46 protein-coding genes (1 of these 46 running past the window's edge) are annotated in these 57,671 nt (G+C 45.5%); 19 read left to right on the top strand and 27 right to left on the bottom strand.

The window, feature by feature from the left end:
• The 4 genes from GC130_RS19025 to GC130_RS19010 all read right to left on the bottom strand — a co-directional run.
• Positions 1-1,097: the 5' portion of a NupC/NupG family nucleoside CNT transporter gene (locus GC130_RS19025; protein WP_151999938.1), read on the bottom strand. Its footprint begins 193 nt before the window's first position; only the first 1,097 of its 1,290 coding nucleotides appear in the window; it begins with the start codon at positions 1,095-1,097; the stop codon falls past the left edge of the window.
• Positions 1,098-1,182: 85 nt separating this feature from the next.
• A complete protein-coding gene (locus tag GC130_RS19020) occupies positions 1,183-1,785 on the bottom strand; it encodes a bifunctional nuclease family protein (RefSeq protein ID WP_151999937.1) in 603 nt (200 codons plus the stop codon).
• Positions 1,786-1,791: 6 nt separating this feature from the next.
• Complete coding sequence (locus GC130_RS19015) at positions 1,792-2,739, bottom strand: electron transfer flavoprotein subunit alpha/FixB family protein (RefSeq protein ID WP_151999936.1); 948 nt, start codon at positions 2,737-2,739, stop codon at positions 1,792-1,794.
• Between the two features lie 29 nt (positions 2,740-2,768).
• Positions 2,769-3,506: an electron transfer flavoprotein subunit beta/FixA family protein gene (locus GC130_RS19010; RefSeq protein ID WP_151999935.1), complete on the bottom strand. Its 738-nt coding sequence runs from the start codon at positions 3,504-3,506 to the stop codon at positions 2,769-2,771.
• A 189-nt stretch (positions 3,507-3,695) separates the two neighbouring features.
• On the opposite strand from GC130_RS19010, the gene GC130_RS19005 reads away from it, so the two are divergent.
• Positions 3,696-4,022 (top strand): tetratricopeptide repeat protein, encoded by a 327-nt coding sequence (locus GC130_RS19005; RefSeq protein ID WP_151999934.1) that lies wholly within the window; start codon positions 3,696-3,698, stop codon positions 4,020-4,022.
• Position 4,023: 1 nt separating this feature from the next.
• On the opposite strand, the gene GC130_RS19000 is transcribed toward GC130_RS19005, so the two are convergent.
• Positions 4,024-5,022, bottom strand: a complete 999-nt coding sequence (locus tag GC130_RS19000; RefSeq protein ID WP_151999933.1) for a zinc-binding dehydrogenase — start codon at positions 5,020-5,022, stop codon at positions 4,024-4,026.
• A gap of 11 nt (positions 5,023-5,033) precedes the next feature.
• On the bottom strand, positions 5,034-6,596 hold the full coding sequence (dnaB, locus tag GC130_RS18995; protein ID WP_151999932.1) for a replicative DNA helicase: 1,563 nt from the start codon (positions 6,594-6,596) through the stop codon (positions 5,034-5,036).
• Positions 6,597-6,833: 237 nt separating this feature from the next.
• Here dnaB and murC point away from each other — a divergent pair, with 237 nt between their 5' ends.
• From murC to GC130_RS18980, 3 genes are all read left to right on the top strand, one after another.
• Positions 6,834-8,207, top strand: coding sequence for a UDP-N-acetylmuramate--L-alanine ligase (murC, locus tag GC130_RS18990; protein WP_151999931.1), 1,374 nt, complete (start codon positions 6,834-6,836; stop codon positions 8,205-8,207).
• Positions 8,208-8,210: 3 nt separating this feature from the next.
• Positions 8,211-9,017 (top strand): 3'-5' exonuclease, encoded by an 807-nt coding sequence (locus GC130_RS18985; RefSeq protein WP_151999930.1) that lies wholly within the window; start codon positions 8,211-8,213, stop codon positions 9,015-9,017.
• A 146-nt stretch (positions 9,018-9,163) separates the two neighbouring features.
• Entirely contained in the window at positions 9,164-11,344 is a 2,181-nt protein-coding gene (locus GC130_RS18980) for a bifunctional alpha,alpha-trehalose-phosphate synthase (UDP-forming)/trehalose-phosphatase (protein ID WP_151999929.1), read from the top strand.
• Here GC130_RS18980 and GC130_RS18975 read toward each other — a convergent pair.
• A complete protein-coding gene (locus tag GC130_RS18975) occupies positions 11,341-13,122 on the bottom strand; it encodes a glycoside hydrolase family 15 protein (protein WP_151999928.1) in 1,782 nt (593 codons plus the stop codon). The genes GC130_RS18980 and GC130_RS18975 overlap by 4 nt on opposite strands.
• Positions 13,123-13,239: 117 nt before the next feature.
• On the opposite strand from GC130_RS18975, the gene GC130_RS18970 reads away from it, so the two are divergent.
• From GC130_RS18970 to GC130_RS18955, 4 genes are all read left to right on the top strand, one after another.
• A complete protein-coding gene (locus GC130_RS18970; RefSeq protein WP_151999927.1) occupies positions 13,240-14,205 on the top strand; it encodes an ABC transporter ATP-binding protein in 966 nt (321 codons plus the stop codon).
• Entirely contained in the window at positions 14,205-15,773 is a 1,569-nt protein-coding gene (locus GC130_RS18965) for an ABC transporter permease/substrate-binding protein (RefSeq protein WP_151999926.1), read from the top strand. The genes GC130_RS18970 and GC130_RS18965 overlap by 1 nt, the downstream gene beginning before the upstream one ends.
• A gap of 73 nt (positions 15,774-15,846) precedes the next feature.
• Positions 15,847-16,935 carry a TrkA family potassium uptake protein gene (locus GC130_RS18960; RefSeq protein WP_226940548.1) on the top strand — a complete coding sequence of 363 codons (1,089 nt, stop codon included), beginning with the start codon at positions 15,847-15,849 and terminating at the stop codon, positions 16,933-16,935.
• A 4-nt stretch (positions 16,936-16,939) separates the two neighbouring features.
• Positions 16,940-17,272: a hypothetical protein gene (locus tag GC130_RS18955; RefSeq protein WP_151999925.1), complete on the top strand. Its 333-nt coding sequence runs from the start codon at positions 16,940-16,942 to the stop codon at positions 17,270-17,272.
• 8 nt (positions 17,273-17,280) lie between these two features.
• On the opposite strand, the gene GC130_RS18950 is transcribed toward GC130_RS18955, so the two are convergent.
• The 6 genes from GC130_RS18950 to GC130_RS18925 form a co-directional block, all read right to left on the bottom strand.
• Positions 17,281-17,916, bottom strand: coding sequence for a GPP34 family phosphoprotein (locus GC130_RS18950; RefSeq protein WP_151999924.1), 636 nt, complete (start codon positions 17,914-17,916; stop codon positions 17,281-17,283).
• A gap of 51 nt (positions 17,917-17,967) precedes the next feature.
• Complete coding sequence (locus tag GC130_RS18945; protein WP_151999923.1) at positions 17,968-19,212, bottom strand: sodium:proton antiporter; 1,245 nt, start codon at positions 19,210-19,212, stop codon at positions 17,968-17,970.
• A 332-nt stretch (positions 19,213-19,544) separates the two neighbouring features.
• The gene (locus GC130_RS18940; RefSeq protein WP_151999922.1) at positions 19,545-20,150 is read right to left on the bottom strand and encodes a hypothetical protein; all 606 of its coding nucleotides are present in this window, start codon (positions 20,148-20,150) and stop codon (positions 19,545-19,547) included.
• A gap of 8 nt (positions 20,151-20,158) precedes the next feature.
• Positions 20,159-20,932, bottom strand: coding sequence for a hypothetical protein (locus tag GC130_RS18935; protein ID WP_151999921.1), 774 nt, complete (start codon positions 20,930-20,932; stop codon positions 20,159-20,161).
• 95 nt (positions 20,933-21,027) lie between these two features.
• Positions 21,028-21,438: a large-conductance mechanosensitive channel protein MscL gene (gene mscL / locus GC130_RS18930; protein ID WP_151999920.1), complete on the bottom strand. Its 411-nt coding sequence runs from the start codon at positions 21,436-21,438 to the stop codon at positions 21,028-21,030.
• A gap of 40 nt (positions 21,439-21,478) precedes the next feature.
• Positions 21,479-22,270, bottom strand: a complete 792-nt coding sequence (locus GC130_RS18925; protein WP_151999919.1) for an MIP/aquaporin family protein — start codon at positions 22,268-22,270, stop codon at positions 21,479-21,481.
• A 93-nt stretch (positions 22,271-22,363) separates the two neighbouring features.
• On the opposite strand from GC130_RS18925, the gene GC130_RS18920 reads away from it, so the two are divergent.
• Together GC130_RS18920 and GC130_RS18915 are read left to right on the top strand one after the other, a co-directional pair.
• Positions 22,364-23,017: an HAD family phosphatase gene (locus GC130_RS18920; protein ID WP_151999918.1), complete on the top strand. Its 654-nt coding sequence runs from the start codon at positions 22,364-22,366 to the stop codon at positions 23,015-23,017.
• 5 nt (positions 23,018-23,022) lie between these two features.
• A complete protein-coding gene (locus GC130_RS18915) occupies positions 23,023-23,682 on the top strand; it encodes a DUF4159 domain-containing protein (RefSeq protein ID WP_151999917.1) in 660 nt (219 codons plus the stop codon).
• Here GC130_RS18915 and GC130_RS18910 read toward each other — a convergent pair whose 3' ends face one another.
• On the bottom strand, positions 23,683-24,261 hold the full coding sequence (locus tag GC130_RS18910; RefSeq protein WP_151999916.1) for a hypothetical protein: 579 nt from the start codon (positions 24,259-24,261) through the stop codon (positions 23,683-23,685). It abuts the gene before it with no gap.
• A gap of 143 nt (positions 24,262-24,404) precedes the next feature.
• On the opposite strand from GC130_RS18910, the gene smc reads away from it, so the two are divergent.
• Entirely contained in the window at positions 24,405-27,962 is a 3,558-nt protein-coding gene (gene smc / locus GC130_RS18905) for a chromosome segregation protein SMC (protein ID WP_151999915.1), read from the top strand.
• 1 nt (position 27,963) lies between these two features.
• Here the strand turns inward: smc and GC130_RS18900 are convergent, their stop codons facing one another.
• The gene (locus GC130_RS18900; RefSeq protein ID WP_151999914.1) at positions 27,964-28,920 is read right to left on the bottom strand and encodes a calcium/sodium antiporter; all 957 of its coding nucleotides are present in this window, start codon (positions 28,918-28,920) and stop codon (positions 27,964-27,966) included.
• A gap of 167 nt (positions 28,921-29,087) precedes the next feature.
• On the opposite strand from GC130_RS18900, the gene GC130_RS18895 reads away from it, so the two are divergent.
• Complete coding sequence (locus tag GC130_RS18895) at positions 29,088-30,293, top strand: MFS transporter (protein WP_151999913.1); 1,206 nt, start codon at positions 29,088-29,090, stop codon at positions 30,291-30,293.
• Here GC130_RS18895 and GC130_RS18890 read toward each other — a convergent pair.
• The 6 genes from GC130_RS18890 to GC130_RS18865 all read right to left on the bottom strand — a co-directional run bounded on the left by GC130_RS18890 (position 30,290) and on the right by GC130_RS18865 (position 36,605).
• Positions 30,290-31,366, bottom strand: a complete 1,077-nt coding sequence (locus GC130_RS18890) for an AI-2E family transporter (protein ID WP_151999912.1) — start codon at positions 31,364-31,366, stop codon at positions 30,290-30,292. The two genes, GC130_RS18895 and GC130_RS18890, sit on opposite strands and share 4 nt — an antisense overlap.
• 51 nt (positions 31,367-31,417) lie before the next feature.
• The gene (locus GC130_RS18885; protein ID WP_151999911.1) at positions 31,418-32,182 is read right to left on the bottom strand and encodes a LytTR family DNA-binding domain-containing protein; all 765 of its coding nucleotides are present in this window, start codon (positions 32,180-32,182) and stop codon (positions 31,418-31,420) included.
• On the bottom strand, positions 32,182-33,231 hold the full coding sequence (locus GC130_RS18880; RefSeq protein WP_151999910.1) for a sensor histidine kinase: 1,050 nt from the start codon (positions 33,229-33,231) through the stop codon (positions 32,182-32,184). Before GC130_RS18880 ends, GC130_RS18885 begins: the two co-directional genes overlap by 1 nt.
• An 81-nt stretch (positions 33,232-33,312) precedes the next feature.
• The gene (locus tag GC130_RS18875) at positions 33,313-33,987 is read right to left on the bottom strand and encodes a hypothetical protein (RefSeq protein WP_151999909.1); all 675 of its coding nucleotides are present in this window, start codon (positions 33,985-33,987) and stop codon (positions 33,313-33,315) included.
• Between the two features lie 5 nt (positions 33,988-33,992).
• Positions 33,993-34,409, bottom strand: a complete 417-nt coding sequence (locus GC130_RS18870) for a DUF2141 domain-containing protein (RefSeq protein ID WP_151999908.1) — start codon at positions 34,407-34,409, stop codon at positions 33,993-33,995.
• Between the two features lie 21 nt (positions 34,410-34,430).
• Complete coding sequence (locus tag GC130_RS18865) at positions 34,431-36,605, bottom strand: TonB-dependent receptor (protein ID WP_151999907.1); 2,175 nt, start codon at positions 36,603-36,605, stop codon at positions 34,431-34,433.
• 151 nt (positions 36,606-36,756) lie between these two features.
• Here GC130_RS18865 and GC130_RS18860 point away from each other — a divergent pair, with 151 nt between their 5' ends.
• From GC130_RS18860 to GC130_RS18845, 4 genes are all read left to right on the top strand, one after another.
• Positions 36,757-37,170 (top strand): nuclear transport factor 2 family protein, encoded by a 414-nt coding sequence (locus tag GC130_RS18860; protein WP_151999906.1) that lies wholly within the window; start codon positions 36,757-36,759, stop codon positions 37,168-37,170.
• Between the two features lie 46 nt (positions 37,171-37,216).
• Positions 37,217-38,209, top strand: a complete 993-nt coding sequence (locus GC130_RS18855; RefSeq protein ID WP_151999905.1) for an AraC family transcriptional regulator — start codon at positions 37,217-37,219, stop codon at positions 38,207-38,209.
• A 54-nt stretch (positions 38,210-38,263) separates the two neighbouring features.
• Entirely contained in the window at positions 38,264-38,782 is a 519-nt protein-coding gene (locus GC130_RS18850; RefSeq protein ID WP_151999904.1) for a hypothetical protein, read from the top strand.
• An 81-nt stretch (positions 38,783-38,863) separates the two neighbouring features.
• The gene (locus GC130_RS18845) at positions 38,864-39,082 is read left to right on the top strand and encodes a hypothetical protein (RefSeq protein ID WP_151999903.1); all 219 of its coding nucleotides are present in this window, start codon (positions 38,864-38,866) and stop codon (positions 39,080-39,082) included.
• Between the two features lie 39 nt (positions 39,083-39,121).
• Here GC130_RS18845 and GC130_RS18840 read toward each other — a convergent pair whose 3' ends face one another.
• From GC130_RS18840 to GC130_RS18830, 3 genes are all read right to left on the bottom strand, one after another.
• Entirely contained in the window at positions 39,122-40,465 is a 1,344-nt protein-coding gene (locus tag GC130_RS18840; protein ID WP_151999902.1) for a D-arabinono-1,4-lactone oxidase, read from the bottom strand.
• A 73-nt stretch (positions 40,466-40,538) separates the two neighbouring features.
• On the bottom strand, positions 40,539-41,648 hold the full coding sequence (locus tag GC130_RS18835; RefSeq protein WP_151999901.1) for an alanine--glyoxylate aminotransferase family protein: 1,110 nt from the start codon (positions 41,646-41,648) through the stop codon (positions 40,539-40,541).
• A 38-nt stretch (positions 41,649-41,686) separates the two neighbouring features.
• Entirely contained in the window at positions 41,687-44,452 is a 2,766-nt protein-coding gene (locus tag GC130_RS18830) for an FAD-binding and (Fe-S)-binding domain-containing protein (RefSeq protein ID WP_226940547.1), read from the bottom strand.
• Between the two features lie 275 nt (positions 44,453-44,727).
• On the opposite strand from GC130_RS18830, the gene GC130_RS18825 reads away from it, so the two are divergent.
• The 3 genes from GC130_RS18825 to GC130_RS18815 all read left to right on the top strand — a co-directional run bounded on the left by GC130_RS18825 (position 44,728) and on the right by GC130_RS18815 (position 51,453).
• On the top strand, positions 44,728-46,527 hold the full coding sequence (locus GC130_RS18825; RefSeq protein WP_151999899.1) for an acyl-CoA dehydrogenase family protein: 1,800 nt from the start codon (positions 44,728-44,730) through the stop codon (positions 46,525-46,527).
• 202 nt (positions 46,528-46,729) lie between these two features.
• A complete protein-coding gene (locus GC130_RS18820) occupies positions 46,730-48,160 on the top strand; it encodes a TonB-dependent receptor (protein ID WP_151999898.1) in 1,431 nt (476 codons plus the stop codon).
• Positions 48,161-48,396: 236 nt separating this feature from the next.
• Entirely contained in the window at positions 48,397-51,453 is a 3,057-nt protein-coding gene (locus tag GC130_RS18815) for a CHAT domain-containing tetratricopeptide repeat protein (RefSeq protein WP_151999897.1), read from the top strand.
• Positions 51,454-51,757: 304 nt separating this feature from the next.
• Here the strand turns inward: GC130_RS18815 and GC130_RS18810 are convergent, their stop codons facing one another.
• The 3 genes from GC130_RS18810 to GC130_RS18800 form a co-directional block, all read right to left on the bottom strand.
• On the bottom strand, positions 51,758-56,017 hold the full coding sequence (locus GC130_RS18810; protein ID WP_151999896.1) for a LysM peptidoglycan-binding domain-containing protein: 4,260 nt from the start codon (positions 56,015-56,017) through the stop codon (positions 51,758-51,760).
• Positions 56,018-56,019: 2 nt separating this feature from the next.
• Positions 56,020-57,069: a PorP/SprF family type IX secretion system membrane protein gene (locus GC130_RS18805; RefSeq protein ID WP_193217911.1), complete on the bottom strand. Its 1,050-nt coding sequence runs from the start codon at positions 57,067-57,069 to the stop codon at positions 56,020-56,022.
• Between the two features lie 5 nt (positions 57,070-57,074).
• On the bottom strand, positions 57,075-57,671 hold a 597-nt coding region (locus tag GC130_RS18800), incomplete at its 5' end, for a gliding motility-associated C-terminal domain-containing protein (protein WP_226940546.1).

Here is a 57,671-nt window from a genome sequence, read left to right as displayed (position 1 = left end):
GCTTTTGGGGAAAGCAAACCGGCGGTTTTCATCTCCGACAAGCCCAGGTAGGCAACGAATTCGTTGATAACTGTTTTTTGTCCAAGTAAGCTTCCCACTGCCAGCGTCTCGTTCCAGTCTACTCCCATTACAAAGGCAAAAATTCTAAAAACCTGGCCAAGGATATATTCCAGCGAAAATCCGGTAAAGCGACCGTCGGTGCTTGAAGAAATTATAGCATTTAGTCCGGTAATATCGCCTACCACATTGGATAGAAAGTAATTGATAGCCGCAATCACAGCGATGAAGGCAAGGAGCATCCCACCGACGTTTAAAGCAAGCTTAAGTCCTTCAGAAGCTCCATTCGACAGCGCATCAATCAGGTTAACCCCCAGAGACTCCTGGTTCACCTTCAGCTTTCTGTCAATCTTCTCAGGTTCCACTTCTGGAATTATGATTTTAGAAATAACAATGGCGGCTGGGGCATTCATGATAGAAGCACTAAGCAAATACGCCGCAAATTTGGTTTGCATCACCGGGTCATTCCCACCAAGAAACGCCACGTAGCCTGCCAGCACTCCTCCTGCGATCGTCGCCATGCCGCCCGTCATCAGGCACATCAGCTCCGATTTTGTCATTTTCGGCACAAATGGACGCACCAGCAACGGAGCTTCGGTTTGCCCAAGAAAGATATTGCCAGCCGCCGAAAGCGCCTCAGAACCAGACAGTCTCATCGTTCGTGACATGATCCAGGCAATCCCAAAAACAATCTTTTGCAAAATGCCCAGGTAATAAAGACCAGCAGAAACAGTGGAAAAGAAGATAATGGTAGGCAGCACCTTAAAGGCAAATATGACACCGAAGGTGTCGCCAGCCAGGTCACCAAAGAGAAAGCGAGCACCGTCGTCGGAAAAGCTTAAGAAGGTGACAAAGGCACCGCTAACACCATTGAACAGGTGCGCCACCCAGGCAACTTTGGTGATTAACAGGCCAAATACTATCTGAAGGGAGATGCCAATCCCCACGAGTTTCCAGTCGATGGCTTTTCGATTGTTTGAAAAAAGGAAAGCAAATGCGGCAATAAGCAGAATTCCGATCAGGCCTCTCAGATAGTCCATTCAGTAGTTGTTATGGCAAACCTGCCAAAAATAAAAAAGTCACCCATTTATTGGGTGACCGCTATTCCAATATTTTGAGTAATAATCAATTTCTCTTATTCATCTCATCCCTGATCTTTGCAGCCTTTTCATAGTCCTCTTTGCCAAGCATTTCTGTCAGCAACTCCTGAAGTTTGTCCATAGAAAAGTCTTTCAGCTTGTCCATGAACCCTTTAGGGTTAGCCTTGGAAGCGGATGCCTTAGCCTTTGGTGCCTCATCAGTTTCCTCTTCATCTTCCTCACCCAGCACTATGCCAGCCTCAGCCAGTATCGCTTCATAAGTGAAAATCTCCACGCCAAAACGCAGACCGATAGCTATCGCATCCGACGGCCTGGCATCGATTTCCACTTCTCTGAAGCCATCAGAGCAAACTATCTTCCCGAAGAAAACACCTTCCTTGAGGTCAGATATGATTATCTCTTTGATGGTAAAATTGAAATTATGCGCAAAAGACTTGAACAAGTCATGCGTCATTGGCCTATTGGGTACGATTTTTTCTATTTCTATGGCAATTGCCTGAGCCTCAAACATGCCAATGATAATCGGCAGCCTTCTGTTTCCACCAACCTCACCTAAAACAAGCGCAAAAGAGCCAGATTGCGACTGGCTTGAAGAAAGACCTAAAATTTCCAGCTTTAATTTATCCACAAAAAATCAGTTGTTTAACGCTTTAATAGCTTCAGTTAGTTTTGGAACTACCTCAAATGCATCGGCAGCTACACCGTAATCAGCTGCTTTGAAAAAGGGAGCCTCGGGATCTTTATTGATCACCACAATATACTTTGACGAATTAACTCCTGCAAGATGTTGAATAGCGCCTGAAATGCCTATAGCAATATACAAAGATGGGCTTACTTTCACACCGGTTTGTCCTACGTGCTCATGATGAGGCCTCCAGTCCATGTCCGACACCGGTTTGCTACATCCCGTAGCTGCTCCAAGTGCATCGGCCAGCTCCTCTACCATACCCCAGTTTTCCGGCCCCTTCAAGCCTCTTCCGCCCGACACTACTATGTCAGCCTCCGGCAGAAGCACCTTGCCTTTGGCCTTTTCCTGCGAAGTAATCTTTGCCTTGAAGTCGGTATCACTAAGAGAAGGGGCGAATTTTTCTACTACAGCGGCACCACCATCAGTTTTTAGCGGAACTGCATTCTTCTTTATGGCAATGATCTTTTTGCTGCCCTTTAGCTCAACATTAGCAAAGGCCTTGCCTGTATATATGCTTCTTTTCACCTTGTTGCCCTGAGGGAGTGCTACCACATTGGAGACCAGGCCAGCTCCCATCTTTACCGACAGCCTGGCGGCTACTGCATCACCCAGCGACGATTTGGCCAGCACAACCGTGTCGGCACCAGCTTTGCCTGTAGCTTCGGCCAGCACACTTGCATAGGCTTGGATCACGCCTTCGTTCAATTTGGCATCGTCGGCATGAAGCACTTTGGTGCCGCCGCTTGTTCCAATCTTGTCGAGCTCGCCCCCTTCCACCTGGCCCAGCACCACAGCGACAACGTCACCACCCATAGCGGCGGCATAGCTCACAGCCTCAAGCGAGGATTTCTTTATCTTTTTATCGGCAGTTTCTGCAAAAACCAATATTGCCATATCTAATTTCTTTTCGGGTTAATAAACAATTAAATCACTTTTGCTTCTTCTTTCAAAAGCCTGACAAGCTCCCCTATGTTGTCCTTGTCGATCATCTTCACCTGGCCTTTTGCAGGGGGCAGCTCGTAGTTCTCAGTCACAGTCAGTCCATCAACGGCTGAGGGCTCAACTACTTTAAGTGGTTTGGTGCGGGCCGACATGATTCCCCTCATATTCGGGATCTTCCATTCGGCAATAGGCTCCTGGCAACCTGCTACTAAAGGCAACTCAGCCTCAAGCAACTCCTTTCCGCCTTCAATTTCACGGGTCATTTTCACTTTGTTCCCCTCCACATCCAGCTTCATTACCGGCGATATTGAGGGGATGCCCAGCAGTTCGCCTACCATCCCATGCACCATACCTCCATTAAAATCAATTGACTCTCTCCCCATCAGGATCAGGTCAAAGCTCTCAGCTTTAGCAACTTCAGCAATTTGGGCCGCAACAAAAAATGAATCGGCCGGAGCCACATTCACCCTAATGGCGTCGTCTGCTCCAATTGCGAGTGCTTTGCGAAGCGTAGGCTCTGTCTCAACTGTGCCTACGTTTAAAACGGTAATAGTTCCACCCGTTTGTTCTTTCAGCTCAACTGCCCTCGCCAACGCATAATCATCGTAGGGGCCAATGATATACTGTACTCCATTGCTGTCAAACTTGGTGTTACCGTCTGTGAAAGCAATCTTTGAAGTGGTGTCGGGTACGTGGGTAATGCAGACTAATATCTTCATATCTGGTTTTATTATTCAGGCTTCGGCCAGTGCCTTGCCAGCGTTTCGAAATTCGCCAGCGATCTGCCATTTTCTGATGCAAAATGACAGGCTTGCCAATTCCTTAAATGAGTTGATGTTGCTTAATTGTATAAACACTAATTTCGTCGTGAAGTTAACCAATTGGGGTAAAAATAAAAACGAGTGAACATGGGTAACGAAAGGATAGAAAAGCTGTTAATTTTCCTTAAAGAAACACCACAAGACCCTTTTTTGTTATATGCGCTTGCCACAGAATATAGAACTGATTCTCCCGTGAAAGCCAAAGAATATTTTGATCAGTTATTGGAGGCACACCCCGACTATTTAGCTACCTATTATCAGGCGGCCCACTTGTTTTGGGAAATGGGGCTTACGGAACAGGCCACAGCAACTTTCGAAAATGGCATCAACCTGGCCAAAACTCAAAAGGCAACCAAAGCACTGGCAGAACTGCAAAATGCCTATATGAACTTTCAAATCGAAGAAGGTTTGTAAATCAGAACGTAACAACGAGCTTTCCGAATTGCTTCCTTTGCTTCATTTTGTCAAAGGCCGCCACCACATCAGAAAATGGTCGGACAGAATCAACCACAGGAAGCATTTGAGTTCTGTTCACATAATCAACCATTTGCTCGAACTCCTGATCATTGCCCATGGTGGAGCCTTGAATAGTTAGCTGATTCCAGAAGATTCTGAACACATCAAGTGTTTTGGGGATTCCTGAACTGGCACCATAAATGACTACCCGGCCTCCATGCTTTAATACTCTGAGGTATTGGTTAACCATTTGTCCACCAGTGCTGTCCACAATCAGATCAAATCCACCGGAAGATTTCAGCGCTGTTTGCGCCCACTTTTCGTTGTTGTAATCAAAGCCCTCCACCGCACCAAGGGCTACTGCCTGCGTAATTTTGCTTTTGCTGCCGGAAGTGACATATACATTGGCACCTGCCAATTTCGCAAACATCAACGCATAAACAGCCACTCCACCACCCGCACCAGACACCAGCACATTTTGCCCTCTTTTTAGCTTCCCACGGGTAAAAAGTGCCCGATAAGCGGTCAGCCCACACAAAGGCAGCGCCGACGCTTGTTCTGGAGTTAAATGCGTTGGCTTTTCAAACAACCGATCAACCGGCACCACCACATATTCCGCCAGTGTGCCATTGTCCGGCATCCCAAGAATCCGATACTGAGCAGATTGCACCTCTGGATTGCTTCCCCAGTTGATATTGGGGTTAATAATCACCGACTTGCCCTTCCAGGTTTCGTCAGTATCAGGGCCGAGCTGCTCAACCACCCCACAACCATCGGAGCCCAGCACCACGTCAAATTTGATATTGGGGTATTTTCCCTCCCTGCACCACTGATCCCGATGATTCAGGGCAGCTGCCTGCATCTTTATCAATACTTCGCCTTTTCCGGGTGTGGGCTCAGGCATATCGACCAATTTAACATGGTCGGCGGTTTCGTTGACTAGTTTAAGTGCCTTCATACAGCCAATATCTAAAATGGGGGTGAATTATCCTCAAATGTATGATCATTTTCGGAATCTCCATCAGGAGAATTCGCTCTGCTTTGCAGGGTAATGGTGCTTGAAGGATCAGGCGGTAATGGGCGGAAATTACCAGAAGGTGGTAAACCAAATCCGCTATTGTCTTCGAGGTCAGCAAACTTGGTAAATTTGCCAATAAACTTGAGCTGCACAGTATCCAGCGATCCATTTCTGTGCTTGGCTATGATTACCTCACCCACATTTTGGGTAGGCATGCCATTTTCATCTTGCGTAATACCATAATATTCGGGGCGATAGAGGAAAATTACCATATCCGCATCTTGCTCGATCGAACCAGATTCACGCAAGTCAGAAAGCATTGGGCGCTTGTCCCCTCCCCTGGTTTCCACGGCCCGGCTAAGCTGCGACAGTGCGATAACCGGCACATTCAATTCCTTAGCAATGCCTTTCAAGGCCCTTGAAATAGACGCAATCTCCTGTTCACGATTGCCGGAACCCCCTTTAGAGGTGTCTCCCTTCATGAGTTGAAGGTAATCGATGATAATCATCTGAATATCATGCTTGGCCTTCAGTCGTCTCGCCTTGGCACGCAACTCCATGATACTCAACGCAGGCGTGTCATCTATAAAAATTGGTGCCTTGCCCAGTCCGTCCGTTTTGTGGATTAGCTGCGCCCATTCAAATTCTTCAAGGGAACCCTTTTTGATCTTTTCGCTGGGAAGCTCTGCTTCAGCAGAAATGAGACGATTTACCAGCTGAATCGACGACATTTCAAGAGAAAATATCGCCACCGGTTTTTGAAAGTCGACAGCTGCATTCCGCATGGCTGAGACTACAAATGCAGTTTTTCCCATACCCGGCCTTGCTGCCAGAATAACGAGGTCGGAAGGTTGCCAGCCTGATGTCATCCTGTCGAGTGCCGTGAAGCCGCTAGGTACACCGGTGAGTCCGTCCTTATGATGTTTCTTGGCTTCCAGCTCCAGAATGGCCCTGTGCATCAGGTTATCCATCCCTTCAAAGTTCTTCCGGATATGCGATTCTGATATCTCAAAAAGGTGCTGCTCTGTTTTATCCAGAAGCTCAAACACGTCCACCGTTTCGTCGTAGGCATCCCGCTGCACCTCAGAGGAAATTTGTATCAGGTCTCGCTTGATACTTTGCTCAGTAATGATCCTGGCGTGAGTCTCAATATTGGCTGCCGAATTGACCTTGGTTGTGAGCTCTGTGACGTAGTAAGCCCCGCCAGCCATTTCAAGTTTCCCATTTTTCCGAAGCTGGGAGGTAACCGTGAGCAGGTCCACCGGCTGGGAGTCGTTAAAGAGCATCAGAATGGCTCTGTATATCTCCTGATTGCCTTCTTTGTAAAAGCTCTCCGGCTTGAGTATGTCTACAACATTGGTGAGTGCGTCCCTTTCAAGCATCAAAGCTCCCAAGACGGCCTCTTCCAAATCTATAGCTTGCGGTGGTAGTTTGCCGAGTTGCGCCGACAATTCATTGACTGAAACTCTTCTTTTTCCGACCGGTTGCGACCGGGAAATTGGTAAACTATCCATTCAACTATTTTGGTTTTTCTCAGGTGAAAATTAAGGTTGACAAACCTATAAATTAACCCGCTTTAATCGAACCTGAACGAGCTCAAGTTATCCCTATCTTAATAACAACTTATTAACACTCACGAGGGTCATATCATTGTCCATACATTCAATTTAATTAAGGAAGTCCTTTTTGGGCAAAGTAATATTTGCTGACAGCCCTAATTGTTCTATTTTTGGTTTTGTTAAAATTGATACATGAGCGCTGAACTTCACAGGATACATTTTATTTCAATTGGTGGTGCCGTCATGCACAACCTCGCTATAGAACTTAAAGAGAGAGGACTCGCAGTAAGCGGTTCGGACGATGAAATTTACAACCCTTCGAGAGCTAATTTAGAAAAACATGGTTTACTGCCAGCGACTTTTGGATGGGATGCCGGCAGGATAACGAAAGAGCTGGATGCCGTGGTAGTGGGCATGCATGCCAAAAAAGACAACCCGGAGCTGGCCAGGGCTCAGGAGCTGGGAATAAAGATATACTCATACCCTGATTTCATACTGGAGCAAAGCCGGGCAAAACAACGAATAGTGGTAGCGGGCAGTCACGGAAAAACCACCGTTACGGCGATGATCATGCACGTGCTTCAGCACGCCAAAAAGCCTTTCGATTACGTGGTGGGTGCTCATGTACCGGGGTTTGAACGCACCATCAGGCTAAGTAACGCTCCCATCATCATTATAGAAGGTGACGAATACCTCGCCAGCCCTCTCGATCCAACACCAAAGTTCCTAAGATACGATCATCACATTGGCATCATTACAGGTTTGGCATGGGATCACATGAACGTGTTCCCCACTTTCGACGACTATGTAAAGCAGTTTGATAAATTTGCCGACGCTACTCCAAAAGCCGGCACACTTATATATAATGAAATGGATGACCTTGCAGTGGTTATTGCAGGCAAGGAACGTACGGATGTAAAACGAGTGGCCTATGGCACGCATCCTCATTCTGTCGTCAATGGCAAAACGGTGGTTAACTACGGAGGCAAGGAGCTGGAACTCAAAATATTTGGTGACCACAACATGAGCAACATGCAGGCTGCTTTGTCTTTAGTCAAACTGCTAAGCATTCCGAAAGACACCTTTTATGAAGCGATGGTCACGTTCACTGGCGCCGAAAAAAGGCTTAATAAAGTTGCTGAGAGCAATTCTACGACGGTTTTTTACGACTTCGCACATGCTCCATCCAAAGTGGATGCTACCGTTAAAGCGGTAAAAAAGATATACCCCAACCGGAAACTGGTGGCTGCCGTTGAGTTGCATACGTTCAGCAGTCTCAACAAAGATTTTATCCCCACCTATAAAAACACCCTTAACGCAGCCGACAAAGCTGTGGTGTTCATCAATCCTCACGTCCTTGAAGCCAGGGGTATTTCCGAAATTGATGAGACTTTTCTGCGCAAATCATTCAACAGAAATGACCTCACATTCATTACAAACGTGAGTAAACTGAAGACGCTCCTCGAAGAGTCGAAAGGTTCTGATACAAATTTTCTTTTTATGAGTTCAGGCAATTTTGAAGGAACCGATGTGAAAGCCTTCGCCAATGAACTTACTCAACCCTAGTAAATGACACTCAAACTTAAGAACCCCCTGGCGTTTTTTGACCTGGAAACAACCGGGATCAATATTTCGAACGACAGGATTGTAGAAATTTCCATTGTGAAACTACTTCCCTCCGGGGAAAGAGTTACGAAAACACAGAGGATCAATCCGCAGATGCCTATCCCGCTTGAAAGCAGCCTTATCCATGGCATTTATGATGATGACGTAAAAGACGCCCCAATATTTAAGGAAGTGGCCAAGTCGTACGCTGCCTTTCTGGAAGGATGCGACCTGGCCGGCTTCAATATTTTGCAGTTCGACGTGCCGTTGCTTGTGGAAGAGTTTCTGAGAGTGGACGTTGACTTCGATCCAAGTAAAAAGAAGCTCGTGGATGCTCAGAAAATTTTTCACCTGATGGAAAAGAGGACACTGGCAGCAGCTTATAAGTTCTACTGCGGAAAGGAACTACTGGACGCACACAGTGCTGAAGCCGACACCATGGCCACTCTGGAAGTACTTTTGGCTCAGGTAGAAAGATACGAAGGGCAGGAAGTAGTCAGCACTCGTGGGGAGCATCTGGGAAAAGTAGCCAACGACGTGGCTGCTTTGCACGAAATCACAGCCAGTAACATGGTCGACCTGGCAGGCAGAATTGTCAGGAACGATGCAGGCACTGAGGTGTTCAATTTTGGAAAGCACAAAGGCCGTGCAGTTGAAGACATTTTCAGTCAGGAACCCTCCTACTACGACTGGATGATGAGGGGAGATTTCCCAATGGACACGAAGAAAAGGCTGACCGAAATAAAACTTCGGGGATTCAACAAAAAGTAGTTTCGGTTAGTTATTCCCTAACGAAGAGAGTAATAATTGCTATTTTTATAATAATAGAGCTAAAAATTGAGTTTTAGAAAGCTTTACTCTTTTGGCGTTGCCTTTCTTTGTATATTAGTGATCTACAAAATAAGCAGCCTCTAAGTATGCCAAAAACCATTATTGTTTCTAACCGTCTTCCGGTCAAAATCAAAGTTGAAAAGAATGAATTTAAGACAAGACCAAGCGAAGGAGGCCTGGCAACAGGCCTGGGCTCTATCTACAAGAAGGGAAACAATATTTGGCTGGGGTGGCCTGGGCAACCGATAAAGAAAGAATCAGACAAGGCGAAAATCACAGCCCAGCTCAAGAAAGACAACATGGCACCCGTATTTCTCACTCAAACGGAGATTGAGGAGTTTTATGAGGGGTTTAGTAATGAAACGCTCTGGCCCAACTTTCACTATTTCAATCAGTTCGCTGTCTATAACACCGGTCTGTGGAAAGCCTACCAAAAGGTCAATAGAAAGTTTGCCAAAGAAATAGCCAAAATTGCTTCACCCGATGACACCATCTGGATTCACGACTATCAGCTACTGCTGGTGCCTCAGATGGTTCGTGAAATGTTTCCACGGATTAGCATTGGTTTCTTCCTCCATATCCCCTTCCCTTCTTTCGAGTCGTTCAGGCTGTTGCCCTGGCGCCGTGAGCTGCTTCTTGGCATGCTGGGCTCCGATTTTCTCGGCTTTCATACCTATGACGATATGCGGCACTTTCTGTCGTCGGTAAACAGGTTGGCAGGTTTTGGCAATTCAAATGGCAAAATGACGGTCAATAACCGAATAGTAATGGCCGATGCATTGCCCATGGGTATTGACTACGACAAATACGCCAGCGAAGCCTCCCACCCCGACACACTTACGAAAGAGGTGAAGTTCAGAGCCTCGCTGGGAGATGTAAAACTTGTGCTTTCCATTGATAGACTTGATTATTCAAAGGGAATCCCTCAACGACTTCGGGCCTTCGAAATGTTTCTGGAACGATATCCCGAATGGCGAGACAAAGTATCTGTTGTCATGATAGTAGTACCTTCCAGAGATCAGGTGGAAATGTATAAGCAACTGAAAGAGGAAATTGACCTGTTGGTTGGCCGAATCAACGGAAAATTCAGCAGACTTGCCTGGACACCTATTCATTACTTCTACAGGTCATTTGAACTTTCATCTTTATCGGCTTTCTACAGAATGGCCCATGTTGCTTTGGTAACGCCTATGAGAGACGGCATGAACCTGGTGTGCAAAGAATTCATCGCCAGCAAACTCGACAAAAAAGGCGTCCTTATCCTTAGCGAAATGGCGGGCGCATCAAAAGAGCTCTCCGATTCTATCCTCATCAATCCTAACGATATGGAGGAACAGGTAGAAGCGATCCATCAGGCGTTAACGATGCCTGAAGGCGAGCAAATTACCCGGATGACCAGCATGCAGGAGTCGCTCAAGCGGTACAATATTCACCATTGGGTCAATCTGTTTTTCGACCGGCTTGGGCTGGTAAAAGCTGAGCAAAAAAGTCTCGAAACGAAACTTGTGGACAAGGAAACTTCGCAAAAGCTGTTCAAAGACTACAAAAAGGCCTCCACCAGGCTTATCTTCCTCGATTACGACGGCACATTGACTGGTTTTTCTGGCAACCCTCAGCATGCGATTCCTGACGCCGAACTTCACAGTATTATCAAGTCGCTAACGGCGAACAAAAAGAACAGGGTGGTCATCATCAGTGGCCGTGACAGGCAAACACTGGAAGGCTGGTTGGGCCGATACCCCGTCGACTTCATTACAGAGCATGGTGCGTGGCTGAGAGAAATCAGCTCTGAATGGGAAACTATTGCTGCCATGGATGCTTCCTGGAAAAGAAACATCATGGAAGTGATGGAAGGGTACGTTAACAGGACGCCGGGCTCATTTGTTGAAGAAAAGGAATTCTCTCTGGTTTGGCACTACAGAAAGGTAGAAACCGGGCTTGGCGAGCTCAGAACACGTGAGCTGACCAGCCACCTGAAATACATCACTGCCAATATGCCGCTGAATGTTTTGGAAGGCAACAAAGTGGTGGAAGTGAAAAATGCTGAAATTAACAAAGGCCGGGCTGCCACACTTTGGCTGGAAAAATTCCCAAGCGATTTTGTACTCGCCGTGGGCGATGACTGGACCGACGAGGACACCTTCAAGAGCATGCCCGACAAGGCATACTCCATAAAAGTAGGCAGCACCTATTCTGCAGCCAAATTCAATATCCCGTCCGTTGAAGACGTACGCAAGCTATTAAAACAACTAGCGGATATTGTTTAAAGGAAACTAGGGCTATCCAGCTTTCTCGCAATTCTGTTAGCGGCATTCAGGAGTCCCACATGGCTATAAGCCTGTGGGAAATTGCCCCACATGCTCCCATCACTTTCTGCCACATCTTCGCTCAGCAGTCCCACATGGTTGGCATAAGCAATTGTGTTTTCAAAAGTCTTGATCGCTTCATCCAGACGGCCTACGCAAGCTAAGGCCTCTACGTACCAGAAGGCGCAAATAAGGAAAGTGGTTTCTGGGCTACCGAAGTCGTCCACGTGCTTATACCTGTAAAACAAGCCACCTTTCCCCTTCAATTCAGCCTCCAGGGCCATCAGGTGGTCGTTGGCCCGCTTGGTGTCTCCTTGAAAATAATTCATCATGATGAGCTGCAAGGTACTGGCATCCATCCTTTCGACACCAATGGCCTGGGCATATCCTTTCTTTGACGGCACATAACACTCTTCTATTTTTTTGGCTGACCTTTCCATCAGCTTCTGAGCCTTCACTCCCATTACCTGATCGCCGTTGTGCTTGGCTATCTTGACTGCAGCAGCGCTCCCTGCCCAGTGAAACAGATAGGTGTAGCAGTGTTTCTGCGCCAGATTACGGAACTCCCACAGGCCTGCATCCGGCTCGTCCATGGTGTTTTCGATCATTTCAAGGGCTTGATAAACGAGCTTCAATGAATCGGAACGCTCCTTTCCTATAAACCGACGATCGGTGTACAATGGCAAGAGGGAAACCAGCACCTGCCCATAAACGTCATTCTGAATATGCGTATAGGCATCGTTACCTATCCTAACCGGCCCATTGCCCATGTAACCTTTGAGTGGCAGTATCTCTTCAATCAAATTAGAGCTCTCACTAATACCATAAAGGGGCTGAAGTCGGCCTTTGTGTGTAGCGCTTGTATTAAGAATATACTGGAAGTATTTTTCCAACTCCTCAAAGTGACCAATACTATTAAAAGCAGTGAGGGTATAGTAGGTATCCCGCATCCAGCAGAATCTGTAGTCCCAGTTTCGGCCAGTACCGGGAGCTTCAGGCAAACTGGTTGTAGTGGCAGCCAAAATGGCGCCCGTATCTTCGTATTGATGTATCTTCAAAGCGAGCATTGACCTGATCACCTGAGACTGGTAAAAATCATAGATCGACGTGCTCTTTACCCAATTTCTCCAATAGTTAATCGTACGGCTCAAAAAAGTTTCTACAGTTGCTACCAAAGGGGCTTCAAGTGGGGGGCCAAAAGTAAATACAAGGTATTTGGTTTCATTCAGCACAAACGCCTCATCCTCCATTACATAGGTAAGTGGGATATTTGTTGTCAATCTCACATTGCCGTCGAGGCCCAAAAACCTGATATGATTGCTTCCCTGGCTTTGTTCTGGCACTATTTTTCCGTAGTCACCTCTGGGCTCACACTCCACCTTTATCCTTGGATTTCCCTGAATCGGTTCAATTTTTCTTACCATCATCAACGGCTTGTAATACCTGTCGTTCTGGTAGAATCTGGGCGCAAAATCAGTTACAAGAAATTTACCGTCAGCGGCTTCCACCTCAGTACAAAGCACATTGGTGTTCTCAATATAGTACTGATTAAAAGTTGCATTTGGTTCACATGGGATTACAGAAAACTCCCCTCCTTTTTCTTCGTCAACCAGACTTCCAAAAATGAAGCTGGAGTCAAATCTTGGCCAGCACATCCAAACTATGTTAGTGTTTTTGTGGATGTGGGCTGTGAAAGCGCAATTTCCAATCACTCCAAAATCATACGTATGTCTGTTCATTTCAGTTAACGGTCTCTTAAATGAATTCTTAAAAAGGGGCTTTTTGACTAAAGATACAAGCCTTGATTGCAAAGAGTAGGTGAATGACCTAATTTCACTTTTACCGAAAGTAAAATAATGGTCGAACTGGTCAATATTACTAAACTCTACCACAAAAAACCTGTAGTCAACAATGTTTCTCTTTTTGTTCCGAAAGGGCAAACGCTGGTGCTACTCGGCAAGAGTGGCTCCGGCAAAACCACTCTCCTGAAAATGATCAACAGGTTGATTGAACCCGATGAAGGAAATATTCTCATCGACGGAGAAAACATTGCCAACCGGTCAGTGGAGGAACTCCGCAGGAACATTGGTTACGTGATCCAGGCTATTGGCTTGTTTCCGCACTGGACTGTCGCCCAAAACATAGCGACCGTGCCGGCTTTAATCGACTGGCCAAAAGACAAAATCTCCTCAAGGGTATCGGAGCTGCTGGAGCACATGGGACTACCGCAACAGTTCGCCTCGAGGTACCCGCATGAGTTGAGCGGTGGGCAGCAGCAACGAATCGGTGTAGCCAGGGCTCTCGCCGCCAACCCATCGTTGCTTCTTATGGACGAGCCTTTCGGAGCGCTAGACCCAATCATAAGAAAGGAGATACAGTCCGACTTTCAACACCTTAGCATCTTCAAAGAAATGACGAAGATCGTGGTCACTCACGACGTCAAAGAGGCTTTCTATCTGGGTGATGAGGTAGCACTCATTGACGAGGGGAAAATCATTGAAAAAGCCACACCCAGAAACTTTCTATTCAATTCAACGAGCAACCTGGTTAAGGGCTTCATTGGGGAAGATGCATGGTCGCTCAAACTTTCGCAAGTGGCACTTTCAGAAGTCATTTCCTTTCTGGCATTTGCGAAGGACTCCGCAGAAGAGGTATTGATTTGTCATATAGATGAAAAGCCGTTCAGCCGGATATTTTCTATGGTAAATTCTGACCAACAACAAGTAAAAATAATCGACGACAGCGGGCTTGTAGGGCATGCATTTGTGGGCGACTTAAAAGCTTCATTTCTCAAATTCGAAAGCCAACTGGTAGCAGACTGATGATCGAGTTTCTAAAAGATAATATTGGCGAAATAGGTGAGCAAACAATGGAGCACTTGTGGCTTTCGGGGATCTCCATTTTTCTATCCTGTGTAGCCGGAATAAGTCTTGGATTGGGTCTCACCAGGAATCAGAAATTGGCAGGCTTTTTCATTGGTGTCACCGGAGTCATGCAAACCATCCCAAGCCTTGCCATGCTTGGCTTTTTCATTCCCTTCCTTGGCATTGGAAAGCTGCCTGCCATTTTAGCGCTGTTCCTCTACGCATTGCTACCTATTGTAAGGAACACCTACACGGGCATTCAGAACATTGATGCAAATATCAGAGAGGCAGCCATATCAATGGGGATGACCCGCTATCAGTTGCTGGCGAAAGTAGAGTTTCCCCTGGCGCTGCCGGTGATTTTTGCCGGAATCCGGACAGCCACGGTAATCAATGTTGGTGTAGCTACCTTGTGCGCACTTATTGGTGCCGGGGGACTTGGAGAGTTTATTTTTAGGGGGATCACTCTCAATTCTACACCCATGATCCTTGCCGGAGCCATTCCGGCGTCTCTATTGGCCATTTCTCTGGACTATGCACTATCGCTTGTGCAGAAAAATGTAAGAAAGAGGTTGTGGCCATTTATTGCGGGAATGGCTATTGTGGTAGGCATCTACCCCGTCTGGGCCAGCCTGAGTCAAACCAACAATAAAGTAGGCCTGGTCGCTGGCTTCAACTCGGAATTTATGAACAGGGCTGATGGCTGGCCTGGGCTAAGCGAAGCTTATGACCTGCAACTACCAGCATTAGAGCTGGAAATAACACTGATGTACGAAGCGCTGAAGAACCAGGAAGCCGACGTTATTGCTGGCTTCACCACTGATGGCAGAATTCAGTCCTACAACCTCCGGGTACTGGAGGACGACCTGCATTATTTTCCGCCCTACTATGCCGCACCCATTGTCAAGCTGGCAACGCTCAAAGAGTATCCACTGCTGGAAGCTTCTCTTGAAAAGCTGGAGGGCAAGATACCAAAGGAGTTGATTGCGTACCTTAACCTGAAGGTCGATCAGCATGAGTTCACCATCGAGCAGGCTGCCGATAGCCTGCTTTCAGCAGTAACAAAGGGAGTTTTTGTTAACAATCGTTCTGCGTCCGGCAAAGAAAAGCTGGTTATTGGCTCCAAAGCTTTCACGGAAAGCTACATCCTGGCAGCTTTTCTTTCGAGGTACATCGAAGCCACTACCTCCTACCGAACCGATCTAAAGCTAGGCTTCGGAGGCACCAAGCTACTTTTCGATGCCTTCCTTAGCGGCGACATCAAGCTTTATCCCGAATACACAGGCACAGCTTTGCTGGTTTTCGTTCAGCCCGACAAAACTGTTATTGACTCCTTGCTTCAATCACCGGAAAAGATTCATACTTTTACCAATAGAGAATTAAAAGAAGACTTTGGTGTTGTAATGCTGCCTTCGTTTGGGTTCAACAATACAACTGCCCTGATGATGAGAGAGGAGTTGGCAAATCAGCTCGGCATTGTCTCTATCAGCGACTTGAAAAATTACATCAATCGTTTTGATCAGTAGAGCAATAAGTCATATTTTAACAACCTGATACCTTAAAAAATGCGGAAGACAGTTCCGAGCTAATCGACCAAAAGTGGCTGCTAGAGATCAACAGAATAAACACCTAAAACATGGCCTTGAAATTGCAGGAGGGCTAGCGATCTATTTTATCCTGATAGCTCTGCTGGTGGAATTCGAAAATGACAGCAATCAGGCCTCGATAACAAACTTTTCAAATGCCATCTGGTTCTCAATAGTCACACTAACTACCGTTGGTTACGGAGACATCTATCCAATAACTATTTATGGAAGAATTATTGGCTATATATTCCTCTTTATAAGCCTGGGTATTTATGGTCTTTTAATTGGTCAATTCACAACACTTATGACAACTATTAAAGAAAATAGCAAATTGGGCTATGGCGGCACTTCCTTCGAAGATCATGCTATTATCATTGGATGGAACGATTTTGGAAAAGCTGTCGCAGATCAGCTCGTTGGGGTAGGGAAAAAAGTAGCTATCATAACTGACAAAGCCACTGACATCGATATTATTAAGGAGAAGTACCGGAGCGCCAGACAAAACATCTACACGCTTTATGCTGACTATCAAAACCTCGATATGTTGTCGAAAGCGAATATTGAAGACTCTTCAATCGTGTTCATTAACTTTGAAAATGACACAGAGAAACTGGTCTATGTACTGAATTTGAAAAAGCTGTACTCCAGCTTACGTTTTGTTGTGACACTTGACAATGCTAACCTGCGCAACACATTCCTAACGGCAGGAGTAACAAACACCATCTCCAAAAACGAAATAGCCTCCAAGCTACTTGCCAGCTACATGTTTGAGCCAGATGTGGCTGAATACAGCGAAGACATCATGTCGATTGCTGAAACTGACGGAGACTACGATATCAAGCAATTGATTGTAACCGAAAAGAATCCATACCTCAACAAACCCTATCAGGCAGTGTTTTTTGACATCAAAAAGCGATTCAATGTAATCCTGATCGGCTTGAGCAAACTGGAGGCTGGTGGCAAGCGGAAGCTCCTTAAAAACCCAACTGATGAGCAGAAAATAGAAATGGGAGATTATATGATTATGATCCTCAACAAGAAGTCATATCAAGCCCTCCGCAATGTCTTCCAGATTGACGAAGGCTATGTTAAAAAACTATGATCCTATGAAGGCATTCAAAATCGCACGACTATCGCTGGCTTTGGCTTCACTTGTCCTCTTAGGATGTGAAAACAGAGATGCTAATCCAGAGACCAGCATCTCCATGGGGGAAATTCGTGAGGAGGGAGAATATCACTTCACTGTGATCATGGTCGACAACTGCGAATATCTGATGCTGATGATGGACAGAAATCACCCGCATGAAGGGTTTGGCTTTATGGCACACAAAGGGAATTGTAGAAACCCGATTCATATCTACAACCCCGATGTTCCCTATGTACCTACCGTTTACGACTCATCTGTCGTCGTCGGCAGACCACTTAAGATCGACAAGTAGTTTTCCTTTTAAAGCGCCGCAATGTGCTCTTTTACCTCCTCCAGAGAACTGGCAACTTCAGGAGGCAATCCACCTGAATGAACCGAGTCTTTAGCAAACTTGATGGCATCGATAAGCTCATCTTTGTCGCTAAACACTTCGTCAAGAATCTCCAGACTCCCCAGCAATGAAGCAAGAATGACGAATGCCGGAGTTGGCTTCACTCCTTTCAATACAATTGACTTTAACGAATCTCTGATTTCCTTCTCGTAGGCATAATTCGCATTGTCCATACGCTCAGAAATAGGTATCCAAAGCAAGCGGGTTGCTTCTCTCTTCAAAATACCTCTGCCAATCAGTAAATCGATACACATCTCATAGAGAGATCTCATTTGAGGTGCAAGGCTCACAACTGTGTCCTTTACTGATTTGCCCCCTTGGCCGACGCTGCTCAGTATGTGGTCGAGTATTTTGTTGCCTGAGGAAGTCGTGTCTTTGATGGTGATTTTACCTCCCTCAAAACCAATTTTACGCAGCAAGTTCAGTTCAAAAATCCCTGCGGCAACCAAAGCGTCTATGATGCCTTTTTCGGCATCTGCCAACAACCTGCCCTCATTGTCATCAAGGGCAATTAACAATAGTCCTTCTGCTAAACTTAATCTCATTTTATAATTAATGTTACTATGCTAAAAACACTACAAAGTAAATGAAAATCACTATGACTTTATAAGTTTTCCAATGGTTAAACCTTGTACAAGTATGGAGAACACAACCACACAATAGGTACAAGAAAGTATAAGATCCTTTTCAGCGATAGAATCGGGAAGAGAAAGAGCCATTGCTACTGACAATCCGCCCCTTAACCCTCCCCATGTGAGGATAGCTACGGTGTTCTTTTCAAAGTGTCGGAAACGTTTCATAATGCCTATCGGCAAGGCCACGCCGATAAACCTGGCAGCCAGTACAATCGAAATTGACATTAGTCCGAGTGCAAAATAATCGACCACAAAACTTTGACTGATAACTATCATTTCGAAGCCGACCAAAATGAACAGAATGGCGTTCAATGATTCATCGAGCAAGTGCCAGAATTTATACACGTATTCTCCCGTGGCACTGGCAAACTCATCTCCCCTGCCCTCGTTGCCCACAAATAGTCCCATGATTACCATTGCCAGTGGGCCGGATACATGGAGCATTTCTGAAAGCCTGGCGCAAACCAGCACCATAGAAAGGGTTACCAACACCTCAAGCTCCACATGATCATTATCGATGAAGTCGAGTAGTTTGAGGCCCATGTAGCCAAAAACAGCTCCAATACCCAATCCGCCAATTACTTCTCTCGCAAATAGTCCCGCCACCTCAAGTGCATCAAACGAATCGGCTCCTCCTCTTTCGTCAATTCCCATAATGGTGAGGAACACAACAACGCCAATACCATCGTTGAACAAGGATTCTCCTGCTATCTTAATTTCCAGGTTTTTGGAAAGATTGGCTTTTTTGACCAGGGCTAGGACTGCAATAGGATCTGTAGGCGATATCAGTGCACCAAAAAGGTAACAGTGCACCAGCGTGATTTCAAATCCTACAAAGGTGAAAGCGTAATACATCAGCGTGCCTACAATAAAGGTAGACACAAGCACACCAATGGTCGCCAAAATCAAAATGGGCCACTTTTCCTGCAAAAGCATTCGCAGGTTAATCGACATGGCGCCAGCAAAGAGCAGAAAGCTCAGCATGACATTCAGGAGCACTTCTTTGAAGTCGAAATCCTCCATGATTTGGATAGCCAGGTCACTTACTGAAGGGAAAATCAAGCCAAGCAGTAATATCACGACAGACATCACAAGCGCAATAGCCATCAAACCGATGGTATGCGGTAGTTTAAGGTAGGTGATATTTACTAGAGTGAAGGCAGCTGACAGGAAAATCAGCAACGAAATAAGGTCTAATATATCCATACTCCTGTTTTAGTCGATAGGTCTAAGCAATTAAAAATTAATACCATCTAGAAAAGATTCTTTTTAAACACGGCCTTTTATTATTTGAACCCATTCGTTTTCCTTTCGAAAGGAGTTCCATGTAACAAAGCGCCACTTTTTGCTGGTGAATAAAAAGCTGCAGGAATATTGGTGGTAATCGCCGGGCAAATATATAGAATTAACCTCTATCTATTAAAATTAATGTAAAAAAATAGGTGCTTTACCCTATCCAGGGCTTTTGTCATGCGCAATCTGTTTGAGGAAAGGTAAGCACCTACGGAACCTACCTGACCAAGAATAAGGCATAAAAGCTAATATGTCAGTTTAGCTACTTCCGAAATTGGCATAGCATTGGCAGCACTAGTGACTTCACTTTCGGTAAAGGCCCCATCAAAGTCCACGGTGAACAGCGACTGATTGAAGGGAATCTGAAGAGTGTAACCTCCTACAGCTTGTGTTGCATCTTTTCTTTGCAAAAGTGCCTTATACCCGCTCACCTTAACCACCTTCTGGCTACCATCCGAACTATTCATAATCATAGGCATAGCCAAAAGACTGTTAATACCGGCCAGCATGGGCGAGTTGTCCATCAAGTCAATGGCGACCGACTTGGTGGTGTCACCATAATCACGGTGAACAAACAATCCCCCAAAAGACGAAGAGTTGCCGGAGACATTATCGTTTGCCTCAACAAACGAAAAACCAGCAATACTTTTGGGCAGTATTTCCAGAATCTCCTTTCCAATCTCCTTATCCACCTCAGCCAGCGACTGCTGTAGGGCAAACCGAGCTTCTTCCAAATTGCCAGCCTTATACTCATTCATTGCAGTAGCTGTTGATGCAGTAAAATCATTTTGCGCACTAGCAGTAAGGCCAAACACGGTTACTATCAATGCAAGTATATATATCTTCTTCATCTTAAATCTTAGTTAATCTTATCGCCCAACTGTTTTTGAATGCCCGCCAAATCAAAGGCGTCCGATACTTTTAGCGCAGCTGATTCGTCAGCAAAATTTACCATTTTCATGATCGCTATGCTTGTCTGCCCGAGAGGCACCGACAGTTTGTAACCATCGTATTCGGAAAACTCCAACACACCCTTAAAACCCTGCACCGTCACTGATTTGATGTTCTCCTGACCTGAAGTATAAGCCGGATTGGCCAGGTACATATTGGCCGACATGAGTAAGGAAGAATTATTGGCAACAGTTATATCTATGGCTTTGTCGTTGTTGTAGTATTCCCTGAAAATGGTTAACCCGACAAAAGCCATTCCGGTACTTGTGACCTTATCGCTCTCCTTGACAAAGGCTATGCCAGCCACTTTTTCAGGAAGAGACTCCATTACCTTGTTGCCCATTTCCATTTCTATCCCCACAATGGCCTGTTGTAGTGCATACCTGGCTTCGCCATATTTCTTAGCAGAAAATGAAGACTCGGCAGTTGCAATGCTCTTTCCTACATCGGGCGGGGTTGTGATAAGGCCTCCGGACGTGTTATTCATAGGTCGCCCAGATCGTTCATCACCTTCAGAAACACTGGGTGTAGACGGTGCGTCATTGTCACCAAAAATGGCGTTGGCAGCTTTGTTCTTGGCTGCTGATTTCACTTTGTTCAATATGGCTTGCGCCTCTGTTTGGTAGTTTAAAAAGCAGAGCAGCGCCAGCGCAACGGCTCCTTTCAATTGAAGTTTCAGCATACTCGTTTGTATTAAAAAAAGAATCGACAGCAAGATAATACGTTGAATCCAATTCAACGTTTCCTTACAGCCGATATAATTTTGGAGCGGAGCGGTTACTTCTGAGCTTTCAGCAAATCTCTGATCTCAGTAAGTAATTTTTCTTCATTGCTTGGTGTCGGCGGGCCTGCTGGCGCTGGTGCCTCCTCTCTTTTCTTCTCCATTCGTTTATAGCCTTTAATAACCATAAAAATGGAGAAGGCAATGATAATGAAATCAATCACAGTCTGGGTAAAAGCACCGTAATTAATTGTTACAGCTGCCTTCTCACCAACTGCCTCCTGAATAACGACGTTTAGATCCCGGAAGTTGACATTACCAAGCAGCATCCCTATTGGCGGCATCAGGATGTCATTTACAAGTGATGAAACAATTTTTCCAAATGCCCCACCAATGATTACTGCGGTGGCCAGGTCAATCACATTGCCTTTCATGGCAAAGTCCTTGAATTCTTTTAAAATTCCCATGTTTACGATTTGTGTTGGTAGTAGATTGAGATATAATGTTCTATAGCTTCTTGTTTTCCAGCAGGCTGAGAGTGACAATAATAGCAAAAAAGATTACCCCAGCAGACAAAAACATGCTCACCTCATCGTTAAATAAGAATTTATAAAGAGCTGCTCCCGTCGCCCCTCCCGCCAGAGGCCCCAGCACAGGCACCCACGAATACCCCCAGTTAGATACGCCCTTACCATGGATAGGCAATACGGCGTGGGCTATTCTCGGTCCCAGGTCTCTGGCTGGATTGATAGCGAAACCTGTGGTTCCTCCGTGCGACAAACCAATTGCAGTGATTAACCCTCCTACTACCAATGGGTTCAATCCCTCCGTGAACTCATTCGCACCGATGAACAAAATCGCAAAGATTAAGATAAAAGTGCCCATAAACTCAGAAAGTACGTTAGCGCTCGTGCTCTTTATAGCCGGACCAGTCGAAAACACTCCCAGTTTGGCAGCGGCATCTTCTGTGGCTTTCCAGTGAGGCAAGAAATGAAAATACGCTAAACAGGCTCCACAAAAAGCACCAGCCATTTGAGCAAGCATATACCCTGCTATCATGTCGGCAGGAAACTCACCTGCTGCATACAAGCCAAGCGTAACAGCGGGATTTAAATGAGCTCCGCTAATGCCGCCTACAGCATAAATACCGAGCGTTACCCCAAGCCCCCAGCCAATACAGATGGTGAGCCAACCTGCATTTTGTGCATAACTTCCTTTAAGTGTGGTGGCGGCGTTCACTCCGTTGCCAAAATAGAGCAAGACCATCGTTCCAATAAATTCTCCTAGGTATGGGTTCATGTGTTGTCTTTTTGCGAAAATATACGAAGATGATTTGGAACCGCCATTCGCTCGGCTAATTTTACGCCCAGCGCTATTTAACCACGCAAATACATGAAGCCAGCCGCCTTATTGTTCGACATGGACGGAGTGATCGTCGACAATCACCAATTTCACCTGAAAGCGTGGATGGAGTTTTCAAAGCGACATGGCTTCCACCTTGACGAAGTCGAGTATAAAAAACACATCAACGGAAGGACCATTTCGGCTACCATGGCCCACTTCTTCCCTGATGAAAAAAACCCAGATGTGATCCAGTCCCTTGGTGCCGAAAAAGAGGAGATTTACAGACAGCTATATGCTCCACATCAAAAACCAACTCCCGGCTTGGTAAATTTCTTGCGCCTGGCCATGGATGCCGGGATTGCCGTGGGCGTTGGTAGTTCAGCGCCTCCTGAGAATATTGCCTTCACATTAGACGGGCTTGATCTTCGGAAGTACTTTGCTGCAATAGTAAATGGCAGTGAAGTGAGCGTGGGCAAGCCTGCTCCAGAAGTGTATTTGAAGTTGGCAGAAAAGCTTGGTGCAAAAGCCGAAGATTCCATCGTGTTAGAAGATGCCCTATCGGGGATTGAAGCTGGAAAGAACGCAGGAGCAAAAGTGATTGGACTGGCTACAACCCATCCAGCACATGAAATCAGCCATTCAGACCTTGTGATAAACGATTTCAACGGACTCACCGTTGATAAGCTAACGTCTCTTTTTTAGTAGTTATGAAGAAAGTTTCCTTTTTGGCACTTGTCATGTTGGGTTTCGGGGCTCTCGCCCAGCAGGACAATACTATGAAAATTGCCAAGCTGAAATATCACGGGGGTGGCGACTGGTACGCCAATAAGACTGCACTGCCCAACCTGGCTAAATTTTGTAACGAAACCCTGGGCACGGCCCTTGCACCTTCCGAAGACGCTGTTGACGTAGGCAGTCCTGAGATTTTCTTGTATCCCTATGTGTACATGACTGGGCATGGCAACGTGCTCTTTTCCGATCCGGAAGCAACCAACCTCAGGGAATACCTTGTTTCAGGTGGCTTTTTGCATATCGATGACAATTATGGTCTCGATCAGTTTGTGCGCCTCGAAATGAAGAAGGTGTTTCCTGAACTGGAGTTTATAGAGCTTCCTTTTTCACATCCCATTTACCACCAGAAATACCAATTTGCTGAAGGTCTACCCAAAATCCATGAACACGACGGCAAAGCCCCCATGGGGTATGGTCTTATTTATGAAGGAAGGCTTGTTTGCTTTTATTCTTACGAGTGCGATCTGGGAAATGGCTGGGAGGATCAATCGATCTACAACGACCCGGAGACTGTACGGCAAAAAGCCCTGCAAATGGGCGCCAACATTATTGCCTACTGTTTCACCAGCTTCTGATCAATACTTTCTGTTGAGAATTTCGCCAAGGATGATGGCCTTCTTGGCACCGTGCTGATCGGAAAGCATATCTACAATTTCGTCCCGAAAAGCTGAATTGTCCTCTTCTTTGATCTCAAATTCCTTGAACCTGCTTTTGGCTCTTTCAAGCTGCGCTGAAAGCTCGTCGTCTTTGCTGTGATCGATATGGATTGATTCCTGATAAATTCTTTTTGTTTCTTCATCAGAAAAAAGCCTGGTGTGGCTACCCTCTTTCACTGTGGCAATTTCCTTGTCTTCCCACTCATCATGTACGTCTTCATAGTTTTTTCCGTCAGACGGAAATTCGAAAGAGCGGCTGGGCTCAGGCGCTGGTTGCTGGGGTGGCTTTTGAGCAGTTTTACCTCCGCTGGTCAGCTCCTTCAGCAGGTCTTCGAAGCTCATGGGTGGCGTGGATGTCGGCTCCGGCTGGCTTTCATAGTCATCATCGCTTTGAGACCTTCTTTCCTGAACCTCAGGCGCTTTTGGCTTCTTCTTCAGGTTTCTGACCACAAAATAAATAATGGCCATAACAATGTAAATGATGACGTCTCTATCCATATACCTCAAATATAAGTCATTGAATGTTATTTTTGCTGTCTGCCCCAAAAAAGAGGACAAGTATCAGCGTAATGTTGATAACTAGCCCCCTTTGAGCCCCATTTTGTTGATAACATTTAAAGGTTAATGAATATTTTTGCCGCATGCAGTTGACGAAACTTGAGATTCGGGGGTTTAAGAGCTTTGGGGATAAAGTGGTGATCAACTTCGATGAAGGCATCACCGGCATCGTTGGTCCAAATGGCTGCGGCAAGTCCAATGTGGTCGATTCCATTCGCTGGGTACTTGGCGAACAAAGGTCACGCATGCTCCGTTCCGACAAAATGGAGAATGTGATCTTTAACGGAACAAAAAAAAGAAAGCCTACCAACCTTGCCGAGGTTTCTCTCACCTTCAACAACACTAAAAACCTCCTTCCTACCGAATATTCTCAGGTCACCATCACCCGTCGCTACTACAGGTCGGGTGAAAGCGAATATGAATTGAATGGTGTTACCTGCCGACTGAAAGACATTTCCAATCTTTTTCTTGATACTGGGATAGCGTCAAACAGCTATGCCATTATCGAGCTTAAGATGGTCGACGATATCCTCAATGACAAAGACAACTCAAGGCGTGGTCTTTTTGAAGAAGCAGCTGGTATTTCGAAATTTAAAGTAAGGAAGAAGGAAACGCTGCGGAAGCTCAGCGACACCGATGCTGATCTTGCCAGGGTGGAAGACCTTCTGTTTGAAATAGAAAAAAACCTGAAAAGCCTTGAAAAACAGGCCCGTCAGGCGCAGCAATACTATAAAATTAAAGAGGAATACAAAGAGGCCAGCATAGCCCTCGCCAGGAAAACAGTTGAAAAACATCAGCAATCATTTCGGGATGGAAAGAGCAAAATAGAGACTGAAAACGACCTGAAGCTAAGTCTGAACCGGCAGCTTGCGGAGAAAGAAGCGGCTATTGAGAAGTCTAAGGCCGATTTGATAGCCAAAGAAAAGCAGCTCAGCTCAAGACAAAAAGCGCTGAATGAACATGTAGGTAAGATAAGGTCGTACGAAAGCGAGAAGAAAATCAAGAACGAAAGGCTCCGCTTCCTGAATGACAAAAATGAAAACCTCAGAGAGCAAATTGAGCAGGACAGGAAAAGCAACGAGCGGGCATCCTTTTCTATTGAAAGTCTTACCAAGGAAAAGCAGGTAGCCGATAAGATCCTATCGGAAGTAGCGGCGAAGCTCGACCGGCTCAAAGGTGAGTATGACCACCAGAAAACAGAAACAGCGGCTCTTCAGGAGGAAGTCAACATCCTCAACCGCAACTTCCGGCAAAGCAGGGAAGAGGTGTATCAGCTTACCAAAGACCTGGAGATCAAACAAATCCAGCTATCCACGCTCAAGCAGGAACTGGACAAAGCAGCTTCCGACACGACGGAGCAATCGGCCAACCTGGAAGAGTTTGAAATTAAGTTGCAGGAAGTAGGTGAACTGAGGGCCGAAAGACAAAAAGAAATCGACAAGCTTAAGTCGGAAGAAGAAGCTGTTCAAAGTAGAATTGAGAGTATAAGCAAAACGCTGGAAGTCATCAAAGAGGAAGGCACCCAGGTGAGCCGTAAGCTTGATGCCCGGCAAAATGAGTATGCGCTCACCAAATCGCTGGTCGAAAACTTGGAAGGCTTCCCTGAAGCTATCAAATTCCTGAAAAAGAACTCTTCCTGGGGAAAAGATGCTCCCCTCCTTTCCGATGTTATCACTTGCCCAGAAGAATACAGGGTGACGATCGAGAATTTTCTCGAGCCTTACATGAACTACTATATAGTAGAGAGTGAGGCTAATGCCTATCAGGCGATCAACTTGCTGAGCGACGCTGCCAAAGGCAAGGCCCATTTCTTCATTCTGGAAAAGTTTGACAAGTTCAAACCTACCAGCACCAAGATCATTCAGAACGCTATTCCGGCCACTGAGGTGGTGGAGTTTGACGGCAAATACAAGAAGCTTGTCAGCTTCATTCTTGACAACGTTTACATCTCTACCAACCACCACACCGACCTGCCAGATGTAGATGATGCTATTTTCATAACAAAAAATGGAAAGGTTACCCGTCGTCACTATTCCATATCAGGCGGAGCAGTGGGCCTTTTTGAAGGAAAAAGGATTGGTCGTGCCAAGAACCTTGAAAAACTCGCTGTTGAAATAAAAGCGCTCAACAAAAAGTTGGATGAAATTCAGCAGAGTATCGAAAGCAATCAAGCCGACCTGAATGCGCTGAAAGCTTCCAGCAAGAAGGAGAGAATTGAAGCGCTGCTTCCCGACCTGAATCAGATCAACGAGGAGTATGTTTCTATAAGAACCAAGCAGGAGCAGTTTTCGAAAATGCTCACCTCCAACACCACTAAGAGGGAAGACATTATCGACAGGATTGAGGTGCTTACCGAAGAATTGCGCACCCTGCAACCAAAAGCAGAGCGTGAACAAGACTTGCAAAAAAGCGACGAAGAGAACCTGGCTTCAAAGAACAGTGAACTACAGGTCTTTCAAGAAATCTTAAGTCAAAAGTCGGCAGCATTCAACCAGGAAAACATTTCTTACCACCAGCAGGAGAACAAGGTAGCGAGCATCGCTCAGGAAATCAGCTTCAAGGAAAACACCTACGAAAGCTCCAAAGAAAGGATTGAGCGCAACCAAAGTGAGCTGAAGCAAACCGAGGAAGAAATTAAAGCTCTCGTGGAAAAAGCGGAGATGAATGACGATGAGTTGGTGGCCATGTACTCCGAAAGGGAAGCGATAGAAGTAGGCGTTAATGAAGCAGAAAAAGAATACTACAGCAGTCGTGGGCTGATAGATGAGCTGGAGAAAGAGAGCAGGGAGATTCAACGTCGCAGGGAAAGTACCGACCTGATGCTGATGGAATTCCAAAACCAGCTAAATGAAACTAAACTACAACTGAGCGCTGTAAAAGAGCGTCTTTCCGTCGAATTCAACATTGACCTCGACGATTTGCTGAAGGAGCAAGCTCCGGTAGAAGGAGAAGAAGTGAAAGAGAATCCGTTTGCCGACATTTCGGATGAAGAGCTTCGTGAGAAAGTTTCCAGGTTCAAGACCAGAATTGACAATATTGGCCCCATCAACCCCATGGCCATGGAGGCCTTCGAGGAAATCAAAGAGCGCTACGACTTTATCATCAAAGAAAAAGATGACCTGATCAAAGCCAAGGAGTCGCTGATCAGTACTATAGGCGAAATCGACGCTGTGGCCAGGGAAACCTTTCTCGATGCTTTCGAGAAGATCAGGGACAACTTTATCAAAGTATTCCGATCTCTCTTCACAGAAGAAGATGACTGCGAGCTGAAGCTACTCAATCCCGACGACCCGTTGGAAAGTCCGATTGAGATCATGGCCAAGCCAAAAGGCAAGCGGCCATTGACCATCAACCAGCTTTCAGGTGGTGAAAAAACGTTGACGGCTATTTCCCTCCTTTTCTCGATATACCTGCTGAAGCCAGCTCCCTTCTGTATTTTTGATGAAGTGGATGCCCCTCTCGATGATGCCAATATTGACAAGTTCAATAACATCATCAGAACGTTCAGTAAGGAATCTCAATTCATCATAGTGACACACAACAAGCGCACGATGTCAAGCACCGACATCATCTACGGTATCACCATGATAGAGCAAGGTGTGTCAAGAGTGGTACCTGTGGATTTGAGAGAATTGGCCTGATCTAGTTGCGGTAGATCAGGAAGCCCGTATAGCCAACAAATGCCACCAGAAACATCACAGCTTCTACTCTGTCAAGTTTGTTGCGGTTAAAGGTGAACATGAAAAGCAGCAGCGCAATGGATCCGAAGAAAATCACAAAGAAATCCATGTTCAACGTTGCGTTATAGGGAATTTCCCGGATGCCTCCGTTGATTCCCAAAATGAGCAGGATGTTAAAAATGTTGGATCCCACCACATTACCAATGGCAATGTCTGTATTTCGCCTGTAGGCGGCGACGGCCGACGTGGCCAGTTCAGGAAGTGAAGTGCCTGCTGCCAAAATGGTCAACCCTATCAGCTTTTCGCTCAGCCCGAAGCTTGCTGCAATGGCTACAGCATGATCCGTCACAAGTTTACCTCCTCCTACCAAAAGCGTAATCCCTACGGTGACAAACAAAACCGATTTTAGCAAGGTCATCGTTTGTATTTCTTCTTCTGGCTGCGTTTCGTTTTTTGCCTGCCTGACAATGTAAGCCATAAAAAGACCGAAAAAGACCAGAAGCACCAATGCATCTATCCGGCCGAGTGAGTTGTGATCAGCACCAAAGAACATGGCGTCGTTGACCAGAAAGAAAAGAAGCAGTGCAGAAAACAAAGAGTAAGGAATTTCGTATTTCACAGTCGTCCGCTGCACACTCAATGGGTAAATAACGCCGGCAACTCCAAGGATGAATAACAAATTGAATATGTTACTCCCTATGATGTTGCCGAACATGGCATCGTTCAGTCCGCTGGACGAGGCAAAGAGGTTAACAGTGAGTTCTGGGGCAGACGTTCCGAAGGCAACTACTGTAAGTCCAATCATCAAATTGGAGACGTTGATTCTTTTAGCGAGGGATGAAGCACCACTAACCATCCAGTCAGCCCCTTTTATGAGGATAGCGAATCCTACCAGTAGCAGGATAAAGTGAAGAGTCATAAGGTCGATTAATTAGGTTAAAAGCTAAGAAATGTAAGAAGAAAAACGACTAAATTATCTTCGAATAGATTAATTTTTTTACTGAATAATTCAATTTTTTAATAATTGGAGATTTTACACTCCCAACAAGGAATAATTTTCGAATATCGCATCGTCAATACACATGAATGACTAGAGTCCTAACGCTTTACAAAAATGCCTTCGGTGGGCTCTCAAGAGCAGCCTGGATTTTGGCGCTTGTGATGCTGATCAACCGCAGCGGATCAATGGTGGTACCCTTTCTTAGTGTGTACCTCACAGCCTCTTTAGGCTTTGATTTAGAGCAGGCTGGCATCCTGTTAAGCCTCTTCGGGGTTGGCTCTATTACCGGTGCATTTGTCGGAGGATGGCTCACCGATAAAATCGGTCATTTTTGGGTGCAATTTTTTAGCCTTGTGGGTGGTGGAAGTCTGTTCTTTTTTGTTGCCAATCTGGCCGATTTTTTGCCTTTGTGCGTTGGTATATTCACTATCAGCGCTGTGTCGGAAATGCTGCGACCAGCCAACTCGTCGTCAGTGGCTCACTACGCAAAGCCAGAAAATGTAACACGGGCTTTCAGTCTCAATAGAATGGCGATCAATTTGGGCTATTCTTTTGGGCCAGCGGTTGGAGGTATTTTGGCCACCTTCTCATATAACCTTCTTTTCATTGTTGACGGAATCACCTGCATATCGGCTGGCATTCTTTTCTTCTTCTATTTCAAAAACAAAAAAGGGCACGAACAGAAAGAGGACGAAACAAAAGCTACTTCTTCCCCTCTCAATGCATTAAAGGATTGGCGATTTGTGCTTTTCGTTCTGTTAGTGCTCTCTTTTGCTACAGTGTTCTTTCAATTGTTCATGACCCTTCCTCTGTATTATAAAGACGTCTACCAGTTGCCTGAGTCACAAATTGGATTGCTGATCGGGCTCAATGGCTTCATCGTATTCCTGCTGGAGATGATTATCGTGTACAGCGTGGGTGAGAGATTCAGCATCAGGAGACTGGTGATGATAGGAAGCCTGCTCAACGGACTAGCCTTCATTATTCTCAACCTGTTACACAGCGAGCCCATCCTTTACCTGGCAGTGTTGATCATTAGTGTCGCCGAGATTATGGCAATGCCGTTTATGGCCACCTACACGGTACAAAGGTCGGGGCCAAAAAACCGGGGAATTTATATGGGCATGTACTCTTTTGCCTATTCAGCGGCATTTGTACTGGCACCTGCGTTAGGCACAAATATTGTCAGAGCATTCGACTTCACCACGCTGTGGTGGGTTTGCGGGGTTCTTTCAATTGGAACATCCGTCGGTTTTTTTCTATTGCTGGCACCGCAAAAAAAGAAAGCCTAGTCTTCGCTTTTGGCAGGCTTGGCATTCCACTCCTTCAAAAAGATGGCATAGGCATTGAGTGAAGGTACCTCTTCCAATATGATTTTCACAATTCCGACGAGCGGAATGAAAAGTATCATTCCAGATACGCCCCATACCAGGGCCCCAACAATAAACGATAAGAAAACAGCAAAAGCGTTTATTTCGGTTGATGAGCCAACCACCCACGGCCTGATTACATTTTCCTGTATCATGTTAGCCAGCCAAAGCAGCCCGACAAGGAGTAACGGCGTGAGTAGTGAGTCTTTGGTTACTAGTGCGTAGCCCACCACAATGATCATTGCAATTAGGTTGCCTACGTAAGGAATAAGGTTAAGAATGGCCACCAAAATGGCGAAGAACAGCGCATACTCAAGCCCGAGCGACAGAAAGATAATGATGTCCATGGCTGCTGTAATAGCTGTAAATAAGCTAATACCTACAATGTAACTGCGAAGCACTTTCTGGATTTTGCCAAAGACCTTCCTGATTGTCTCCTGATTTGATTCGCTATATTTTTTTTCGATGAACCGGGAGGGAAGATCCCGGTACAGGAGAATGAAATAGATGTAGATGGGCATTAGAAAAAGGTCAAAAAAAGACTGCCCAACTGATGAAATATTACCAAACAGCCATTTCACGACTTCCTCGAGTTGACTGCCTATCATGCTCTTTAGCTCCTCGGTATCATCTGCAATGCCCAGGTCTTCAACAATAAACTGCTGAACCCTGGTGATGCTGGAAGAAAACCGTGTGGAAATGGAGGGGAGATCCTTGCTTATGGACACTACTTGCGCTGAAAGCGTTGCCAGAATTCCTATTATGACTGCGGTGAGCAAAAGTACGGCGATGATAATTGCCAGGCCCCTCCTCATTCGCTTACTTTCCATCCATTCTACAAAAGGCATCATGAAAATGGCAAAAAAAGATGCCCAGGCCAGTGGCACCAGTAATCCACGGGTAATCATAAGCACCCAAATGATTACAACTATCAGCGCTATGATATAGAACTGCCGTTGTAGTCCGCTGGTTTCCTTTTTAGCTGAAGACGTCATTTAGTTTACCTTTATTTCATCTGTACAAATACCATTCAAAGGTCTCTAAATTTAACGATCCAGCCACATTTTAAAAGCATTTACTTTTTCCCTGGCAACAACAACATCTGTGTCGTCGCAGTTGTGCAGCACCAGCCTCAATCGGCTGTTGGACCAGGCAATAATGTCTTTGATAGACTTGAACGACACGATATACTTCCTGTTTATCCTAAAAAACACTAACGGATCGATCAGCGCTTCGGCCTGATCAAGGGTAAAGTCAATGATAAACCTTTTACCTTCCCGGTTTTGGGCAAAAGTGGCTTTCTCCTGGCTAACAAAGTGATCTATGTCGGCCACCTCCACAGACTTCAGATGGTCGCCCACCTTAATAATAAACCTTTCTTTATAGGTCTTTGTAAGCCCCGCCAAAAGACTTTCCAGCTTATCAATCGGCAAAGCTGAGGAGCCGCCAGATGGTTTAGTCAAGGTGTTAAACTTGCTGAGAGCCGCTTTCAGTTCATCATCGTCAATGGGCTTTAACAAATAATCAACGCTATTCACTTTGAAGGCTTTGATGGCGTATTCATCGTAGGCGGTAGTAAAAATGATTGGAGCCCTCACCTCTACCCTCTCAAATATTTCAAAGCTAAGTCCATCGGCTAGCTGAATGTCGAGAAACAACAAGTCGGGCGCTGGCTGGTTGGCCAACCACTCCACTGTTCTCTTCACCGAATCGATCTGGGCGAGAATCTCAACGTCAGGCTCGATCTTTCTCACCATCTGGGCCAACCTATCGGCCGACAGTTTTTCGTCTTCAACTATTAAAACCTTCATTAAACTTTATCGAGGGTTAAAAGCGGTAGGGTCACTTCAAACTTACCGTTCTCCTGTGTGACAATTACTTTCTTGCCACTCAGAAACTCATACCTGTCCTTAATATTGTCGAGTCCGGTTCCGGAAGAGGGCTCCCTGGTGTGCTTTATCTGAAGGGTATTGGAAACCCGCAAGGTTTCCTCTTCAACGGAAATAGCAATTGTCAGCGGATGTTCTTGTGAAATTTCGTTGTGCTTGATGGCGTTTTCTACCAGCATTTGAACTGACAATGGGGGCACCACTTTATGCATATATTCATCAGGAACACTTATGTCATATTTGAGGTTGTCACCAAACCGAATCTGCTGCAGGAAGAGGTAGTCTTTTACAAACCTGAGTTCGGTAGAAAGATCTAGCAGCTCCTGCTTTCTTGACTCCAGCACAAACCTATACACCTCCGACAGCTTCTTAATGAACTTCACAGCAGTGTCCGGATCTTGATGAACAAGCGACGTAAGTACATTCAATGAGTTGAACAGAAAGTGCGGATTGACCTGGCTTTTGAGCGCTTCATATTGGGAAGCCAATTGTTCTGACTTTAGTTTTTCAAGATTGATGGCTGTTTGCCTCCAGCTAAGGAAAAACTCCCGGCCAAACAAAAATGTCATGATCAACATGGTGCAGAACACGGGAAAGATCAGGTTATATAGGAACCCTGAAGATAACAATGTGGCCAGTTCCCTCTCCAAATACACTACATAAAACACATAATAGATAATTGATGCCGCAGTCAAGGTGTACACTACCATGACAACCAAACCTACCCACAAACGCTTACCAGGAGCCTCCAGCCAGCTTATGCGTGTTTGAATAAACTCCGAAAGATATTGATTTCCCTTCCAGAAAAACAGCCAAAAAGAAGCATTGAGGCTGAATATGGCAAGCGTGCGTGAGTTGAACTCACTGAAGCACGAATTACAGGAAAGGTATCCGCCAATTAAGCCTCCTGCCAAAATGAGCAGGGTAATTTCCTTTAACTCCCGAAGAACAGTCTTTCTGGTGATCTGCATCTCTGTTTTTTGAACAAAACCAAACGAAGCTTAAAGTGCAACAGGCTCCATTAAATTACAAGTATTTGATAGGCCTTTACTTTAGTTGCCTTCTCCGGAGGCGGCCTTCTGGCAGTTCTTTAGCATTTGCTCCGCCGCCCCTTGTCCCCAGGTGGGCGAAAAATCTCCATTATCCTTTTGCCGACCATAGTTCTCCACTGCTTTGGCAAGGGTTTGACACGAGGCCTCATTACTTTGCCCGAAGAACTTCTCGGTGCCGTCCTGCATTTGGGCCATAAAAAGCCTGGCTCTTGGATTCGTTGGATCCATTTGAATGGCTTTACCAAAAGTCTGAAAAACTCTCGTAGACAAAGTCTGGCCCCTCGTTCCTGGGTCAAAGGCGACACTCAACATATCGGTGTACCCTTGCATAGTAATCAGCTCCACATTGTCGGGCGAAGCCTCAAGGCCAGCTTCCACAAACTTCCTCGCTCTGTTCATTTTTTCATCCTGCAAAACCATTGTTTCTTCTTTTGTGGCCATCCAGGCATACGCCAGTGCCGCATAGTAGTTCGGCTGCCATTTGTCCTTTTCCACGTTGGCAATTCGCTCAAACTTGTTGGCTGCATTCTGCCAGTTCTCTTTGCCTCCTTCAGCAGAGAACAATTGTTCCAGGGCTCCCTTCATTCCTTTTTCATAGGAGTTTTGTGCATTGGTTTGGCCAACTGAAAACAATGCCAAAAGGGAAACTACTGCGGTTATTTTAAGTGTCTTCATGATAATTAGCGGTTAAGTTTGATTTCAATAGAAGTATCGTTTTTAAAGCTGATCTTGGTCTGCTCAAAGCTTGGCGGGCCAAACTTGCCCATTACATTATTGCTGAAGCCATAAGGCTCGGTGGGAATGACCAGGAAAGTGTCGAGTTCGCCATTTTCATTTTCATCATGAATCACGCTTACGGCATATTCTCCGTACGGAAGGTTTTCAAAAACAACCTCCTGGCCTTCGGCTGTTACTTTAGCTGAAACACCTTTTATTGGTTCTTTCAGGAAATTGTCCTCTTTGTCGAACAAGCCAACCATTACCTGACCTTTCAGGTCGCCCAGGTTAGTAACTTTCACTACCAGCCTGCCCTGGTTGTCGCCGGCCTGGCTTTCAATGCCAGCCAGCAGCAAAATCATCATTAGTAAATTTTTCATTGCTATGATATTTAAGTTGAATTATAAGTTTTCGAGTTGATTCTTTGACTTGTCCTTCGAGAGTGTGATGAAAACTCCAAGAAACAAGAAACGTTTAGCTGGCTGCCCAATAGCTCTTGACTCAAAGACACCGTCGCTGTTTGGGTTGTCTGCAAACTGATAACCGAAGATATTGTCACGACCCAGCAAGTTGGTGGCTGAAGCATAGAAGATAACCTGCGGACGAAACAGATAAGCCATATTAAAGCTGAAGTCCTGATAGCTGGGAAGCTGGCTGTTCATGACCCCATCTTTGTTGGGGTCGTTATAGTAGCGGCCGCTGCCATAAGAGTAAGTAAACCCAACCTGCGACTTGATGGCATCGATAAAGTGCTTGTAAACGAAAGAGAAGTTATGTTTCGAAGCAAACCCGGGCACCGCTGACGACTGAAATGTGAGAAAGTCTCTTTCGGTATCGAGAAATGAATAGGACACCCAGTAGTCGATGTTGCGGAACGTTTTGGCGTCTCGGAAGAAAATATCCAGCCCATTGGCATCACCATATCCTTTGTTGTTGAAAAAGGTTGGATTATAAGGTTCGTTCCCATTGTATTTTACCAATTTGTCATACGCCTTCATGTAACCCTCCACCCTGAAAGTCCTGTTATCTTTTTGAATTTGATAGTTAAGAATGTAGTGGGAAGCTACTTCCGACGTCAAGTCTGTGGTGACACGGAAGCGCTCGTTGTCAGGTGTCTGGTAGAATCTTCCATAAGCGAAGGACACCTGACTAAACTCCGTGGTTTTGTACGCCAGTGATGCTCTTGGTGCCAGGTTCCAGGTACCTATTAGTGAGGAATACTCTAACCTTGCTCCGGTTCTGAATACAAACTTATTGGACAGGTAAACATCAGCCTCTGCAAACGTAGCGGGCAACGTCTCCGCCTTTTCATTGATCAGACTTTGCCCCTCTGCTGCTGTAATGTTATCGGTGAAATCTCTGACAATTACCTCCTGACCAAGCTTAAGCGTCATCTTCTCGTTACGGTCGTTGGTGAAGACTGACTTTACATGCCATGCGTGCTCACCTGTGTCAACACGGTCGTTGTCGAAGTCAATATTGTCTTCCGAAATGGTTTGGCTAACACCTCCGCTGTAGTACCAACCACCTCCCAGTTGATTCTTGTAAGTGGCATTCAGGTAGCTGTACCCGTTCTTTATGGCAATTCTATTGCTGCCGCCCGGGCTGTTGATATCAGGCTGACGAAGCGCAAAGGAAGCATTGGCAAACGAGCCGTAAAGCTTGAAAATTCCGCTCTTCCCACTTTTTTGTCTTACCATAAAAGAACCCCCCAGCGATTCAGAAGGCTTTTCCCAGTCATATGCCTGGTTGATCAGCGACTGATATGGTTTCAGGTTAGTATAAGCAAGCTCTCCGAATACTGAACCTCTCTCCCATCTTTCAGTGTGGCTTGCACTTCCGCCTACACTCATCAAAGAAATGTTGGACTCGGTTTGTTCGGGGAGGTCAAAGGTGTTGAGCACCAGGGCCGACGACATCGCCTGACCGTATTCAGCGCTGTAGCCGCCCGTGCTAAAGAACGTGCCTTTGAACAGGAAGGGCGAAAACCTTGAGCGGCCTGGCATATTGGGGCCGCTGGTGTTGTAGAAACTGTTCATTAGCATGCCGTCAACAAAAGTCCTGGTTTCTGTGCTGGCCCCTCCCCGCACGAAAAGCCTTCCGGACTCTCCTACCTTTTGAGTCCCTGGCAGTGTATTCAGTGCACCGGGAATGTCGGCTGTGGCCCCCGCTGTCATGGCAATGTCAAGTGGTTTCAGCACTACCGATTTTTTCTCATCGCTTGCCTCGAAAGTGCCTGCCGTAATCGTAACGCCGTCAAGCTTGTTGATTTCCTCCTGGAGTTGGATGGTCAGTTGAATTGGGTTGCCAGTCAATTTCACCTCCGTTACATGCTTTTTGTAGCCAATAAACGTGGCCACTACCTGGTGGTCTCCTGCTTCCTCCGTTTCAAAGGAAAACGCCCCTTCCATGCCTGTGGTGGCGCCGTCGTAAGTACCGTCGATATAGATATTCACACCGGGAATAGGCTCACCTGACTTCTCGGTGATCACCCCCTTGATGATTGTTTGCGCAATAAGGGGTGTTGAAAAAAGTAGCGCCAGAACATAAAAAACGATTTTGAGTAGCTGTATCATTGAATCACTTGTTTGTCGTTGAATGATTCAAAGGTGCTATGCTCCCGACCGCTTTAATAATAGAAGTGACTGAACTGTGGAAGAAGCCGGATGAAATGACGCAGGGTTTGGATGGATGTTTTTATCTTTAATCGACCTTGATTTGAAAAGCATGAAAAATGCACTCATTTTCTTCGTAATTACGCTGGTAACCAATGCTAGTCAGGCCCAGAACTCATCCGACCCTGTCGACGTAGTGAGCCGCCAGTTGGACGCCTACAATGCCAGAGACATTGACAAGTTTCTTGAAACGTACAGCGACACGGTCAAGATTTACAACTATCCCGACAAACTACTTATGGATGGAATTGAAAACCTTAGAAAAGGATACGAGGGTTTCTTTCAAACTGCCGTTGACCTCCACTGCGACATTGTCAACCGAACTATTCTGGGCAACACGGTTATTGACCACGAAAGTGTGGTCTTTGACAAGAACAAACCCCGGCTTGAGGCAATTGCCATTTACAAAGTAAGCAACGGCAAGATTTTCGAAGTGCGCTTTATCAACGCCAGAACTGAACCTTAGGGAGCACCAGCTTTCGGGTGTTTACGTGGTACCATCAAATGAACTGATGCCAGCAAATGAACTAATACTTCTGTTATTTAGCCTGGGTGCTTTTCAGGGAGTTTTACTTTCCGTATTACTCAAAGTAAAATACCGTCGTTCTCAGTCAGGCTACCTCTCGCTGATTTCTCTGTTCTTTGCGTTGCTGCTTGCCTTTTATGTGGCCTATTGGGCCAAACTGGGTACGCCCACCTATCTCTTGTGGGTTCAATACCTCACTTTTCTCATCGCTCCGCTTTTCTATTTTCTCATTAGAGGCATCTCCATTCAACAGGCAACGAAATGGCCGACAATCCTACATCTTCTCCCCTTCCTTGTGGCGGTCTTCGTTCTATACATGCCGATAAGCCCCATGTTTCTTTTCCTTTTGCAGCCGCTTCACCTGGTTATATGTGTGGTTCTTTCCTTCCCATTCGCAAGAGGCAGGCGAGACAATGTTCGACGCTGGCTATTTATACCATTGCTGGCTTATGCCCTGCTGTTTGTGCTCTACTCCATCATGGTTGCCACAAAAACACTGACGTTGGAATTTGACTACCTGATTGCCGTCGCTTCATGCTTTTTTATTTATGCGCTGTTGATCAAATCCTATCTCCAGCCCCAATTCATCAGCCAACTCTCTACAGAAGAAAAGTTGAGCACCTACATTTCGGAAACAGTACTTTCTCAAATTGAGCGCCATTTCAAAGACTGCAAGCCCTACCTTAATGGTGAATACAGGCTCAACGACCTTTCGAATGATTTATCCTTAAAGCCCTATCAGCTTAGCGAAATCATCAACCAGAAATACGATGGATTTAACAAGCTATTAAATGACTACCGGATAAGAGAATCCATCTACCTTCTGAAGAACACGAATGAAAAGGTTATTGACATAGCCCACCTAAGCGGTTTCAACAACAAGGTATCTTTTTATAAGTCATTCAAAAGAGCAACGGGGAAAACGCCCCTGGAATGGAGAAACTCTCAAAAAAGGCCGGTTAACATTTCTATAGATTAACCACTTCCATTCGTATCTGTGATAGATTGATCGGAAATCAAAAACTATCAATCTATGAAAGGGATATTATTCACCGTCTTACTGTGCTTCGGCTTTTCGGCACATTGCCAGGAGCTTCAACTTAGCAAAATTGACACAACCCAATACTTCGACTTTTGGGTGGGTAAATGGAAAGCAACCTACGACGAGGGAAATGGTGTGCAGCAATATGGCATCAACACTATTGACAAAATTCTCGACGGCACCGTGGTTCGAGAGACTTTTGAGCTCGATGGGGGCCAAAATAAAGGATTTAAAGGCACGAGTATTTCCGTTTACCAGCCACAGCTCAAGAGGTGGAAACAAGCCTGGGCTGATAACCAGGGCGGTTACTTCGATTTCGAAGGAGAATTTATCGGAGACAAACGAATCTTCAAGACCCAGATATTTGAGCGGGGCGAGAAGCGAATCCAGCAGCGCATGGTGTTTTACAACATCAAACACGACTCGTTTACATGGGACTGGGAAGCCTCAGCGGACGGCGGAGAAACGTGGAAGCTAAGCTGGCGCATTTTGTATGAGAGGATGGAGTAATTTGCACTATCATTAGTCTGTTGAAGAATTTGCTCTTGCTCAGTCGAGAATTTTTAATAAATTTCAATTGTTTAATCCACTATGAGCGAGAACATACAAAATCTTATAAAACGATTTGAAAGGCACAGAAATGTGACAGATGCCAAGTTTTCATTCGTTCTTGAGCGGCAAAAGATGATAGAATCTGCCTTAAAAGAGTTACAGGAGGAGAGTTCCGACTTTTATGGGTATGTGGCAGAGTCTTTGAAGGAGCTAGACACTGAAATTTCAGCCATTAAGAATAAAATCAAAGACCTGTAAGACGCCTGTTTCCTTTCAAGCAGGCGCACACTTAATCTCTCAGGCCTGATAGACATTCAGATCCAAATACTCATTCCTGAACTTGCCTTGGGGGTCATATTTTTTGACCAACTCCAAAAACGACTGGTATTTTGGATACCTGTCATGCAAAGTTTTGGGAGCTAAGGTAAACAGCTTGCCCCAATGTGGCCTCACTCCAAATGGAGACAGCTCTGCTTCAATCATGGGCAATAGCTTACCAACCTCCTCAGGATTTTGCTTCCAGGTAAAGTGGATGGCTACGCTTGGCTGCCTGTAGGCTGTGCTCATCCACAGCTCGTCGGCTGCAATGGTGCGAATTTCAGTGATCATCAATTGAGGAAAGATCAGGTCACGTTTTTTCTCCAGCGCCAAGATGGCATCAACGGCATTTTCCATTGGTACGAAAAACTCCGACTGCAGCTCCTCTCCACTGCTGGGCGTAAAGCCCATCTTGAAATGGGGCAGGCGGTCGTACCAGGGGCCTGGCTTACCCATTTGCTCCGTGCAATTCTCTGCTGAAAGACGGGTAATGGGATGCAAGTTCTTTGTTGCAGCTGTAGCGCCGTAGAATTCGACGCAGGCATCTGTTATTTCCTCGTCCATCCGCCTTTTGATCCACACCTGGCTGACCACCTGGTTCTGCCAGTCAGTAAATAAGCTGACGCTGTAGCCGGCAGACATAATAGCTTCAAAATCCTTTTCCAAAGATGCCAGCGGCAAATCCTGAAAAACATCCTGCCTCACCTCGAAGGTCTTCTCTATAGCGAGCGTCACTTTTGTAACAATGCCCAATGCGCCAAGACCGACGACAGCTCCATAAAAATCCGGATCGCCTTCTTTCAATTTTACCAGTTGTCCGTTACCATCTACCAGCTCCAGTCCCTTCACAGCGCTTGCCAGGTTTCCATTCCCCACACCGGACCCGTGGGTGGCTGTGGCAGCAGCACCTGCTACAGAAATATGAGGCAGGGAAGCCAGGTTGTGCAAGGCATAGCCCTTCTGATGAAGCTCGGGAGCAAACTCCCCGTACCTGGCGCCCGACTCTACCGTGACGGTCATCTTTTCCTCGTCAATCCCTAAAACCTTATTGAAGTTTTTGGTGGATATCTGATTTTCGGGGCTGTCGGCTATATTGTTAAAGCAGTGCTTAGAACCCAACGCCTTCTGACTGGAAAGCTTTCTGACAAGCCCCTGAAGCTCCTCGGTGGTTTTGGGTTCCAGAAGGTTCTTCGCTTTGTACTGGTAATTACCCGCCCAGTTCTTTCGCACTTCCGTCGGTTTATCTTCGCAGGAAACCAGCGGCACCACCATTGATCCGGCTACAAATGCGCCCGTTGTTTTCAAAAACTCTTTTCTCTTCATAGGATGTCAGGTATAGGTTGGCAAGAAGTTAGCAATTTTCCTGATGAATGCCCTACCTGCATACCTCAATTTCCTAGAGCATCTCCTCCAGTGCACCCACTAGCATGTTCACATGGTTTTTAGTACAGCTTTCGCCCATAATACCTATTCTCCAGATTTTGCCGGCAAACACGCCTAGGCCCCCACCAACTTCGATATTATAGTCATTTAACAGACGAGTTCTGAGCGCAGCTTCGTCGACACCCTCAGGTAAGTAAACGGCATTCAAATTCGGCAAACGATGCTGCTCATCTACCACAAACTTAAAGCCCAACGCCTCCAGTTTCATCTTCAAATAGTTGTGCACCACTTCGTGCCTGGCCCAGCGCTCCTCCAAGCCCTCTTCCAACACAATATTCAATGCCTCGTGCAGGGCAAATATGGCGGAAACAGGGCCTGTGTGATGATAGGCCCGCTTCGCCCCTGCCCAGTAATTCTTCACCATGGTCAGATCCATAAACCAGCTTTGCACTTTGGTTTTACGATTGTCAAGGACTTTCACAGCCGCTTCGGACAAGCTTACCGGCGAAAGCCCGGGAGGGGCGCTGAGGCACTTTTGCGACCCTGAGTAAATAGCATCAATGCCCCATTCATCGACTTTAAGGGGCGCACCTGTGTAAGAGGTAACCGCATCAACAACGAGTAGCGACCCTGCATTGTGCACCAGGTCACTTATCTCCTGCAAAGGTTGCATGGCTCCCGTGGAAGTTTCAGCGTGCACAATGGCTACTAGCTTTGGCTTTGGGCATACATCCAACACTTTTTTGATCTGGCTCACTTCGGTCACCTTGCCCCAGTCGGTGTCTATCCTGTGCACCTTTGCCCCGCAGCGCTCGGCTATATCGACCATACGGCCACCAAACACGCCATTGACGCAAATGATGCACTCATCACCTGGCTCCAGCAGGTTGACCAGGCAGGTTTCCATGCCAGCCGAACCTGGTGCTGACACAACGAAGGTGAGATTATTCTTGGTCAACAATGTTTGCTGCACCATGCTTTTCACCTCGTCCATCATCCTGACAAACTCAGGATCAAGATGGCCGATCAATGGGGTGGCCATGGCTTTCAGTACTCTTGGGTGGGCGTCGGATGGTCCGGGGCCCATTAATACTCTATGAGGGGGATTGAAGGGGTATGTCATATTTGTTCAGGTTTCTTCTCTTATCAAAGATATATTTTTCAGTTACTTACGTCGTCTAAAAGTTTCATCACCGATTCGTAATTTTTTCCTACGGCTTCAGACAGTGCTATCTCACAAGTCTTAGATGTAGAATAATATCCGTCGTACGCCTCCTGTTTCACTTCAGTCGACTCTTTCTTTGTCGCCGCCTTCGTCAACTCAGGGTAGTAAAACCCACGATCGCCAGCCATGCCACAGCAACCCGCAAATTCCGGCACCTTCACCTCTTTGGCGCAGGCACTACCAATTCGTTTCAACTGATCGAGAGAGCCCATTTTTTGCACCGAGCAAACCGGGTGAAACGCAATTTTGTCTTTTTGTGCAGAAATGGTCAATTGCGGCAATACAACCTCGGCAGCGAAATCAATTACATCATGAATGATCAGTTTGTCAAACCGAACCTTGTTGACAGTGGTAAGATACGGTCTGCTGGATTTTATTGTCTGGGTGCAGCTTGTCACGTCCAACACCACCGGAATTTTTCCTTCCTGCGAGCTTTGCCAAAGTCGTTCAATAGCCTGATTGGCAGTGAACTTGTAAGCCTTTGCAAAGCCTTTGGACGAGAAGACTTGCCCGCAGCATGTCCCTTTCAATTGGTCGGGCAATACGATATTGATGTTGGCTTTTTTGCACACAGACAAAAAAGCCCTCACTCCGTCGCCATCCATCATCCTTGAAATGCAACTTGAGAAATAAACGACTGACTGACCCTCGCTCCGTGTACTGCGACCTGCCTTAAAAAGCTCCTTTATAGCCGATTTTTGAAAATGATTGGACCAGAGCGGCATACCTGGAATGATCCGTTTCATTCCCGAAGTCAGCTTTGGCATAAACTGCTGACCGAGCAGCTTGTTTAGTAGAAACCCTTTCCAAAGTGCCAGCCTGGTAGCGCTTTCAAGCCATTTGAAGTTTCTGGCAACACCAAGAGCTACTTTATTCTCAAATGAAGAATGGTTTTCCCTTCTCAATCGCTTAATGAGGTCACCCGTATTGATATCGACCGGGCAGTTTGTAGCGCACATCCCGTCGACCGCACAGGTTTCTATGCCATCAAATGCATAGTCTTTCAACAGCGCATCCTTTGTAGTATGGTCTCCGGCCATTTCTGCCCGCTTGATGGCCCTTCTAATGCCAATTCGCCTCCGGGGGGTTAATGTATAGTCACGACTGGGACAGCTATTTTCACAGAATCCGCACTCAATGCACTTGTCGACCTCTTCTTCCACTATTGGCATCACTTTGAGGTTGTGCACGTGACATTTCTTGTCTTCGGTTATTACAATACCGGGGTTGAGCAGGTTGTGCGGATCAATCAGCTGCTTTAGCCGCTTCATTACCTGGTAGGCTTCAGGCCCCCACTCTGTTTCCACAAAAGCAGACACAGCCCTCCCTGAACTATGTTCTCCTTTCAACGAGCCGTCGTACTTATTGAGCACCAGGTCAAAAAGGTCATCATTGAACTTCTCATACAAAGCGATGGCTTCAGGAGTAGCATAGCTTTGCGACACCACAAAGTGGAGGTTGCCATCTTTCGCATGACCGAAGATGATCCCATTCTCATACTTATGTTTTACAAACAGCCGCTGCACATCAACTACCGCCTCCCCCAAGCGTTCCACTGGAAAAGTAAAATCTTCCATCAATGCTGATGTGCCTTTCGCTCGCATGCCAGCTACTGAAGGATACATTCCCTTTCTGATTTTCCAGTACAGGGCCTGCTCAGATGAGTTTTGCGTGAAACTTGGTGCAAACAGCAGCGGAAGCTGGGCCAAAGTCGGTTTCGCCATTTCATATTTGGTGTCCAGCAGTTCCTGCGTACTTTCCTGGTATTCACACAAAATAGCGGATGCCTGCTCAGGCAATGTTTTAATAAAATCAGGCACGCCGGGCATATCTTCCACCGACCGGAGCGATGCCCTGTCCATAAACTCCAAAGCCTCGGCCCCTGTGTCCCTTAGTGCCGCAATTGTGTTGCAAGCCTCGGCAGGACTGTCAAAATAGAGCATGCCCGTCATTTTGAAGGGAAAATCAGGGATTGTGTTTAGCACAGCCTCTGCAATAAAGGCCAGCGTCCCCTCTCCCCCGATGATCACATGTGCCAATATATCGAGCGGGTGCTCGTAGTCGAGAAAGGCGTTCACGCAATAGCCCACGGTGTTCTTCTGCTTGTATTTTTTCCGAATCCTGGCAATCAAAACGTCATTTTGCTCTACCTCGTGCTTCAGTGCGAGCAAGCCATTCGCTATTTCTTCGCAGTCCTTCAAAAATCGATCGTAGTCTTCCTTCTTTTCAGTGGAAAAAACCTTTCCATTGGGGAGCACAAAGGTGATGTGTTTCAGCGTGTGATAAGAATTGTTCACTACGCCACAGCACATGCCGCTGGAGTTGTTGGACAGGATGCCACCCATCATAGCGGCGTTGATCGAGGCTGGATCTGGCCCTATCTTTCTACCAAACTTCTTCAGGTGAATATTTACATGGGCGCCGATTGCCCCCGGCTCCACCCTGACAGTTTCCCCATTATTCTCCGGGTTTACTTTCCGCCAATAATTACTCAAGTCTGCCAATATCCCATCGGTAACCGCCTGCCCCGACAAACTGGTACCCCCAGCCCGAAACGTAACGGGAACATTCAACTTCTGAGAAACAACAAAAAGTTTTTGAATTTCTTCAACAGTTATGGGCTGTACCACGGCTTTGGGCACCAGGTAAAAATGGCTGGCATCGCTTGCATAAGCATAACGGTCGATGAGTCGTGTTTTCACACGTGGTTTAGGGAGGATTTTTAAAAGGGCGTCTTCAAGCATATCTCAAAATATTGAGCTCAGGTTCAAAGGCTCATTAATGCCCCATATTAACTGATTTCAAGGAAAAAATCTCAGCTAAACTGATAATCGGTCGACAATGACATGTGCGGTGGATACATTGAAATTTTTCACACTAATTTATTATGCATGCATACTATTTTTCCTTACATTTGAAATAGTATGCATGCATACTATTTATCCGAATTACAAAACTTTAAAATTCTTCATTAGCCATGGAAACTACAGTTGCCAAAGATGCCATCAAGGGAGGTGAATTTCTGATCAGAGAAACTGAAGCCGACGAGATATTTATTCCTGAGGAGTTTTCGGAAGAGCAAAAAATGATGGCGGAGGCCACCAGAGATTTTATTGAGAAGGAAATCAAGCCCAACGTAGACAGGATGGACAGCCTTGAGGAAGGCTTTATGCCAGGAGTGCTCGAAAAAGCAGGTGAGCTGGGTTTATTGGGCATATCCATTCCTGAGCAATATGGCGGCCTTGGCATGAGCTTCAACACAAGTATGCTAATTGCAGATATTGTCAGCTCGGCTGGCTCATTTTCTACCGCATATGGTGCACATACTGGGATTGCAACACTCCCCATCTTGTACTATGGCAATGAAGAGCAAAAAAATAAGTATATCCCAAAGCTCGCCAGCGGGGAATGGAAAGGAGCCTACTGCCTCACAGAGCCAGATGCGGGCTCCGATGCAAATTCTGGTAAAACAAAAGCCGTTCTTTCATCCGATGGCAAGCACTACCTGATCACCGGGCAGAAAATGTGGATTTCTAATGGTGGGTTCGCCGACTTTTTTATTGTATTTGCCAAAATTGATGATGACAAGAACCTTACCGCATTTCTTGTAGAGCGTACGTTCGGTGGCATCACTATGAATGAAGAAGAAAAGAAACTTGGCATCAAAGGATCGTCCACCCGCCAAATCTTCTTCAACGACTGTCCGGTTCCTGTCGAAAACATGCTTTCTGATAGAGAGAATGGATTCAAGATAGCCGTGAACATCCTCAATATTGGGCGAATCAAGCTAGCCGCCGGCGTTATTGGCGGCTGCAAAGACGTGGCCACCATGAGTACACAATACGCCAACGACCGCAAGCAGTTCGGTGTTTCCATTTCTTCCTTTGGCGCTATTCAGCATAAGCTGGCCGAGATGGCAGTTAAAACCTATGCGACAGAATCGGCCTGCTACAGAGCTGGGCAAAACATCGACGACAAAATCACCGATTTGATAGCTAACGGCATGCCCGAGAATGAGGCCAAGCTGAAAGGTGTAGAGCAGTTTGCTATCGAGTGCGCCATTCTTAAAGTGCATGGCTCTGAAGTATTGGATTTTGTGGTTGACGAGGGTGTCCAGGTTTATGGCGGCATGGGTTTCTCTGAAGAAGCACCAATGGCCAGGGCCTACAGAGATGCCCGAATTACCCGGATTTACGAAGGCACCAACGAAATCAACAGAATGCTTCTCGTAGGGATGGTATTGAAACGAGCCATGAAAGGCGAGCTTGATATACTGCAACCGGCTATGGCGGTGGCCAAAGAGCTTACGTCAGTCCCCTCTTTTGCATCACCAGATCTTACCAAGCCTTTTGCAGAAGAAAAGGAAGTATTGAAGAACCTAAAGAAGGCCATATTGATGGTAGCTGGTAAGGCGGCTCAGACTTTTGGGCCTAAGCTGAATGACGAGCAGGAAATACTGATGTGCATCGCCGACATGATGATTGAGGTGTATGTAGCTGAATCGACATTGCTTAGAACTGAAAAGCTGGTGTCAAAAACCGGAGAAAGTGCCAACGCTCTTCAGGCAAAACTTGCCCGTGTATATTTGGCTGAGGCAGTGGAAAAGGTAAATCGTGCGGGAAAAGAGGCAATTGCCGGCTTTGTGAAAGGCGACGAACAGAAAGTGATGCTCATGGGACTGAAGCGATTCACCAAAATGAGTCCTGTTAACACCATTCTGTTGAGACGTGAGATAGCCAATGTAATGATCGAGAAATCAGGATATCCCTTAGCATAGTAAGGTAGGTGGTTCCCAGTTTAAAATCCGCCCCAACAAGGCGGATTTTTTTTGCGTTATAGTCAAAAAGCAACAGGCTTTTGTGAGCTTTTTTGTGAATTAGAAATCAAAACAGTGCTTTGATTGTTTACATTAAAAACACCCCTCAAAGATTCAGTTTTAATAATAATACGACTAATTTTGTTCAAACAGGACTAAGTGTATGGATGCATCCTTTCGAAAGCTCACTACCAAGGAAAAAGCACTAAAAATAAATCTTGACGAGAAAATCTATGGCACCTTTGCTGAAATAGGTGCCGGTCAGGAAACCGCAGCTCATTTTTTCAAAGCAGGGGGAGCTTCGGGCAGTATTGCCAAAACCATGTCTGCCTATGACATGACCTTCAGTGATGCCATCTACGGTCCTTGCGACAGGTACGTATGCCAGCCTCGCCTGCATCAAATGCTTGATAAAGAGTATAACCTGCTTACCAAACGGTTAAGCTACAGGGCCAAGCGAACTACCTTCTTTGCTTTTGCTAATACCGTTGAAACGCTCAATTTTAAGAGAACCAATAAGGGGCATGGCTGGATAGGCATCCGGTTTCAGCTCCACCCCAATACACAGCCCAACGACTGTATCATCCACCTTGTGCTGAACGACACTGATGCGTTGTGGCAGCAGCAAGCATTGGGTATAGTTGGCGTTAACTTGCTTTACGCCTGCTATCACTACATGGATCCAGAAGAATTTATCATTTCTCTGATCGACAACCTGAGTGAGGGTCGAATAGAAATTGACATGTTCCGCCTGGAAGGCCCCGACTTCCACCATGTGGACAATCGCCTGATGAGCCTGAAGCTTGTTAAAAACGGATTGACACAAATGGCCATGTTTGGTGCCAACAGAGATGTGCTGCAACCGTCGGAAGCACTGTACAAAAAGAACGTTCTCGTTCTTCGTGGAAGGTTCAGACCAGTGACGCTGGTCAATGTTGATATGATGATTGCTGGTTTGAGACAGTTCAAAAAAGAAGCCGACGTTGATCCGAAGAAGCTCATTGTGCTTTCGGAACTTACTCTCAACGACTTAACCAAGGATGGTAAAATCGATGAAAATGATTTCCTTGACCGGGTCGATATCCTTTGTTCGCTTGGTCAGAACGTAATCATTTCAAATTACCAGGAGTACTACAAACTGGCTACCTATTTCGCTCAATACACAAGAGGAAAGAAAATCGGGATCATACTTGGCTTCAACAACCTGCTTAGGATTTTTGATGAAAAGTACTACTCAGACCTCAATGGTGGAATTCTACAGGCTTTCGGTGAGCTATTTGGCATTAATATCAAGCTATTCGTTTACCCCTACATCAAAGATTTTGAATCCAAGGAATTGATGACTTGTGCCAATTTTAAACCAGCTGGGCACCTCAGACACCTTTACGATTACCTTCTGGAAAACAAAAAAATAGAAGACTTATCGAAAGTAAATGAGAAAAATTTGAGCATCATTTCGGACAAAGTCCTGACGATGATACAAAATGGAGAAGATGGTTGGGAGCAATTTGTTCCCCACAAGGTGGCTGCTGCTATCAAGAAGAACCTCCTTTTTGACTACCCTTCACCAGTTGCTATGGAAGAAGATGACTAACATTTTTATTGCTTTGTTTGGAGTTCAGGAGCCTCTGGTTGTCAATAATTTCGAGAAAGTTAGCTTTGAGCGAAACTCTCTTTAAGAAAAATGAATAACTTTAATGTTGAGTCATTTTTTTCAAATCTCTTTCACCTTTTGCTAGGTGACATATGCTGATTTAAACGCTTTGTAGAGTCAACCTAACCTATTGTAGACAAAGTAGTATTTTAGACTTCTACCTAAACCAATATGTGATGCAATTCAGATTAAGTAGCGCACTGTTTTTTGTAATATCCCTGTACCTGTCTGTCTCTTCAACCCTCTCAGCGCAAAGCTGGGAATCGCTTCTTGACAGCAGTGACTATTATTATGATACCGACCAGAAAAGGGCCCTCATGTATCTGCAAGATGCCTATAGCGCACTCAATGCCGAAAACGCAGGTAAACCCAATGGTCAGGAGGCGGTATTGCTCAATAACCTGGGAATGCTCTATTGGGATGTAGACGACTTAGGGAATAGCAAGAAGTATCTTCTGAAGTCAGTAGAGACCTGGCGCAATATTGGGCAAACCAGCAACGAAGACTATGTAAACGCCCTTACCAACGCAGCGAATGTTAGTAAGATATTGGGGGACTTCGGGGCAGCAGAACGATTTTATAAAGAGTTGCAAGAAGTAATCGGCAAAACTAAAGGCGATCGCAGTACCGATTATATTAAATCGATGCAGGAGCTGGGAAGTTTCTACGAACATATTGGCGAGTTGGAAATGGCCGCTGTGAATTTTGAGCGTGCACATACGCTTATCGAAGGCCATCATTCGACAGTAATGGTTCTAATGGCAAACTCCTATAGCGACTTGGGAAGAATTTACATTAAGCTTGGGCAACCAGACAAGGCGTTTTCGTTTATTCAGCACAGCGACGAGCTGTATGAAGCTAACTCACTCACACACAAGCTGGAATACCTTGAAAACCTGGAACACATGGGTATAGTGTATGAGTACCTGGGAAAATACGGCGAGTCCGAAAGAGTGCTTCTGAAAACCCTCGACTTAAAAAGGAAAAGAGAAGGGATTGACCAGGGTCTTATTTTGGAAACCCTGAATGATTTGGGAATTCTCTATATCGACCTGGGGAACTATGAAAAAGCGGGCGTGCACCTACAAGAGGCTTTTGTTCTCAGTAAAAAAATATTTGGTCCCCGACATCCCAACTATGCCACGGCTGCCAATAACCTTGCAAGTTATTACAACGACAGAGGCGACTTAGACAAGGCTTTCGAGCTCTTCAAGGAGTCCGCTGATATATATAAAGCCAACTATGGAGAATACTACCCTAAGTACGCTACTTCACTTAACAACATGGCTGGAATTCGCCGCACACAAAAAAAATATGATGAGGCGAAAAAATACTATGAAGACGCCCTAAGGATAGACAAAGTAGTTTTGGGGGAGAGCCATCCCGACTACGCTACCTTGATCAACAACATGGCCGTTCTCTACTCGAACACAGGCGATCACCAAAGAGCTGAGGCACTTTATCTTCAGGCACTAAACCTAAGAAAAGTGAGCTTGGGCGAAAACCACCCTTCCTATGCCAGGTCGCTGGAGAATCTTGGTCTTTATTATATCACACATGATCAACCCAAAAAATCAGGAGAGTTCTTCAAGGAGGCTATCAAAATACAGGTGGGTCAGGTAGGAAAGATATTTCCTGCCCTTAGCGAAATTGAAAGGGAAGTTTTTTACAACACGGTTCGGGAGGACGTAGAGCGTTTCAATACAATAGCCCTCAAGCTCATGAAAGAAACCCCGGCGATACTGGGAGACCTATACGACAACCAACTGGCAACAAAGGCGATTATATTCTATGCCTCGGACAAAGTGAGAAAGAATGTGCTCGCCAGCGGTGACGAACAGCTAATACAGGACTATATTCTCTGGAAGACGCTCAAAGCCCGTCTGGCAAAGTTTTACCAGGTAGGTACAGCCAAACTGAAGGAAATGAATATCAACATCGATGAGCTTGAGGTCAATATTAATAACCTGGAAAAAAAACTTGCCTACGAATCCTCCTATTTTAAATCCGGGGAAGATAAGGTTTATAGCTGGGTCGACATCAGAAGAAACCTTAAAGAAGGCGAGGCGGCCGTGGAAATTGTCAGATTCCGGGAATTCAAAAGCCTCTATGGTGATGACGACAACCTCATCTACGGTTTCTCGGATCATATACAGTATGCGGCCCTTATTATAAAGCCCGACTCATACACGAATCCAGAGTTGGTATTGCTCGATAATGGTAATCAACTCGAAAAACAGTACTACTCGGCCTTTTTTAACTCTTTGAAATTTGGCGTGACAGACAACGAGACGTATGTGCAATTTTGGGCCAAAATACAGGAACACTTGGGTGGCATAAAAAAAATCTATTTCTCTCCTGACGGGGTCTACAATAAGTTTAACCCTGAAACATTATATATTCCTGATCAAAAGAAGTACCTGACCGACTTACTTGACGTAAATTTTGTCACCAGTACAAAAGACGTTGTAGAATTTAGCAGAACCGAAAAAAACAACGAAAGAACGGCCATTCTCGTCGGCAACCCTGACTACGGCCATATACCCAGCGAACTGGCAACGAATGCCAAAACAGCCTTTATCAACATGTTTCAGCCCCTGCCAGGCACGATGGTTGAAATACACACTATTGACGACATGTTGCGGGATGCGGGATGGAATTCAAAAATAAGCACTGATAAATTGGCCAGGGAAGAAAAACTAAAGAGTTTGGTAAGCCCTAAAATTTTGCACATATCTACTCATGGGTATTTCCTTGAAAACCCTCCGTTCATTTCCCAGAATGTTAACACAACCGCCAACAACCCGCTATTCAAGTCGGGGCTTGTGCTGGCAGATGCCAACAATTTCTTTGTAGACTATGTAACAGGAAAGGATGCAGACCTGGAATCGGAAGATGGTATTTTAACCGCATACGAGGCAATGAACCTCACGTTGGACAATACTGACCTTGTCGTATTATCCGCTTGTGAAACTGGCTTGGGAGAAGTGATGAATGGCGAGGGCGTTTATGGTCTTCAGAGGGCTTTTAAGGTAGCCGGGGCCAGGAACCTGATCCTAAGTTTAAACAAGGTAGACGATCAGGTCACAAAAGACCTGATGATTTCCTTTTACAAGTACTACCTGAGTTCTGGAAGCATTCGAGACTCATTCCGAAAGGCACAACTGAACGTTAGGGAGAAATATGAAAGCCCCTATTTCTGGGGATCATTTATCCTGATTGGGAAAGGGTAATTCCAGATTCAAAATTGATGCTCGGGTATTAAAGGCAGCCGACTAGCCTGAAATTAGCCACCTGTATTTTACTGGCTCAAAAGGGCTACCCGAAAACAAATTGAACGGCGTACAAGCAAATCCAAAACCCCGAAAAAGTCTGATGGAGACTTTTTCGGGGTTTTATCTGTTAGCCTCCTAGGCTACCTTTATTGATCAGGAAATTACCGTCGTTCAAAAGGAGCCATTCAGAGCCTCAGCAATATGTCGTCAGACCCCTGCACTCAAGCTAAAGCAAAACATCAAACCGGCTGAAGCCATACCGCTAATAAGAAACGTAAATATCAATTACGTCTCCCGGGTTCAATTGATATCCGTTCAGGTTGTTCAATTCAAGCAACAGCTCTTCAGGAAGGTTGAACTTCTCGGCTATGGAGATGATAGACTCTCCCTTTTTCACTTTGTACTGTTTGTAATTCACAGCATGGTCATTTAACTCAACCAAGAGACTTAGGCTCGGTTTGATGCTGTTTTTGCCTTCTATTCTAATAGGTGTATATGGCTTAACTACCCCCGATTGCAAGCCATTCATAGCTTGTATCCTATCTGCCGGCAGGTTGAATGCCCTGGCGATAGCATCAATAGTAGCCCCGGGACGGGCAACATAAATCTTAGCCAGCTCAGCTTGCAAAGGTTTTGTAGAGTATACCTCAAGTTCCACCCGTCTGTTAAAAGCACGTCCATACGCCGTGAGATTACTGGCAACAGGGTCACCTTCTCCGTTGTAGTAAACGGTCAAGGCCGTCTCATCCACTCCATGACTGACAAGGTATTTATAGACAGCGTCGCCTCGCAAATCCGACAGTCTGTGATTATAGTCATGCTCGCCCTGGCTGTCAGCATGCGCATGAATTTCGATCTCAATTTCAGGATTCTTCCTGTATAGTTCGATCAACTTATTCATCGTCACAATTCCCTCATCCCGAATATTGGTGGCATCAGAGTCGAAATAAATGCCTTCATAATTCAGCACTATGTATCCATCTTTGTACCCACGCACTTGCAAGTCTTTAATGAAAAAGTTGTCCGGCTTTATCGCAGAAACAGTCTGGTTGTTTGAGAGAATCTTATAGGCTTTGTTGCCGTCTAAGTAGTCAAATACAAACTCGCCATTTTGGTTCGTATAACCCACCTTGATTGTTTCTCCGGAACTATTTGCCAATACAACCGGGTAGTTAGCAAGAGCTTTACCGGTTTTAATATCTACCAAACGCCCCTGAATCTTGATATTCTTAAACTCTTCTGTTTGGTATTGATCGACACTCGCCATGACCATACCTGATTCAACATACTTGTTTTCTAGATCAATCTGATCGCCAAAAATGTAGTTCGATCTTGCCCTGACATCGATCAGAGTCCCAACCAAGCTCTTCTCCTCTGCACTCAAGCCATTGTTAACCCCCCTGTCTTTTGTCAACAAGTCCATCTGGTTTCTACCCTGAGAATAGCTAAAAGCCTCAGTTAAAATCAAGTGGTTGAAAGTCTTTCTGATTTCAGGGTTGTAATTTTTGTATTTGATAAAATCATCCTTAATCGCACCCATTTCAGCCGTAGAGAGCTGATCTTCTGTCATAAACTTTGCCATTCTTCTGGCCATCCGCCTTTCCTCTGAGTCAAACTCAGCGAACCTTTGTTTGTCCTCTTCAAACATCTCCGGTTGGCCCGCATAGTCGTTGTTGATCAGTGAAACAGCTACAATCCTGTCAATTGCCTGCCTTTTACTCGGAGGCAGGCTCTCATAAAGCGCTCTTTGATCAGAGCTCATGCTTGTAGCCGCCCGACTTGAAGCCACCTTCGATAGTGTGTTTCCAGACTCGGGCTCACCCGTCCCCTCTCGTCGGTCGATGATGAGTTGACCACCCTGGTTTGAAGCAAGGTTAGTGCCGGTGGTCGTAGCTGGAGAGTTTTGCGTAGCAACATTTGCACTGCTGTTATTGGAGTTGCCCTGAGCCAGTGCCTGGTTTTCACTTGATTTAGAGGAACCAGCCGCACTACCAAACGAAGATGCAACCATTGGCCTATTGGACTGACTTGCGATAAGTTGCGAGGGCTCAGATGCATTTTCATCGAGTGCCAACAGAGGTCTGCTGGCTAGTTTATCGTAGCTGTCGACGCCGGACACCATTCTTGCAAACCTCAACTTCTCCTCCTCGCTAAGGGAACTATAAGCATTTCTATTGGCACCAGTTAATAAATTACCAACCTCTCCTACAATGACATTTCCGTTTGTTTTGGTATTCAAACTGGTAAGCAACAGCGTCTGTTTTGCTGTGGCATGATTAAAAATATACTCATCTGAGAAAGACAAATTCCGAAGTCTTCTCACAAGAATTTTGTCAATAAGCGCTTTTTGTCCGGCCGGTTTCTTATTGTAAAATTCCAGGTCTGCCGGAGTAATGTTCTTATCGAAGTCCGAAGGCTTCGCAGCCAAAAACGCAGTCACCAGCCTGTCAATGGACTGCTGCTCTTCAGTAGGCAAATTCTGGTAAAATACTTTATCATCTTCACTCAAAGAGAAATCGCTCTCAAGTGCCAGATTCTTTAGTTGATTTACTATGGAGGCCTCGGCCCTCTCCATAGACTGCTCGTCCTGCTTTTTTAGAAAAACATTTGTATTGACGCCCAGCGAGAGATTTTCAATTGACTTTTTCTGAAGCAGGTAACTGCGTGCCAACGTTTTTACCTGAGTTTGGTCGGTGGCAGGCAAAGACTGGAAATACTCATCTTGAACCTCCTTGTTTCGGTACTCAGTTACCTTCAGTGTGATGTATTGATCTATTTTCTCTTTCGCATCTTTCGAAAGCTGCTCATAGTACGCCTTTTCTTCACTACTTAGCGATACATTCAGACCTAAGCCATCTTCCTCCAGGTAAGACGACACCATCCTGTTGATTGAATACTTATCTCCGGTAGAGAGCTGCTGGTAATAAAACTCATCTTCAGTTCTAACCGCCCTAAGGTCTCTTTCCGACATTTTCCGTACCCTGGAGTTGACAATCCTCTCAATCTTCTCTTTGTCTGACTCAGATAAGTTATCATAAAATGCCTGTTGCTCGGCGGTAAGCATCGCTTGCGTATTGAACATACGTGCAGCAAGAAAATGAGAGATCACTTCCTCCACCTTCTCTATGTCATTGGTGTCGAAATTGTAGTCATCCGAGAAAACGGAGCTACGGCCTGCCACCACGTCTTCCTCAAGAATTTCAGCTATAATTTCCTGGTCGGTCTCAATATGGAAGGTATAAATATCTTGTCCTCCCACTCCACCGTCTCTGCCCGATGTAAGATAGCCACTTTGCTCTCCCAGTATAAAAAACCAGTCATCCCGATTTGAGTTATATGGAAAACCCATATTATAAATCTCCGAATTCTCGAAGTTGTTACCATTGGTCATGAATATATCAAACCCTCCAAAGCCTCTATGTCCGTTGGACGAGAAGAAAAGAACACCCTCCTTCTGGTCGTAAAAAGGTGAAGCTTCGTCCATTGTGGTGTTGATGGCCGACCCGAGGTTAATAGCTGGCCCCCAATTATCATTGCCAGCATCTACACTATACCAGATATCGGTTTGACCGAATCCACCGGGTCTATCGGAAACAAAAAACAACGTATCATTTCCTGGCGACAGCGACGGGTGCCTCGAAGTGGTGTTTTTTGCATTTATATTGGCATTTAATGGCTTTGGCTCACTCCATTTGCCATCAACAAACTCCGACTTCGATATTTGAGAAGGTGTTGCCGAACCAGCCGGTGGATTATAGGTGAAGTAAACCTTTGTATTATCCTTGTTAAAAATGCCAGCTCCCTCACCATTTTTGGTGTTCATATTGGAAAACTTGTCTTTGTTCCCCGTTTCGATCCAGGCATCTCCTGAATGCTCAAACCGAAAAAGATCAGCCGTTGACTGCCCCATTCTTGCATCAAATACAGATCCTGTCGATGATTTTCTTGAAGAAGACATCATCAGAGAAGAGTCCCCCTTAAATATAAAAGGAGCATAATCGTCGTATTGCGTGTTGACCGGAGAAGGCAGCACCTTGAATTCGGCGTGCCGAACCGGGTTGGCTAACTCATTAAGCGCCAGAAGACAGCCTTCCTTTTCAACAAGCGCCTGTAGCCTGAGTGCCTTAAATGCCGCCATTCTATCAGGGTTGGTATTATACCACTTAAGGTATTCCTGAAAATTCTCCATCGCCTCCTGATACTTGCCGTTGAGCTTTTGCATCAAGGCGAAATAATACCGGCTTGTCGGATAGTTGGCTTCCGAAAGATTAATCATCTTCTCGTATTGAAGCTCAGCCTCCTGATACTTAAAAGTGTTTCTATAACACTCAGCTAACTGAAAGGTCGCCAGCTGGTTGTTCGGTTCTTCCGCAAGTGCCTGGAGGTAATACTGTGCTGCCTCAGCATAATGTCCGTTCCTGAATTGATCATCTGCGTATTCATTTAGTTGAACAGCTCCCTGACCAAAGGCATTAGCTACTAAAACTAAACAGGTTACAAATGCTAAAGATAATTTCCTCATGACTAAAATAATGGATTGGACGAGCTACCACCCTTTTTGTCCTTACCTAAAGTGTAAGTTAATGAAATTTCAAATGAAGGTACAAGTGAATCATTTGGTTCCGTAAAAAGGTATACTTTATTGAGATCGTAACTAAAAGCCATCTGTAGGTTATTATTTTGAAAGCCGGCTGTGAAAATGAAAGAATCCCTCAATCGATACCAAGCTCCAAAGGTAAGGTAGAGATTGTTTGCTTTGAGAGAGCGGTTATCGCTAAAGCTGTAGCTAACATAACTTCCCATATTAAACTGATAGCGATTATCAGTGGAATAGTAAAAAATTCCATTGGGAGACCACCTCAACTTATGGGAAATGCTAAATTCCATGCCTCCATGATAAGCCATGAAAATTGGCTTACGAGCTACCTCACCTCCCATAAAAGAGGTATTTGGGCGATTTAAGTTCTTGAAAGAGAACCCTGAGAAAGCGCTATACTTGTAAAGTCTGTATGTTCGGGCGGGGTTGAAGTAGTAGGTCAAACCTGCATTGAACACCGGGTAATGCACGATATCATTGAACTGTGCAGACGGATCTGCCGCATTCGGGTCAAAACCAGAAATCAGGTATGGTGTATACTGCGATCCCCACTGTAGATTACCGAAATTAATGCTTTCGTTAAAGTACCCCCCCTGGAGCCCGAAGATCACGTAATCCGGACTAAAGTCGCCCAATCTAAGGTTGTAGGCAGTGGAAACCATAAAACCATTGTTCTTGAAAAAATTATCCCCAATGCTCTCACTGAAAGCTGTCACTCCAATGCCCCCAAACTGTCGTGCATTAAACCCACTTGAAACGAAGGGATAGAGTATCGAAAACTGCGAAAGTTCGTTGGAAATTCCAGAAGTCTGAAATTGTCTTTTGTGATTAAGAGACACCTGCAAATCTGGCGGAATTCCTGCAAACGACGGGTTTAGAAACAAAGATGATGTATAGTACTGCGAAAATTGGCTGTTCTGTCCAGAAACGCTAAAAGTGAAGCAAGCCAGCATAAGAAAGCATATATATTTCAGCATACTCGTCATCTTATCAGCATTACCTGCCCGGTTTTTGACACTTTTCTTCCATTAAAAAACTCAAACTTTGCGGAGTAAAAGTAATACCCACCTGACGCTGGTTTCCCGCTCTTAAGCAAGCCATTCCACCCGTTGGTCTGCGCATCCGACAAATCGGTGGTCTCATACAAAACGTCACCAAAGCGATCATAGATTTTGAAGGAAAACCCATCGGGAATCACCTTCTCGCTATAGAATTTTAAGACCTGATCCTCCTCATTGACTGATAAAGGAGAAAAAGCGGTTGGGATATAGGATACGCCATCGGCAGGCACCTTAGGGGAAAGGGCAACGGCCAGGTATCTTTTTGTGAAACTTTTTTCTCCAGTAAGCAGACCTGAGGAAAACAAGTCGGGATCTTCGACAGAGTCATCTGTTGTGAACAAGTTTGTAAATGGCTCGTCAAGTGACTCCGCCTCTGCCAGCGCAGGCGTGGCAGGGCAAACGCATTTAAAGATTGAGGACTTTTTCTCTGAACACTGGATCAAATCCTGCTTTAAACCTTCTCTGTCTCTTAGACTTTTTGTGAGGTGTTCTTTCAATAAGAGCCAGTGCCACTTTAG

The organism is Imperialibacter sp. EC-SDR9 (assembly GCF_902498805.1).
Taxonomy (GTDB): Bacteria; Bacteroidota; Bacteroidia; order Cytophagales; family Cyclobacteriaceae; genus Imperialibacter.
This window is presented reverse-complemented; position numbering and strand designations above follow the sequence as displayed.

Bases quoted from the DNA above. Each gene is read 5' to 3' on its own strand.
- GC130_RS18955 (WP_151999925.1), top strand. From the start codon at position 16,940: ATGAAGGCATTCAAAATCGCACGACTATCGCTGGCTTTGGCTTCACTT.
- GC130_RS18965 (WP_151999926.1), top strand. From the start codon at position 14,205: ATGATCGAGTTTCTAAAAGATAATATTGGCGAAATAGGTGAGCAAACA.
- GC130_RS18850 (WP_151999904.1), top strand. From the start codon at position 38,264: ATGAAAGGGATATTATTCACCGTCTTACTGTGCTTCGGCTTTTCGGCA.
- murC (WP_151999931.1), top strand. From the start codon at position 6,834: ATGAGCGCTGAACTTCACAGGATACATTTTATTTCAATTGGTGGTGCC.
- GC130_RS18865 (WP_151999907.1), bottom strand. From the start codon at position 36,605: ATGATACAGCTACTCAAAATCGTTTTTTATGTTCTGGCGCTACTTTTT.
- GC130_RS18915 (WP_151999917.1), top strand. From the start codon at position 23,023: ATGAAGAAAGTTTCCTTTTTGGCACTTGTCATGTTGGGTTTCGGGGCT.
- GC130_RS18870 (WP_151999908.1), bottom strand. From the start codon at position 34,409: ATGAAAAATTTACTAATGATGATTTTGCTGCTGGCTGGCATTGAAAGC.
- mscL (WP_151999920.1), bottom strand. From the start codon at position 21,438: ATGGGAATTTTAAAAGAATTCAAGGACTTTGCCATGAAAGGCAATGTG.
- GC130_RS18925 (WP_151999919.1), bottom strand. From the start codon at position 22,270: ATGAACCCATACCTAGGAGAATTTATTGGAACGATGGTCTTGCTCTAT.
- GC130_RS18910 (WP_151999916.1), bottom strand. From the start codon at position 24,261: ATGGATAGAGACGTCATCATTTACATTGTTATGGCCATTATTTATTTT.
- GC130_RS18860 (WP_151999906.1), top strand. From the start codon at position 36,757: ATGAAAAATGCACTCATTTTCTTCGTAATTACGCTGGTAACCAATGCT.
- GC130_RS18950 (WP_151999924.1), bottom strand. From the start codon at position 17,916: ATGAGATTAAGTTTAGCAGAAGGACTATTGTTAATTGCCCTTGATGAC.
- GC130_RS18845 (WP_151999903.1), top strand. From the start codon at position 38,864: ATGAGCGAGAACATACAAAATCTTATAAAACGATTTGAAAGGCACAGA.
- GC130_RS18815 (WP_151999897.1), top strand. From the start codon at position 48,397: ATGCAATTCAGATTAAGTAGCGCACTGTTTTTTGTAATATCCCTGTAC.
- GC130_RS19000 (WP_151999933.1), bottom strand. From the start codon at position 5,022: ATGAAGGCACTTAAACTAGTCAACGAAACCGCCGACCATGTTAAATTG.
- GC130_RS19015 (WP_151999936.1), bottom strand. From the start codon at position 2,739: ATGGCAATATTGGTTTTTGCAGAAACTGCCGATAAAAAGATAAAGAAA.
- GC130_RS19005 (WP_151999934.1), top strand. From the start codon at position 3,696: ATGGGTAACGAAAGGATAGAAAAGCTGTTAATTTTCCTTAAAGAAACA.
- GC130_RS18885 (WP_151999911.1), bottom strand. From the start codon at position 32,182: ATGAAGGTTTTAATAGTTGAAGACGAAAAACTGTCGGCCGATAGGTTG.
- GC130_RS18975 (WP_151999928.1), bottom strand. From the start codon at position 13,122: ATGAACAGACATACGTATGATTTTGGAGTGATTGGAAATTGCGCTTTC.
- GC130_RS18825 (WP_151999899.1), top strand. From the start codon at position 44,728: ATGGAAACTACAGTTGCCAAAGATGCCATCAAGGGAGGTGAATTTCTG.
- GC130_RS18980 (WP_151999929.1), top strand. From the start codon at position 9,164: ATGCCAAAAACCATTATTGTTTCTAACCGTCTTCCGGTCAAAATCAAA.
- GC130_RS18880 (WP_151999910.1), bottom strand. From the start codon at position 33,231: ATGCAGATCACCAGAAAGACTGTTCTTCGGGAGTTAAAGGAAATTACC.
- GC130_RS18890 (WP_151999912.1), bottom strand. From the start codon at position 31,366: ATGACGTCTTCAGCTAAAAAGGAAACCAGCGGACTACAACGGCAGTTC.
- dnaB (WP_151999932.1), bottom strand. From the start codon at position 6,596: ATGGATAGTTTACCAATTTCCCGGTCGCAACCGGTCGGAAAAAGAAGA.
- GC130_RS18855 (WP_151999905.1), top strand. From the start codon at position 37,217: ATGCCAGCAAATGAACTAATACTTCTGTTATTTAGCCTGGGTGCTTTT.
- GC130_RS18875 (WP_151999909.1), bottom strand. From the start codon at position 33,987: ATGAAGACACTTAAAATAACCGCAGTAGTTTCCCTTTTGGCATTGTTT.
- GC130_RS18920 (WP_151999918.1), top strand. From the start codon at position 22,364: ATGAAGCCAGCCGCCTTATTGTTCGACATGGACGGAGTGATCGTCGAC.
- GC130_RS18820 (WP_151999898.1), top strand. From the start codon at position 46,730: ATGGATGCATCCTTTCGAAAGCTCACTACCAAGGAAAAAGCACTAAAA.
- GC130_RS19010 (WP_151999935.1), bottom strand. From the start codon at position 3,506: ATGAAGATATTAGTCTGCATTACCCACGTACCCGACACCACTTCAAAG.
- GC130_RS18900 (WP_151999914.1), bottom strand. From the start codon at position 28,920: ATGACTCTTCACTTTATCCTGCTACTGGTAGGATTCGCTATCCTCATA.
- GC130_RS18940 (WP_151999922.1), bottom strand. From the start codon at position 20,150: ATGAAGAAGATATATATACTTGCATTGATAGTAACCGTGTTTGGCCTT.
- GC130_RS18810 (WP_151999896.1), bottom strand. From the start codon at position 56,017: ATGAGGAAATTATCTTTAGCATTTGTAACCTGTTTAGTTTTAGTAGCT.
- GC130_RS18945 (WP_151999923.1), bottom strand. From the start codon at position 19,212: ATGGATATATTAGACCTTATTTCGTTGCTGATTTTCCTGTCAGCTGCC.
- GC130_RS18840 (WP_151999902.1), bottom strand. From the start codon at position 40,465: ATGAAGAGAAAAGAGTTTTTGAAAACAACGGGCGCATTTGTAGCCGGA.
- GC130_RS18970 (WP_151999927.1), top strand. From the start codon at position 13,240: ATGGTCGAACTGGTCAATATTACTAAACTCTACCACAAAAAACCTGTA.
- GC130_RS18935 (WP_151999921.1), bottom strand. From the start codon at position 20,932: ATGCTGAAACTTCAATTGAAAGGAGCCGTTGCGCTGGCGCTGCTCTGC.
- GC130_RS18895 (WP_151999913.1), top strand. From the start codon at position 29,088: ATGACTAGAGTCCTAACGCTTTACAAAAATGCCTTCGGTGGGCTCTCA.
- GC130_RS18985 (WP_151999930.1), top strand. From the start codon at position 8,211: ATGACACTCAAACTTAAGAACCCCCTGGCGTTTTTTGACCTGGAAACA.
- GC130_RS18835 (WP_151999901.1), bottom strand. From the start codon at position 41,648: ATGACATACCCCTTCAATCCCCCTCATAGAGTATTAATGGGCCCCGGA.
- smc (WP_151999915.1), top strand. From the start codon at position 24,405: ATGCAGTTGACGAAACTTGAGATTCGGGGGTTTAAGAGCTTTGGGGAT.
- GC130_RS18805 (WP_193217911.1), bottom strand. From the start codon at position 57,069: ATGCTGAAATATATATGCTTTCTTATGCTGGCTTGCTTCACTTTTAGC.